The sequence below is a fragment of the Mesorhizobium sp. M1143 genome, from assembly GCF_040318435.1.
Taxonomy (GTDB): domain Bacteria; phylum Pseudomonadota; class Alphaproteobacteria; order Rhizobiales; family Rhizobiaceae; genus Mesorhizobium.
The window spans coordinates 1-57,118 of the sequence record NZ_JAMYMJ010000003.1 but is presented as its reverse complement, the minus strand read 5'-3'; the positions used below and the strand labels follow the sequence as shown (position 1 = coordinate 57,118).

General features: G+C 62.8%; 52 protein-coding genes (1 of these 52 cut by a window edge). 25 read left to right on the top strand and 27 right to left on the bottom strand.

Annotated elements, in window-relative coordinates; all coding sequences use genetic code 11:
• From NKH35_RS03515 to amrB, 4 genes are all read left to right on the top strand, one after another.
• Nucleotides 1-308, top strand: the 3' portion of a protein-coding gene (locus tag NKH35_RS03515) for a hypothetical protein (protein ID WP_027049727.1). It extends 85 nt beyond the left edge of the window; the window shows 308 of its 393 coding nt (coding positions 86-393); its start codon lies beyond the left edge, outside the window; the stop codon is at nt 306-308.
• Nucleotides 305-1,018 carry a DUF4760 domain-containing protein gene (locus tag NKH35_RS03510; RefSeq protein WP_023733604.1) on the top strand — a complete coding sequence of 238 codons (714 nt, stop codon included), beginning with the start codon at nt 305-307 and terminating at the stop codon, nt 1,016-1,018. Before NKH35_RS03515 ends, NKH35_RS03510 begins: the two co-directional genes overlap by 4 nt.
• 57 nt (nt 1,019-1,075) lie before the next feature.
• Complete coding sequence (locus NKH35_RS03505; RefSeq protein ID WP_352913368.1) at nt 1,076-4,048, top strand: hypothetical protein; 2,973 nt, start codon at nt 1,076-1,078, stop codon at nt 4,046-4,048.
• A gap of 149 nt (nt 4,049-4,197) precedes the next feature.
• Entirely contained in the window at nt 4,198-5,913 is a 1,716-nt protein-coding gene (amrB, locus tag NKH35_RS03500) for an AmmeMemoRadiSam system protein B (RefSeq protein WP_352913366.1), read from the top strand.
• A 29-nt stretch (nt 5,914-5,942) separates the two neighbouring features.
• On the opposite strand, the gene NKH35_RS03495 is transcribed toward amrB, so the two are convergent.
• The gene (locus NKH35_RS03495) at nt 5,943-7,745 is read right to left on the bottom strand and encodes an MORN repeat-containing protein (protein WP_352913365.1); all 1,803 of its coding nucleotides are present in this window, start codon (nt 7,743-7,745) and stop codon (nt 5,943-5,945) included.
• Between the two features lie 191 nt (nt 7,746-7,936).
• Entirely contained in the window at nt 7,937-9,016 is a 1,080-nt protein-coding gene (locus tag NKH35_RS03490; protein ID WP_023733608.1) for a trypsin-like serine peptidase, read from the bottom strand.
• A 402-nt stretch (nt 9,017-9,418) separates the two neighbouring features.
• On the opposite strand from NKH35_RS03490, the gene NKH35_RS03485 reads away from it, so the two are divergent.
• On the top strand, nt 9,419-10,510 hold the full coding sequence (locus NKH35_RS03485; protein WP_023713445.1) for a S1 family serine peptidase: 1,092 nt from the start codon (nt 9,419-9,421) through the stop codon (nt 10,508-10,510).
• Nucleotides 10,511-10,590: 80 nt separating this feature from the next.
• Here the strand turns inward: NKH35_RS03485 and mgrA are convergent, their stop codons facing one another.
• The 7 genes from mgrA to NKH35_RS03450 form a co-directional block, all read right to left on the bottom strand.
• Nucleotides 10,591-11,637, bottom strand: coding sequence for an L-glyceraldehyde 3-phosphate reductase (gene mgrA, locus NKH35_RS03480; protein ID WP_023691995.1), 1,047 nt, complete (start codon nt 11,635-11,637; stop codon nt 10,591-10,593).
• 57 nt (nt 11,638-11,694) lie between these two features.
• Nucleotides 11,695-12,837, bottom strand: coding sequence for a Gfo/Idh/MocA family protein (locus tag NKH35_RS03475; protein ID WP_352913363.1), 1,143 nt, complete (start codon nt 12,835-12,837; stop codon nt 11,695-11,697).
• Between the two features lie 11 nt (nt 12,838-12,848).
• On the bottom strand, nt 12,849-13,595 hold the full coding sequence (locus tag NKH35_RS03470) for a sugar phosphate isomerase/epimerase family protein (protein ID WP_023683031.1): 747 nt from the start codon (nt 13,593-13,595) through the stop codon (nt 12,849-12,851).
• 118 nt (nt 13,596-13,713) lie between these two features.
• Nucleotides 13,714-14,814, bottom strand: coding sequence for an ABC transporter ATP-binding protein (locus NKH35_RS03465; protein ID WP_023744074.1), 1,101 nt, complete (start codon nt 14,812-14,814; stop codon nt 13,714-13,716).
• A 5-nt stretch (nt 14,815-14,819) separates the two neighbouring features.
• Nucleotides 14,820-15,755 carry a carbohydrate ABC transporter permease gene (locus NKH35_RS03460; protein WP_023669802.1) on the bottom strand — a complete coding sequence of 312 codons (936 nt, stop codon included), beginning with the start codon at nt 15,753-15,755 and terminating at the stop codon, nt 14,820-14,822.
• Nucleotides 15,748-16,641 (bottom strand): carbohydrate ABC transporter permease, encoded by an 894-nt coding sequence (locus NKH35_RS03455; RefSeq protein WP_023683029.1) that lies wholly within the window; start codon nt 16,639-16,641, stop codon nt 15,748-15,750. The genes NKH35_RS03460 and NKH35_RS03455 overlap by 8 nt, the downstream gene beginning before the upstream one ends.
• An 81-nt stretch (nt 16,642-16,722) precedes the next feature.
• Nucleotides 16,723-17,961, bottom strand: a complete 1,239-nt coding sequence (locus tag NKH35_RS03450; RefSeq protein WP_023683028.1) for an ABC transporter substrate-binding protein — start codon at nt 17,959-17,961, stop codon at nt 16,723-16,725.
• A 392-nt stretch (nt 17,962-18,353) separates the two neighbouring features.
• Between NKH35_RS03450 and NKH35_RS03445 the strand changes: the two genes are divergently transcribed.
• On the top strand, nt 18,354-19,397 hold the full coding sequence (locus tag NKH35_RS03445; protein ID WP_023726440.1) for a LacI family transcriptional regulator: 1,044 nt from the start codon (nt 18,354-18,356) through the stop codon (nt 19,395-19,397).
• Between the two features lie 33 nt (nt 19,398-19,430).
• Here NKH35_RS03445 and gnd read toward each other — a convergent pair whose 3' ends face one another.
• On the bottom strand, nt 19,431-20,858 hold the full coding sequence (gnd, locus tag NKH35_RS03440) for an NADP-dependent phosphogluconate dehydrogenase (RefSeq protein WP_023726439.1): 1,428 nt from the start codon (nt 20,856-20,858) through the stop codon (nt 19,431-19,433).
• Between the two features lie 206 nt (nt 20,859-21,064).
• Here gnd and NKH35_RS03435 point away from each other — a divergent pair, with 206 nt between their 5' ends.
• The gene (locus NKH35_RS03435) at nt 21,065-21,502 is read left to right on the top strand and encodes a VOC family protein (protein WP_023700136.1); all 438 of its coding nucleotides are present in this window, start codon (nt 21,065-21,067) and stop codon (nt 21,500-21,502) included.
• A 25-nt stretch (nt 21,503-21,527) separates the two neighbouring features.
• Here the strand turns inward: NKH35_RS03435 and NKH35_RS03430 are convergent, their stop codons facing one another.
• From NKH35_RS03430 to NKH35_RS03410, 5 genes are all read right to left on the bottom strand, one after another.
• On the bottom strand, nt 21,528-23,153 hold the full coding sequence (locus tag NKH35_RS03430) for a copper resistance CopC/CopD family protein (RefSeq protein ID WP_352913360.1): 1,626 nt from the start codon (nt 23,151-23,153) through the stop codon (nt 21,528-21,530).
• A gap of 53 nt (nt 23,154-23,206) precedes the next feature.
• The gene (locus tag NKH35_RS03425; RefSeq protein WP_023700138.1) at nt 23,207-23,725 is read right to left on the bottom strand and encodes a YcnI family copper-binding membrane protein; all 519 of its coding nucleotides are present in this window, start codon (nt 23,723-23,725) and stop codon (nt 23,207-23,209) included.
• Nucleotides 23,726-23,764: 39 nt separating this feature from the next.
• Nucleotides 23,765-24,304: a copper chaperone PCu(A)C gene (locus NKH35_RS03420; RefSeq protein WP_023700139.1), complete on the bottom strand. Its 540-nt coding sequence runs from the start codon at nt 24,302-24,304 to the stop codon at nt 23,765-23,767.
• 104 nt (nt 24,305-24,408) lie between these two features.
• Nucleotides 24,409-24,765 (bottom strand): DUF2946 family protein, encoded by a 357-nt coding sequence (locus tag NKH35_RS03415; RefSeq protein WP_023735132.1) that lies wholly within the window; start codon nt 24,763-24,765, stop codon nt 24,409-24,411.
• A 118-nt stretch (nt 24,766-24,883) separates the two neighbouring features.
• Nucleotides 24,884-25,783, bottom strand: coding sequence for a GntR family transcriptional regulator (locus NKH35_RS03410; protein WP_023735133.1), 900 nt, complete (start codon nt 25,781-25,783; stop codon nt 24,884-24,886).
• 256 nt (nt 25,784-26,039) lie between these two features.
• Between NKH35_RS03410 and NKH35_RS03405 the strand changes: the two genes are divergently transcribed.
• The 7 genes from NKH35_RS03405 to NKH35_RS03375 all read left to right on the top strand — a co-directional run bounded on the left by NKH35_RS03405 (nt 26,040) and on the right by NKH35_RS03375 (nt 33,652).
• On the top strand, nt 26,040-27,545 hold the full coding sequence (locus NKH35_RS03405; RefSeq protein ID WP_023669813.1) for a UxaA family hydrolase: 1,506 nt from the start codon (nt 26,040-26,042) through the stop codon (nt 27,543-27,545).
• 52 nt (nt 27,546-27,597) lie between these two features.
• Complete coding sequence (locus NKH35_RS03400) at nt 27,598-28,596, top strand: aldo/keto reductase (protein WP_023686616.1); 999 nt, start codon at nt 27,598-27,600, stop codon at nt 28,594-28,596.
• Between the two features lie 73 nt (nt 28,597-28,669).
• Nucleotides 28,670-28,885, top strand: a complete 216-nt coding sequence (locus NKH35_RS03395) for a hypothetical protein (RefSeq protein ID WP_352913357.1) — start codon at nt 28,670-28,672, stop codon at nt 28,883-28,885.
• Nucleotides 28,886-28,897: 12 nt separating this feature from the next.
• Nucleotides 28,898-29,890: an ABC transporter substrate-binding protein gene (locus NKH35_RS03390; RefSeq protein WP_352913355.1), complete on the top strand. Its 993-nt coding sequence runs from the start codon at nt 28,898-28,900 to the stop codon at nt 29,888-29,890.
• Between the two features lie 147 nt (nt 29,891-30,037).
• Nucleotides 30,038-31,561, top strand: coding sequence for a sugar ABC transporter ATP-binding protein (locus NKH35_RS03385; protein WP_023828310.1), 1,524 nt, complete (start codon nt 30,038-30,040; stop codon nt 31,559-31,561).
• A gap of 35 nt (nt 31,562-31,596) precedes the next feature.
• Complete coding sequence (locus NKH35_RS03380) at nt 31,597-32,562, top strand: ABC transporter permease (RefSeq protein WP_023669818.1); 966 nt, start codon at nt 31,597-31,599, stop codon at nt 32,560-32,562.
• A gap of 73 nt (nt 32,563-32,635) precedes the next feature.
• A complete protein-coding gene (locus NKH35_RS03375) occupies nt 32,636-33,652 on the top strand; it encodes a zinc-binding alcohol dehydrogenase family protein (protein WP_023733621.1) in 1,017 nt (338 codons plus the stop codon).
• Between the two features lie 288 nt (nt 33,653-33,940).
• Here the strand turns inward: NKH35_RS03375 and NKH35_RS03370 are convergent, their stop codons facing one another.
• The 3 genes from NKH35_RS03370 to NKH35_RS03360 form a co-directional block, all read right to left on the bottom strand.
• A complete protein-coding gene (locus tag NKH35_RS03370; protein ID WP_023733622.1) occupies nt 33,941-34,792 on the bottom strand; it encodes a sugar phosphate isomerase/epimerase family protein in 852 nt (283 codons plus the stop codon).
• Nucleotides 34,793-34,915: 123 nt separating this feature from the next.
• On the bottom strand, nt 34,916-36,103 hold the full coding sequence (locus tag NKH35_RS03365) for a Gfo/Idh/MocA family protein (RefSeq protein ID WP_023733623.1): 1,188 nt from the start codon (nt 36,101-36,103) through the stop codon (nt 34,916-34,918).
• 18 nt (nt 36,104-36,121) lie between these two features.
• Nucleotides 36,122-37,177: a sugar phosphate isomerase/epimerase family protein gene (locus NKH35_RS03360; protein ID WP_023733624.1), complete on the bottom strand. Its 1,056-nt coding sequence runs from the start codon at nt 37,175-37,177 to the stop codon at nt 36,122-36,124.
• 399 nt (nt 37,178-37,576) lie between these two features.
• Between NKH35_RS03360 and NKH35_RS03355 the strand changes: the two genes are divergently transcribed.
• From NKH35_RS03355 to NKH35_RS03335, 5 genes are all read left to right on the top strand, one after another.
• Nucleotides 37,577-38,464, top strand: a complete 888-nt coding sequence (locus NKH35_RS03355; protein WP_023669836.1) for a sugar phosphate isomerase/epimerase family protein — start codon at nt 37,577-37,579, stop codon at nt 38,462-38,464.
• Between the two features lie 9 nt (nt 38,465-38,473).
• Nucleotides 38,474-39,643 (top strand): mandelate racemase/muconate lactonizing enzyme family protein, encoded by a 1,170-nt coding sequence (locus tag NKH35_RS03350; protein WP_023733625.1) that lies wholly within the window; start codon nt 38,474-38,476, stop codon nt 39,641-39,643.
• Nucleotides 39,644-39,645: 2 nt separating this feature from the next.
• Nucleotides 39,646-40,362: a FadR/GntR family transcriptional regulator gene (locus tag NKH35_RS03345; protein ID WP_023683008.1), complete on the top strand. Its 717-nt coding sequence runs from the start codon at nt 39,646-39,648 to the stop codon at nt 40,360-40,362.
• An 86-nt stretch (nt 40,363-40,448) separates the two neighbouring features.
• Nucleotides 40,449-41,429 (top strand): NAD(P)-dependent oxidoreductase, encoded by a 981-nt coding sequence (locus NKH35_RS03340; protein WP_023733626.1) that lies wholly within the window; start codon nt 40,449-40,451, stop codon nt 41,427-41,429.
• 3 nt (nt 41,430-41,432) lie between these two features.
• Nucleotides 41,433-41,810 (top strand): hypothetical protein, encoded by a 378-nt coding sequence (locus tag NKH35_RS03335; protein WP_023712296.1) that lies wholly within the window; start codon nt 41,433-41,435, stop codon nt 41,808-41,810.
• Between the two features lie 22 nt (nt 41,811-41,832).
• Here NKH35_RS03335 and NKH35_RS03330 read toward each other — a convergent pair whose 3' ends face one another.
• Complete coding sequence (locus tag NKH35_RS03330) at nt 41,833-43,128, bottom strand: amidase (RefSeq protein WP_352913526.1); 1,296 nt, start codon at nt 43,126-43,128, stop codon at nt 41,833-41,835.
• A gap of 116 nt (nt 43,129-43,244) precedes the next feature.
• Between NKH35_RS03330 and NKH35_RS03325 the strand changes: the two genes are divergently transcribed.
• Together NKH35_RS03325 and NKH35_RS03320 are read left to right on the top strand one after the other, a co-directional pair.
• Entirely contained in the window at nt 43,245-43,592 is a 348-nt protein-coding gene (locus NKH35_RS03325; protein ID WP_352913351.1) for a GFA family protein, read from the top strand.
• A gap of 217 nt (nt 43,593-43,809) precedes the next feature.
• A complete protein-coding gene (locus NKH35_RS03320) occupies nt 43,810-44,220 on the top strand; it encodes a DUF4437 domain-containing protein (protein ID WP_352913525.1) in 411 nt (136 codons plus the stop codon).
• Nucleotides 44,221-44,247: 27 nt separating this feature from the next.
• Here NKH35_RS03320 and NKH35_RS03315 read toward each other — a convergent pair whose 3' ends face one another.
• The 7 genes from NKH35_RS03315 to NKH35_RS03285 form a co-directional block, all read right to left on the bottom strand.
• Nucleotides 44,248-45,333 (bottom strand): ABC transporter ATP-binding protein, encoded by a 1,086-nt coding sequence (locus tag NKH35_RS03315; protein WP_023686632.1) that lies wholly within the window; start codon nt 45,331-45,333, stop codon nt 44,248-44,250.
• A complete protein-coding gene (locus tag NKH35_RS03310) occupies nt 45,333-46,436 on the bottom strand; it encodes an ABC transporter ATP-binding protein (RefSeq protein ID WP_023683000.1) in 1,104 nt (367 codons plus the stop codon). Before NKH35_RS03310 ends, NKH35_RS03315 begins: the two co-directional genes overlap by 1 nt.
• Entirely contained in the window at nt 46,433-46,654 is a 222-nt protein-coding gene (locus NKH35_RS03305; RefSeq protein ID WP_023669846.1) for a hypothetical protein, read from the bottom strand. Before NKH35_RS03305 ends, NKH35_RS03310 begins: the two co-directional genes overlap by 4 nt.
• Nucleotides 46,651-47,610, bottom strand: coding sequence for a carbohydrate ABC transporter permease (locus tag NKH35_RS03300; protein ID WP_023682998.1), 960 nt, complete (start codon nt 47,608-47,610; stop codon nt 46,651-46,653). The genes NKH35_RS03305 and NKH35_RS03300 overlap by 4 nt, the downstream gene beginning before the upstream one ends.
• Before the next feature lies 1 nt (nt 47,611).
• Nucleotides 47,612-48,517 (bottom strand): carbohydrate ABC transporter permease, encoded by a 906-nt coding sequence (locus tag NKH35_RS03295; protein ID WP_023682997.1) that lies wholly within the window; start codon nt 48,515-48,517, stop codon nt 47,612-47,614.
• Between the two features lie 67 nt (nt 48,518-48,584).
• Nucleotides 48,585-49,901, bottom strand: coding sequence for an ABC transporter substrate-binding protein (locus tag NKH35_RS03290; RefSeq protein ID WP_023669849.1), 1,317 nt, complete (start codon nt 49,899-49,901; stop codon nt 48,585-48,587).
• Between the two features lie 360 nt (nt 49,902-50,261).
• Nucleotides 50,262-50,945, bottom strand: coding sequence for a TetR/AcrR family transcriptional regulator (locus NKH35_RS03285; RefSeq protein ID WP_023744057.1), 684 nt, complete (start codon nt 50,943-50,945; stop codon nt 50,262-50,264).
• 111 nt (nt 50,946-51,056) lie between these two features.
• On the opposite strand from NKH35_RS03285, the gene NKH35_RS03280 reads away from it, so the two are divergent.
• From NKH35_RS03280 to NKH35_RS03270, 3 genes are read left to right on the top strand one after another with little or no spacing between them, the layout of a single operon-like run.
• The gene (locus NKH35_RS03280; RefSeq protein WP_023815722.1) at nt 51,057-52,250 is read left to right on the top strand and encodes a Tm-1-like ATP-binding domain-containing protein; all 1,194 of its coding nucleotides are present in this window, start codon (nt 51,057-51,059) and stop codon (nt 52,248-52,250) included.
• Between the two features lie 13 nt (nt 52,251-52,263).
• A complete protein-coding gene (locus NKH35_RS03275; RefSeq protein WP_023712290.1) occupies nt 52,264-53,118 on the top strand; it encodes a phosphoenolpyruvate hydrolase family protein in 855 nt (284 codons plus the stop codon).
• 4 nt (nt 53,119-53,122) lie between these two features.
• Nucleotides 53,123-53,539: a cupin domain-containing protein gene (locus NKH35_RS03270; protein WP_352913347.1), complete on the top strand. Its 417-nt coding sequence runs from the start codon at nt 53,123-53,125 to the stop codon at nt 53,537-53,539.
• 171 nt (nt 53,540-53,710) lie between these two features.
• On the opposite strand, the gene NKH35_RS03265 is transcribed toward NKH35_RS03270, so the two are convergent.
• Nucleotides 53,711-54,901, bottom strand: coding sequence for a M24 family metallopeptidase (locus NKH35_RS03265; protein WP_023712289.1), 1,191 nt, complete (start codon nt 54,899-54,901; stop codon nt 53,711-53,713).
• A gap of 363 nt (nt 54,902-55,264) precedes the next feature.
• Between NKH35_RS03265 and NKH35_RS03260 the strand changes: the two genes are divergently transcribed.
• Nucleotides 55,265-56,869: an ABC transporter substrate-binding protein gene (locus tag NKH35_RS03260; protein WP_352913345.1), complete on the top strand. Its 1,605-nt coding sequence runs from the start codon at nt 55,265-55,267 to the stop codon at nt 56,867-56,869.
• The last annotated feature ends 249 nt before the right edge of the window (nt 56,870-57,118 follow it).

Below are 57,118 nucleotides of genomic sequence, written 5' to 3'. Positions count from 1 at the left end.
CCTCGGCGGACGAGAATTGCGGCCTGTGCGCCAAGCAGATCGTCACCAATTCCGAGCTCGCCACCTGCTTTCTCGACCAGTACGACCAGATCGCCAAGACCGGCAACACGGCCGTTGTCGTCGATCTCTCCAGCTGCGCCTCGCGCGGCGTGGTCGAGCCCTTGCCGTCACCCAGCAAGGCGGCTGCCGAACCGGACGTGCAGTTCATGATTTCGCGCACGCAGCTCGATTGCCTGAAAAAGAAGCTAGAGACACCCGGCATCGTGCTCGATCCCACCGCCATCATCCAACTGGACAGCTGCGGATGAAAAAGCCGGGGGGCACTGCAACGCAGAAATCGCCGGTCACATCGGCGCCTCCGCCGGCCAAGAAGCCGGCGACCTTGCCCGAAACCACCGAAGGCTTTCCGTGGCCGAGCAGTCACGAGATCAAGAAGGAAGCCAACCCGTTCACCGACCGCGACTGGCGCATGCTGATCTATGCCTGGTCGGGTCTCGCCGTGCGCCTGGCGATCGTCTTCACCCTGGCCTTCTCGGTCTTCCAGTTTCTCGCAAACCAGGAACAGAAGCGCGTCGAGCAGACGATGTCGCTGGTCGAGCTTTGGGAAAGCAAGGATTTTCAGCAGGCGCAGCGCGCGCTCAAGGAGCGCCTGTCGTCGCTCAACGCCAAATACGACAATCTGCTCAGCGCCACGCCGTCGCCGACCGAGGAACAGGTCTTCCGGCAACGCATTGGCATCGAGGCGATGACTGCCGGCGGCGGCACCATGCCGATCGCCGATTTCAACGACAATTTTGATCGCATCGTCTATTTCCTCAATCGTCTCTCCATCTGCGTTGAGGGCAAGCTCTGTTCGCGCGATGTCGCCGATGCCTATTTCCGCGACTATGCGGTGTCGTTCTGGAGCTATTTTGCCGGCTACATCGAAAAAGAACGCAAGGCCGGTTCCGCCAATTATGCCCAGGCGATCGAGAATTATGTGCGTCACGGGTCGCCGCCGTCCGCCGACTCCAAATAGCGGCGCAACAAGGTGCCGGTCAGCTCCCATGCCCTGCGTGCTTTCCGGTGGCTGGTCATGCTCGGTCTTCTGGCGCTGGCGTCGGTCGCCCGTGCCGAGGACCTCGATTTCCATCTCGATCTCAACACCGGCGGCCACAGCGCCAGGGTCACCGACCTTGCCTTCACGCCGGACGGCGAGGAACTGGTCTCCGCATCTGACGACAAGACCATCCGCATCTGGGACTGGCAGAGCGGGGTGACGCTCCGCACCATCCGCGGCTATCTTGGCAATGGCAATGACGGCAAGGTCTTTGCGATTGCCGTGTCGCCGGATGGCGAGACGATCGCCGCCGGCGGTTATTTCGGCGCCGGCATCGGCGACGAGCCCCCTTATGGCGATGTCAGGCTGTTCGATTTCACCACCGGCAAGATCAAAACCGTGCTCAAGGCCGCTGACTATGCCATCTATGATGTCGCCTTTTCACCCGACGGAAACACGCTCGCCGCCGGCGGTGGCGATGGTTTCGTCTACCTCTGGCGGGCGGACGACAAATCCGCGTCGGGCTGGACGCTGGCGGAAAAACTCGATGCCGATTCCTGGCGTGTGGAAAAGCTCGCCTTCGCCGCTGCGGGAACCCGGCTGGCGGCAGCGACCACCGACAATGGCATAAGGCTCTGGGATGTGGCCAAGGCTGAGGAAATCGCCTTGCCGGCCGAGGCCGAACCGCTGCGGGATGTCGGCGTCGCCGCACTCGCCGTGTCATTGGATGGCAGCCTGTTTGCCACTGGCAGCAAGGACGGTGACGTCCAGCTCTGGCGGGCCAGCGACGGCAAATTCGTCCGCGCCATGCCGAAGCAGGATTTCCAGATCGGCGCTCTGAGCTTCGCGACGGGTTCGGGGCTTGTGGCGTCATGCAGCTATCGCTGCGCCGACAAGCATCGCTCGGTGGTCTGGAATACCGACAGCGGCGAGCAACTGCTCGACTATAACGGCCATGACGGCACGGTCTTTGCTGGCGCCGGCAATGCCGACGGCTCGCTGGTGGCGACAGCCGGCGGCACCCGCAACGCCATCCAGGTCTGGAACCCCATGACCGGCGAGCGCAATGCGCTGCTGCAAGGGGTCGGCGAACCGGTGACGGCGATCGGGATCGATGCGGCGAGCAGCTCCATCGCTTGGGGCAACACCAACCCCTGCCCTGAACGCGTGTCCTGTCCCGAGCTGCAGGGCACGCTGGACAAGGTGCTGGCGCTACCGACGGCCGAGCGGTTCTTCGAGGACCCGGTGGCGTTTGCGGAACAGGGCGCCTATGCCCGCGCGGCACTCGCAGAGGGTGAGTGGTCGCTCCGTGCTGCCCCCGGCGGCAAGGACGGCCTGGAGAATGCCGTGCTCGAAATCGCGAGCGGCGGAAAGGTGATGCACAGCATCGAGAATTCCGCCACCAATGGCTTCGTCCATTCGGCTTACACGCTGATCGGCAATGGGCTTGGCCTGATCACCAGCGGCAGCGACGGCACGCTGTTGGAATACAAAACCGCGACCGCCGAGGTATCGGGTGAATTCACCGGCCACACCGGCGAGATCAACGCCATGGTTGCCGCCGAGAAGGAAGGGCTGTTGGTCACCGGCAGCGCTGACCAGACCGTGCGGCTGTGGAATTTGAAGACACACAAACTGATCGTGTCGATGTTCTTCGCCGGCTCCGAATGGATCGCCTGGATGCCGCAGGGCTACTATTATTCCTCCGCCGATGGCGACAAGTTGATCGGCTGGCACGTCAATCAGGGCCGCGACCACGAAGGGCGTTTCATCAGCGCCGGCCAGCTGAAGAAATATCTCTGGAGCCCGGAAATGGTGCGCCGGGCCATCATCCTGCGCAGCGCCGAACAGGCGGTCCAGGAAATGCGCCCCGGCGTCGACCGCCAGCTGGAAAAGCTGCTCGAGCGCAAACCGCCGGAATTCGGCATCAAGCTTGCCGCCGACCAGAGCAACGTCCGCGAGGGCTATGTCGCCGTCGAGATTTCGGGCGCGCAGGAAGCCGGCGCCGATGTCGCCGGATTTTCGATCCTGTCGAACAGCCGCAATGTCGGCAATGTCACGGCGCGCTCGGCCGATGGCGGCAAGAGCACCATCGTCGAAGTGCCGGTCGAGAATGGCGAAAATACCATTCGCATCACCGGCACCAACGAGTTCGGCTATCTGACCGAGCGCAGTGTCACAGCACTTGGCAGGAAAACCGAAAAGCCCGCCAACAAGGGCAAGCTCTACGTCGCCGTGATCGGCGTCGACAAATATCCTTTCCTCACCGATGCATGCGCCGGCCACGCCTGCGATCTGCGCTATCCCGTCGATGACGCCACCGAATTCCTCAAGGTGATCTCGCAGAAATCCGCGCCCTTGTTTTCGGCGATGGAGACGCTGGTTCTGGTCAACCGCGAAGCGCTGGATGAGGCGCCCGATTCCGGCAAGGACGTGTTCAAGGTCGCCAGCACCATCCTGGAACCGGATTCCGACACGATCGACGACCAGCTCGCCGACTTTCTCGACAGACCCGGCGAGAACGACACCACCATCATTTTCGTCGCCGGTCACGGCATCAACATCGACGAAGATTATTATTTCATCCCCACGGACGGCCGCAAACAGGATGCCGACCGCTGGAAGCGCTCCTCGCTGGTCGACTGGGGCGACATCCAGAAATCGGTTGAGCGGGCCAAGGGCATGCGCTTCATGCTGCTCGACACCTGCCACGCCGCCAACGCCTTCAACCCGCGCCTGGAAAAAGACGCGCAGGACGCACGCATCGTCGTCTTCTCGGCCACCGCTGCCAACAACACCGCCGCCGAACTGCCCGAGCTCGGCCATGGCGTCTTCACCTATTCGATCCTCGAAGGCCTGCGCGGCCGGGCCAAGACCTCCGACGGCGGCGTGACGCTGTTCGGCCTCGCCGACTACATTTCGCGCGAAGTGCTGCGGCTGACCGCGTCCAAGCAGAAGCCGTTCTACTATGTCGGCGGCGTCGAGAACATTGTTTTGGCTGAGCCGTGAGAGGTTTGCGCCCAGGCACCCCCCTCTGTCCTGCCGGCCATCTCCCCCTCAAGGGGGGAGATCAGCTGTCATCAGCGACTTCGCCAATTGTCAGCGTTTTAAACGAAGAGCCGGCGACCAAGCTGCCAATCTCCCCCCTTGAGGGGGAGATGGCCGGCAGGACAGAGGGGGGCGCCTTGGCGCGGACCATCATTCTGCTGGTCTTTGCAGTTGCCTTCCTATTTCCGCTTCATGCATCCGCCGCCCCCATCACCTGCCCGCGGGGGGACACAAATTTCTCCTCCTTCTACGACGACCCCACGCTTTTCACCGATGCCATCGCCGCCGTCGCCAAACTTGCCCCCTCCAACCAACGCCTCACGGGCATCACAGTCCCCCACCACCTGCTCGTCGCCGATCTCGTCGCGCTCGGTTTCCACGCCGCGTCCGGCTTCCGCTACAAGCGCATCGTCATCCTGTCGCCGGACCATTTCCACAAGACGCAGAAACTCTTCGCCACCACGACGCGTGGCTTCGACACCGTGCTTGGCCCGGTCCTGGCCGACAAGGCAGCCCTGCGCCTTCTCCAGGCGAACAGCGACATGGTTGAGGACTCCTGCCTCTTCGCCAAGGAGCACGGCGTTCAAGCCATGCTGCCCTTCCTGCGCCATTATTTTCCCGAGGCAACCATCGTGCCGGTGGCGATGTCGGTCAAAGCCAAGCGAGCCGACTGGGACCGGCTGGCGCAGGCGCTGAAAGCGATCGTCGACAAGGACACGCTGATCGTCGAATCCACCGATTTCTCCCACTATCTGCCGCAGCACGAAGCCAGGCGTTTCGACCAGCAGACGCTGAACATGCTCGCCGCCGGTTCGCTCGACGGCATCGCGGCGCTGCGCCAGCCGGATCACGCCGATTCGGTCGGTGCGCTCTATATCCAGACCAGGCTGCAGCGCGAACTGTTCGGTGCTGCGCCGCTGGTCGTCGCCAACGAGAACTCGCAGGCGCATTCAAGCGACTATGTCGAGCGCACCACCAGCTATGTCGTGGCGCTGTTCGGCGCCTTCGGCCCCGGCTTCAACAATCCTGCCCGTCCCGACGACAAGCTCTACTATTTCGCCGGCGACGTGAATTTCGGCCGCGCCATGAAGAAGATCCTGGTCCGCGACGGTGTTGCCGAGAAGATCGTCGAAAGCGTGCTGGCCCTGACCCGCTCGCGGCCGCTGATCGTCAATCTCGAAGGCGTGATCCTGCCCAACGTCCCTGAAGCGATCGACGACATGACGCTGGCCATGGCCGCAGACCTCGCCATCGACATGCTGAAGAAATTGCATGTCGCCGCTGTCAGCCTCGCCAACAATCACGCCTACGACCTCGGCCCGTCAGGCTATGCCGAGACGCTGGCCGCACTCGATGCGGCCGGCATCGCCCATTTTGGGCAGGGCGAGACGCTGGCGCTTGCCGATCTCGACCTGGTCGGGCTGACCGACATCGATACCAACGGCTCCAGGAACACCGACCTTCTGACGCCTGCTTTGCTCGACCGGCTGCTGCACGACAATGCCGAGCGGCCGGTGATTGCCTTCGTCCATTGGGGCCGCGAGTACAAGACGGAGCCGTCGCCGCGCGAGGAGATGCTTGCCGACCAGATGCGGCTGCGCGGTGTCACGGCAATCGTCGGCGGTCATCCACATGTATCGAGCGAGGCGATCCTGCCGCTCGGCGGCGGCGATGTTGCGGAGATCTATTCGCTCGGCAATTTCCTGTTCGACCAGAAGGCCGAACGATCGTCCGGGTCGATGCTGGAACTCAGGGTGTTCAGCCAGGGCACGATCTTTGCCCGGCTGATCCCGCTGCCCAATTTTTTCGAGATGGGCTCGAAATGACGCGATTCCCGAAAGGACGTGACAGGACCTCAACAGCCTTGCAGATCTTCCGGCAGATAGCAGACCGCCGGCTTGGTGCTGGTTTCGAACAGCGACTGCTTCGGCCTGAAATAGAAGAACGTGGCCGGCTTGCTCTCGCGTGTGCTGCCATCGGCGAAATGGGCGGCGATGCTGAAGCGATGGATCGACGACATTGACGACCACATTTTCAGCCGTGCCGTGTAGGCGCTGAGATTCTTGTTGCCGCGCACCGGCATGGGGATGCTGTAATCGGTCTTGCCGATCGGAAATTCGATGTTCTGGTAACGCAGCGCTTCGGGCGAGGCGCCGCCGCCATCGCCGCATTCGGCGAGCGATTCTGGGACCTCGATGCTGACCAGCGAGACGATGACGCGAAACGGCTCGCTCTGCTGGTAGACAGCGCCCTGATCGTCCGCCCAGGAATAATCGAGCTTGCCAATCCCGGTCACGCTCATTTTCTCGACGCTGCCGCTGATGTAATCGGCAACGTCGCCGAACTTGACCTTGTTGGCCACCTGGGCGCGGCAGACATCCAGGCTGTCCATTGACGGGCAGGTGAAGCGCTCGGTCTCGAGCGTGGTTGTGTCGACGCCGGCTTCAGTCAGCACGTTCTTGATCGAGACGTCGACGCCATCGCCGAAAGTGCCGATGTCCCTCGTGAACGTGCGGCTCGGCTCGCCGGTCGCGTTGTCCTCCTCGTCGGTCCTGGTGAACTGGATCGACATCTTCATGTCTTTCACGTCGCCCCAGCCATTGTTGACGATCGAGAAGTCGGGGCGGAAGCCGACGCAGCCATAGTGCTCGCTGATCGACAGCATCGGCTTGCGGTAGGCCTCGCTCGCGGCCACCTTCATTTCCAGGCTGTCGATCTTGACCCTCGACCGGTCGGTGGTCTTGAGGTCGACTTCGGCGAAGGCCGGCGCCGTCTCCCAGTCCATGCCTTCATAGACATTGCCGGTACGAATCTCTCCGGTGCCGTTCCAGGCATCATTGTACTGGTCCGACACCGGATAGATCGCGATGTCTTCGTCGCGCACCAGATGCTGGTACTGCATGTCGGCCTGCTGCGTCATGCGCTGGTCGACGGCAATGCCGATCTCGACCTTGTCGGCGGAACCGCCGCCGGTCTGCGCCTTGAGCAACCCGCCCACTCTGGCATCGGCCAGCACGTCGGGGCGCGTACCGCCGACCTCCTTGCCCATCGCCCATTGCGACCAGTAGACGGTGCCGCCGGGCAACCGGGTGCGGCCCTTGCCGTCCTTCAGCCCATCGGCAAAAGAGCCGACGAATATCTCGCCTGTCTTCGTCTCCAGCCTGCCCTCGCCATTCGGCACACCGGCCCTGAATTGCCCTTCATAGCGATTGCCGTCGGCATCGACATGGATCGCATGGCCGTCGAGCTGGCCGGCGACCCAACGGCCGTCGAGAATCTCGCCCGAACGCAGCTCCAGCCGGCCTTGTCCTTCGGGGCGGCCATTCCTGATCTCGCCGAAATAGCTGGAATAGATCGTCTTGGGGTCATAGCTCGCCGAGCCGCGTACGCGCCAGACCAGCCTGCCCTTGCCGTTGACGGTGCCGTCGGCTGCGACGGTGCGGTCCGGCGACACGCCGGCTGCCGGCTCCCAGGTGAAATCAAGACCCAATTCCGGGTGGGAATCCCAGACCCGTACATTCTTGCGCAGCACCGAACGTGTTTCGCTTTTATAGAGGATTTGCACCCGCTCGGCCCAGGCGCCATCGGGTGTGGCACCGCCTTGATCGGCCATAGCGGAAAAGCATGTCAGTGCGGCCAGCATGGATGCAGCCGCCATCGCTTTGACCCCGAAGATCATTCTTGCCCGCGCCATCTTACCCAACCCCTTGGATCGCCTAGCGTAAGCACCGCTGTAACACAGTGCAAGAGAGGTGTTTCGATACAAAAAAACCGGCGGCGGGAACGTCCCGCCGCCGGTTTGGTAGTGCTGGTTATCGCCGCTGTTTGCCGGCGAAAGATCATTCAGCCTTATTTGTACAGGCTGTTGATCCACGCCACGTTGGCAGCGTTCAGGCGCACCGCTGTGTTGGCGTTGGGGCTTTCGGCCACGTTCACGCCGGTGACGACGCGCTGCTTGGCGCCATTGTCATAGGCGTAGACCGAGCTGCCGCTCGACCCCGGATAGGTGTCGCAGTCGTACTGGAAATACTCCGCGCCGATGTTTTCGGCTTTCACTTCGCAGGTCGCCTTCCACATCGTACCCATCGGCTTGTCGCCGGGGTAGCCAACGATGTTGGCGGTGAAATCGCCGAGGTTCTCATAGTTGGCATAACCCAGCCAGCCGAGATTGGTGCCGACATCCTGCTTCAGCGTGATGATGCCGAGGTCCCACGGAATGACCGAGCCGTAGTAACCCTGATAATTGTCGATGAAGCCCTGCAGGATGTAGACGCTCTCATAGCTGAAAGCGCCAAACGGTGCATCGTCGGCGGTGTTGCCGTTGAGCGACGGCACGAAGATGACGTCGTCGAGCCAAGCCTTGTCTTCATTGCTGTAGAGGCAATGCGCGGCGGTGAGCACCGTGCGCGGACCGATCAGGGTTCCCGAGCAGCTGCCATAACCGCTCTTGGCTTTGCCTTCGATATACCCGATCGCGGTGAACGGGTAGGTCTTGGTGTTCTTGATCTGCTCGCGATCGTCGGCCCCGAACACCTGGCGGCCGGCTTCGTCGCCGCCCGTCAATCCGGTCTTGTCGGCGTTCGGTGTGTTGGCGGGCGCGTTCAATTCCTTGATGACAAGGTCCTTCAGCGTCTCGCCTGCATCGATCTTGATGTCCTTGCCATCGGCGGAACGTCCGACGATGCCATAGGATTTCACCGCCGTGCCCTCGTCGGTCAGCGGCGCTGCCCGGCTGGCTTCATCTTCGGTCAGTTTCGGCGGCGCGATCGGCTTTGCACGGCCGGGCTGGTAGTCGCCCGTTCCGAGATCGCGCATGCTTTCGCCATTGCCGGCATTCGCTGAGCCGGGATCGGCGGCGAAGGCAGGCATCGTCCACAGTGCGGTGGATAGCAGTGCGGACGCAATGATAGTGCTTGTCAGTTTCGTCATGGTGAGACTCTCCCAAAAGTCAGCAAGGAGTGGAGCAAAATACAGAAATATTGTCGAGATCGTGGTGGAGTTAAAAAATTAGTTTGGTTACCCGCCCGTATCGGATCATCGGTCCGGGCGGCCTCGTTAAAGCCCTCCGCCAAACGCACCCGCGTCGATATACTGCCTAAAATAATCCAACATTGGCAATGACAAATCGCTTCCACGTAGCCCGTGGGGGGCTATAGGGTTTGGGTGGGCTCTGCCCGATGGGGCACGATTAGCAAAAGTCGTATTTCGGTTTTATGACCGCGCGGATGTCGTTCGTTCTGGCAGAAGGCGATCGAGGTACCGGTACCGCTTCTGTTGGTTATGCGTCATGGCGGCATGGCTCGGCATTTTTCATCTCAGGAGGGTTTCAAGGTGAACATTATCCATCGGTTCAGGCCGCTTGCCGCTGCATCGCTGCTGGGCATCGCGGCCGCTTTCCCCGCCGTCAACGCGCTCTATGCAGCCGACGACGCTGCCAGGCCGGAAGCGGCGGTCTCGCCGATGCAGCGCGTCGCCGAATCCCGGGACAAGGCCAAGGCCGAGAATCCCGACGGGGCCGACCGCGTCTATGGCGGCAAGGAAGCCGACAAAGGGGCCTATCCGTTCCAGGTGGCGCTGCTGACCAGCGCCCGGCTGGACCCCAGCCCGGCCTCGCAGCCGAACGCGCAATTCTGCGGCGGCAGCCTGATTGCTCCGCAATGGGTGCTGACGGCGGCGCACTGCCTCAACGACAAGGGCCGGCCGATTTCGCCCGACACGGTGACCGTGCTGACCGGCGCCACCGATCTTACCGAAGGCAAGCGCTACAAGGTGGTCGAGGTCATCGTCAACGAGGGCTACAGCGAACAGACGCTGGACAATGATCTCGGCCTGCTCCGGCTGGCGGAGCCCGCCGATGCGCCGGTCATCAAGATCACCAATGAGCCGACGCCAGACAGCGGCAAGACCACGGTCATCGGCTGGGGCAAGATGCAGGACGGCACCTTCCCGACCGCGCTGATGGTGGCCGATCTCGATCTCGAGCCGAGCGCTGCCTGCAACAGCGGCATCAAGTCGATCTATGCGCATGACCTGAAGGCGGCACTTGGCGATCTCTCGCATCGGATGCGTTATTCGGAAAAGGGCATCGATGCCGCCGCCAATGCGATCGCCGCCGATATGTCGGATCCGCTGACCAAGAACATGATCTGCGCCGGCACCGACAGCGGCGAACGCGACGCCTGCAACGGCGACAGCGGCGGTCCGCTGTTCATGACCGGCGCCAACGGTCCGGTCCAGGTCGGCGTCGTCTCCTGGGGCGAAGGTCCGTCCGACGGCACCGCCGCTTGCGGCCACAAGAATGCCTATGGCATCTACACGCGATTGGCCAACTATACGGGTTGGATCGAAGCCAAGATGAAGACCCCGGCTCCGGCAGCCGCGGCGGCGCCCAAGGCCGGTCTCGGCACGGCCAAGAAGCCCTGAACGAGCCCGAAGCTTGATAAGCGCAAAACGGCGGGATCTTTCCCGCCGTTTTGATTCATGTCCGGTGCCGGCTGTTCCGCTTACTTCCGTGGCGGTCCCTTGCGCTCCGCCGAAGCCGCCCACAGATTGATGTCGGACTCGCGTGCGTAAGTGTCGATTTCGGCGAGCTCGGCATCGCTGAAGTCGAGCACCTTGAGCGCGCCGACGCAGTCCTCGACCTGTTCAGGCCGGCTGGCGCCGATCAGCGCCGAGGTCACCCGGCCCTTGCGCAGCACCCAGGCCAGCGCCATCTGCGCCAGCGTCTGGCCACGCTTGCCGGCGATCGCGTTCAGCGCCTGGATGTTGGCGATTGTCTTGTCGTTGATGAAGGCGGGCCGCAACGACTTGCCTTGGCTGGCGCGGCTGCCCTCGGGGATGCCGCCGAGATATTTGTCGGTCAGCATGCCTTGCGCCAGCGGCGAGAACACGATCGATCCGACACCGAGCCCTTCCAGCGTATCGAGCAGTCCGTCCTCTTCGACCCAGCGGTTGAGCATCGAATAGCTCGGCTGATGGATGATGCAAGGCGTGCCGAGCTGCTTCAATATGTCGGCCGCCTCGCGCGTGCGCTGCGAATTGTAGGACGAAATGCCGGCATAGAGCGCCTTGCCGGAACGCACCGCATGGTCGAGAGCGCCCATCGTTTCCTCAAGCGGCGTATCCGGATCGAAGCGGTGCGAATAGAAGATGTCGACATAGTCGAGCCCCATCCGCTTCAGGCTCTGGTCGAGGCTCGCCAGCACATATTTGCGGCTGCCCCATTCGCCATAAGGCCCTGCCCACATCTCATAGCCCGCCTTGGTCGAGATGATCAGCTCGTCCCGATAGCCGGCGAAGTCGGTGCGCAATATCTCGCCGAAGGCGATCTCGGCCGAGCCCGGCGGCGGACCGTAATTGTTGGCGAGATCGAAATGGGTGATGCCGAGATCGAAGGCCTTGCGCGCGATCGCCTGCTTGGTCTTGTGCGGCGTGTCGTTGCCGAAATTGTGCCACAGGCCGAGCGAGATCGCCGGCAGTTTCAGGCCGGATCGCCCACATCTGTTGTAGAGCATTTTCTCATAGCGGTGTTCAGCCGGCTGCCAGCGCATGGGTACAGATCCTGGATTGTATGGGCGTCGGCGCGCGCGCGCCGACACCCTTCTACCTCATTTCTGCTTCGCCAACAGTCCTTTTGCGTCCTTGACGCCGAGTGCAGCCGGCCGCTCGCAGCTGGTCTGCATGGCGACGAACTTGCCGGTCTCGCCCGACCGCAACAGGCCGGTCATGACGTCGACGGCATGCAGCGCGAGCTCCATCGAGCAACGATGCGGCCGGCCCTCGGCGATCGCCAGCGCCATGTCGGCAAGGCCTGCTGTGCGGTAGTTGGCCATCATGCCCTGGCCGTGCATTTCGTTGGGCACGCCGAACGGATGCTGCCATTTCGGCAGTTTCTTCACCGGTTTTGCCGCCTCGGTTATGCGCACGTCGCCACCGAAGAAATTCGGATCCGGCACGAACACCGTGCCCGTTTCGCCATAGAGTTCCATCGGCGCATGACCATGCGCCCAGACGTCCCAGCTGGTGTTAAGCGTGATCACGGCGCCGTTCTCGAACTCCAGCAGGCCGTGGATCGTCGTCGGCGTGTTGACCGGGATTTTCTCGCCCGCGCGCGGTTTCGACGAGATCGTGCGTTCCTTGGCAGGCGTCGTCGCGAAGGCCGCCACCTGCTTCACCGGCCCGATCAGCTGGATCAGGTTGGTGATGTAGTAAGGCCCGATGTCGAGCACCGGCCCGGCGCCCGGCTGGAAGAAGAAATCGGGATTGGGGTGCCAGTGCTCCATGCCGTGGCCCATCACATGACAGGTGCCGCTGGTGATCTTGCCGAGCGCGCCGGTGTCGATGAGGTTGCGCACCAGCTGGTGCGCGCCGCCGAGGAAAGTGTCCGGAGCCGAACCGATGCGCAGCCCTTTCTTCTCGGCCCGGCTCTTGAGGTCGAGGCCTTCCTTGACCGACAGCACGAACGGCTTTTCCGAATAGACGTGCTTGCTGGCATCGAGGATCTGCTTCGACACCCCGTAGTGCACCGCCGGGATGGTGAGGTTGACGATGATGTCGATCTCGTCATCCTTGAGCAGTTCTTCGACGGTCTCGGCGCGCAGCTTGAACTCCTTCGCCCGTGCCTTGGCCGCGTCCATGTTGATGTCGGCGCAGGCGCGCATCTCGATGCCGCGAAACAGAGGCGCCAGCGAGAAATACGCTTTCGAGATGTTGCCGCAGCCGATGACGCCGATACCCAGTTTCTTTGCCATGATGATTGCTCCTAGTAAGCCTTGACGGATGCGAGCGAGCGGCTGGCGAAGCGCTCGATGTCGTTGGGGTTGTCCTGTTCCATGACGTAATATTTGGCCGCGCTCTTCGCCTGAAGTGTCTTGATCAGGCCGGCCCAGTCGATGGTGCCGTGGCCGACATCCGCCCAGCCGTCCTCGTCAAGGCCTTCGCCTGACTTGGCCATGTCCTTGACATGGACGGCGCTGATGCGCTTGCCGTGCTTTTCGATCCACGGCAGCGGATCAACGCCGCCGCGGATTACCCAGGCGACGTCCATCTCCCAGCCGATGTCGGGCGCAGCCGACAGGATGTGATCCTGCGGCACCGAGCCGTCGGCGAGTGTCTTGAACTCGAAATCATGGTTGTGCCAGGCAAAGCCGTAGCCGGCTTTTTTTGCGGTCTCGCCGACCTTGGCCAGACGCTCGCCAAAGCCGCGCCAGCCGGCAGCGTCGGCCGGCCGCTGCTCGGCCAGCAGATAGGGACAGATGACGAGCGTGATGCCGAGTGCGTCGGCTGTTTTGCGTACGCCGTCGAAATCATTCTCCAGCGCATCGATCGAGAAATGTCCGGTCGGCATCGAAAGCCCGTTCTTGTCGAGTTCGGCGCGGAACGCCTTGGGGTCGTCATAGACGCCGCCGAAACCTTCGACTTCCTTGTAGCCGAGCTTACCAAGCATTTTCAGGATGCCGTCCCACGGCTGGAAATTGCGGGCGCTGTAGAGTTGGAATGACCAGTTCATCGTCTCTGTCCGTTTCTTGGGTGGTTAAGGCTTGGGGATGTTTTCGGGGGATCGTTTTCGCGAGATCGTTTTAGGGGGATCGTTCTTGGGAGGATGGTTTGCGGATGATTCTAGAGGGTCACAGGCGATTGCCGGTCGCAGCGTCGAACAGCGAGGCGCGCGCCGGATCGAAACCGAACTGGATCGGATCGCCGCTGCGCAGCGTCCGTTCCGCCTCGACGCGGAAGGAGAGGTTGCGGCCGGCAAGCTTCGTCCACACCAGCGTGTCGGAACCCATCGGCTCCACGATCTCGACCGAACCGCCGGCGGAAAACGGCATCGACTTAGCCGCGTCACCGAAAGCGATATGTTCAGGCCGGATGCCCAGCACGCAAGCGCCGGCCGGGCGCTCCGTGCCGTCAAAGGTATAGCGATCGAGCGGCACCGAAACACGGTCGGTCCTGAACACTGGAGCAGCACTGGCCTCCAGCTCCCCTTCGAGGAAATTCATCGCCGGCGAGCCGAGGAAGCCGGCGACAAACCGGTTGACCGGCCGGTTATAGATCGTCTGCGGCGCGTCAAGCTGCTGGATGACGCCGCCGCGCATGACCGCGATACGGTCGGCCAGCGTCATCGCCTCGATCTGGTCGTGGGTGACGTAGATCATGGTGTTCTGCAGCTTGCGATGCAGAAGCTTGATTTCGACGCGCAGTTCCGAGCGCAGCTTGGCGTCGAGATTGGATAGTGGCTCGTCGAACAGGAAGACGTCGACGTCGCGCACCAGCGCCCGCCCGATCGCCACGCGCTGGCGTTGGCCGCCGGACAAGGCCGCGGGCTTGCGCTGCAAAAGCGGCTCGATCTGCAGGATCTCGGCGGCGCGGGCGATGCGCTTGGCGATCTCGTCCCTGGGCACGCCGGCAACGCGCAGGCCGAACGACAGGTTCTTCTCCACCGTCATTTGCGGATAAAGTGCATAGGACTGGAATACCATGCCGATGCCGCGATCCTTGGGCTCTTCCCAGGTGACGTTCTTGCCCTTGATGAAGATGCGGCCTTCGGAAATATCGAGCAGCCCGGCGATGCAGTTGAGCAAGGTCGACTTGCCGCAGCCCGAGGGACCGAGCAGCACGATGAACTCGCCCTCTGCGACCTCGAGATTGAGGGTCTGCAGCACCGATACCGAGCCGAAATTCAGGGACAGGTCCTGGATCGAAACGCTGGTGCCGTTGGCTGCCGTCATCGCCATCACCCTTTCACCGCACCGGCGGCGATGCCGCGCACGAAAAGCTTGCCGGAAATGAAGTAGACGATGAGCGGCACGAGCCCGGTCAGGATGGTGGCGGCCATGTTGACGTTGTACTCCTTCACGCCTTGCACCGAATTGACGATGTTGTTGAGCTGCACCGTCATCGGATAGGTGTCGGGGCGGGTGTAGACGACGCCGAACAGGAAGTCGTTCCATATGCCGGTCACCTGCAGGATGATGGCGACGACGAAGATCGGCAGCGACATCGGCGCCATGATCCGCAGGAAGATGCCCCAGAAGCCGGCGCCGTCGACCCGTGCCGCCCTGAACAGCTCTTCCGGCATCGAGGCAAAATAGTTGCGGAACAAAAGCGTGAGGATCGGCATGCCGAAGATGGAATGGACGATCACCAGGCCGCTGAGGCTGCCGTAGAGGCCGATCTCGCGCAGGATGATGACGATCGGATAGATCATCACCTGATAGGGGATGAAGGCGCCGACGATCAGGATGACGAAGAATGTGTCGGCGCCCTTGAAGCGCCAGTTGGCCAGCGCATAGCCGTTCACCGAGGCGATCGCGATCGACAGCAGCACTGACGGCACAGTGATGCGCACCGAATTCCAGAAGCCGCGCGAAAGCCCGTCGCAATTGAGGCCGGTGCAGGCGGTCGCCCACGCCTTCACCCACGGTTCGAACGTGATTTCGAGCGGCGGCGAGAAGATATTGCCCATCCGTATCTCGGGCATGCCCTTGAGCGAGGTTACGACCATCACGTAGAGCGGCAGCAGATAGTAGACCGCCACAACGATCAGCGTGCCATAGAGGAAGATATTGCGGCGCGAGAAGACATGCCGCGGCTTCGGCCCGCGCGGCCCGGAGGCTTCGCGCTCGGCGGCACCCGCGCTGGCGGGCAAAGGGACGGCCGGGTCAGCCACGCTTCCTGCCTCCAAATTCAAGGTAGGCCCACGGCACGACGACGATCACCACCGAGAGCAGCATCATGGTCGAGGCGGCAAAGCCCTGGCCAAGATTCTGTGCGAAGAACATGTAGTCATAGACATATTTGGCCGGCACTTCGGAGGCGATTCCGGGGCCGCCGCTGGTCTGGGCGACAACGAGGTCGTAGACCTTGACGATGCCCGACGCGATGATGACCAGCGTGGTGATGAAAACCGGCCGCATCATCGGGATGACGATGAACAGATAGGTCTTCCACATCGGGATCCCGTCTACCCGCGCCGCCTTCCAGATGTCCTCGTCGATGCCGCGCAGGCCGGCCAGCATCAAGCACATGATGAGCCCGGTGCCTTGCCACAGCGCCGCAATCGAAATGCCGTAGATGACGATGCTGGAATTGTAGAGCGGGTCGAAGTTGAAGCTCGTCCAGCCGAGGTCCCGCACCACATGCTGGATGCCGAAATCCGGATTGAGCAGCCACTGCCAGACCAGGCCGGTGACGATGAAGGAAAGCGCGAACGGATAGAGGAAGATGGTGCGGAACGTGTCCTCGAAACGGATCTTCTGGTCGAGAAGCGCTGCAAGCAGGAAGCCGATGACCAGTGAGAACACCAGCGAGATCGCGCCGTAGATCAAAAGGTTCTCGATCGAGATCAGCCAGCGCGGCGTCGCCCAAAGCCGGTAATACTGGTCGAGCCCGGCGAAATTCAGCCGTGGCAGCAGCTTCGAATTGGTAAAGGAATAGAACACCGTCCAGACGGTGCCGCCGACGAAAACCACCGACGCGGTGAGGATCATCGGGATCGAGGCGACCTTCGCATTGATGTTGCGGAACAGCGGGTTGGGGCGTTCGCTCTTGCTCATCTCGTCAGCCGGCTGGGTAAGGGCGGTGCGATCCCGGCCCTGCTTTCGCAAGGCCGGGAGCGAGGTGTATTGCCTCCAACGTCAGTCTGCCGAAGCGATGAGGTCGGCGAAGCGCTTCTGCGCGTCTTCGATGGTCAGGTCCGGCTTGGCGAAGAATTCGGCGAAGAGATCTTCCTTCTGCTTCTGGGTATCCTGCGAAAGCAGTTGGTCCGTCCACGGGATGACGGCGCCCTTGGCGAGGATGGCCAGACCCTTCTTCATGCAGTCGTTCGCCGCATTGAGATCGACGTCACCGCGCACCGGCAGCGAGCCCTTCTTGAGATTGAAGGCGACCTGAGTCTTAGGGTCGAGCAGCGTCTCTGCCAACACCTCCTGCGCCTTGGACTTGTCGGCATCCTTGAGCAGCGGGAAATAGAAGGCGTCGCCGCCGGTGGCGATAACTTCGTTCAGACCGAGGCCCGGCAGGCAGGCATAGTCCTTGCCGGCGACCTTGCCGGCAACCTGGAACTCGCCTTGCGCCCAGTCACCCATGATCTGGCCGCCGGCCTTGCCGGTGATGACCAGATTGGTCGCCTGGTTCCAGTCCTGCACATTGGTGTTCTTCGCCATCTTGCGGGCATCGTCGGCGGCCTTGAAGACCTTGGCGATCTCGGGCCCAGCGGCGAACTTGGCGTCCTTGTCCTTGTAGACCTTGAGGAATGCATCGGTGCCGCCGACCGCCGCCAGCAGCACATCGAAGGCGCCGGAAGATTGCCAGGCTTGTCCGCCGACAGCGAGCGGGATGATGCCCGCCTTTTCCAGGGCGGGCGCTGCCGCCACGAATTCATTCCAGTCCTTCGGCAGCGGCACGCCGGCCTTCTCGAAGGCTTCGTTCGACAGCCACAACCACTGCCAGGAGTGGATATTGACCGGCACGCAGTAGATCTTGCCGTCTATGGTGCAACTGTCGAGCAGGCTCTTCGGCCGCACGATTTCCGTCCACTTGCCCTTGGTGGCGACATCGGTGAGGTCGCGCATCAGGCCGGCCTGCACCAGTTCTTCGGCCTGCCGGCCGTGATTGAACTGGGTGGCGCCCATCGGATCGCCGCCGGTGATGCGGCTGATCATGATCGGCCGTGCCGTGCCGCCGGATCCGGCAATGGCGCCGTCGACCCAGTGATTGCCGGTCGCGTCAAAGGCCTTGGCGAATTCCGCAACCGCCGCCGCCTCGCCGCCCGACGTCCACCAATGGGTGACTTCCAGGTCGGTGGCGGCCGCCGGGCCGGCAAGCTGAAGCGCGGCCGTCGCGGCAAGGGCAGCGGTCAAAAGTCTATAGCGCATTTCGGTTCCTCCCAGAATCTGAAACGTTACAGATTTTCGATACGGCAATTATGCGGTGCGTGCAACCCCTGAGATAAACGCGCTCGAATGTTTTTTCGAGGCGCGAACAAATTCGTTGCGTGCAAACCGGCAAACTCCGCGCAAAACCGGGTGCTGCGCTGCAAAATCATGCTGCAGCGCAAGAAAACCGTCTCGAACCTGATTGTCGCGCAACGTTTCTGGCCGCCAAAACCCTGCCAAAACCATGGCTTGAGAGACCCACGCGCTGCGATATTGGAAATCTGTAACGTTTCAGTATATTGAGGCCTGACGGCGAAGAACCGTGCCACATCGTCATCGAAGCGATTGTCGGCTGGTCCGGCGGCTGCTATGCGCCTGACGGGGCGGGACGAATGGACAGGGACCATACGGAGAAGGACGACGAGGCGTCGGCGCATGAGCGGCCGACGCTGAAAACGCTTGCCTTCATGACCGGGCTCGGCGTCACCACCGTCTCGCGCGCGCTCAAGGATGCACCCGAGATCGGCGCCGAGACCAGGCGGCGGGTTCAACTCGTCGCCAGGCAGATCGGCTACCGGCCGAACCGCGCCGGCGTGCGCCTGCGGACTGGCAAGACCAATGTTATCAGCCTCGTGCTCAATACCGAGCGCGAGATCATGAGCTTTGTCTCGGACATCATCTACGGCGTCTCGGAGGTCATTGCCGACACACCCTATCACCTGATCGTCACGCCCTACTCGCGCTCGCAGGATCCGCTGGACCCGGTAAAGTATCTGGTCGAGTCCGGCTCGGCCGATGGCGTCATCATCTCACGCACGCAGCCCAACGATCCGCGCGCCCGCTACATGCTGGAGCGTGGCATACCCTTTGCCACACATGGCCGCACCGATATGGGGCTTGTCCACCCCTATCACGACTTCGACAATTACGCCTTCGCCGCCGAAGCGGTGCGCCATCTGGCCAGCGTCGGCCGGCGCCGGCTGGCGCTGGTAGCGCCGCCGGTCGGGCTCACCTATTACGACCACACGGTCAATGGCTTTGCCGACGCACTGAGCGAGGTCGACGCCAGCGAAGTGCCGTTCAACGCTGTTTCGATCGACCAGTCGATCGATCAGATCAGGACGCGGACCGCGCAGTTGATGCGCCGCGACGTCAGGCCGGACGGTTTCGTCAGCAGCGCCGCCGCAGCAACGCTGGCCATCGTCGCCGGCATCGAGGATGCCGGCCTGAAACTCGGCCGCGACGTCGATGTCGTGTCCAAGCAATCGTCGGAACTGCTGCATCTGTTCCGCCGGGAGTTGCTGATCGTCAACGAAGACTTCCGCCTCGCCGGCACCGAGCTTGCCCGCGCCGTGCTGGGCTGGATAGGCGGCGCGGCACCTGGCTCTTTGCAGACTGTGGTCAAGCCAGGCGACGTCGTCGCGTATCAGGGCTGACTGGCACGACCTGAGAGGCCGCCTCACCTGACCCTAGCCGGCAGCGCCGCTGCCCCATGGGCCATGGAAAGCCCCCTGCTCGCCGATGCGCTCGAAACCATGCGCGCCGAAGAAATCGCGCTGCGCCTGGATCAGGTTCGAGGTGCCGCGGCCCTGGCGGTAGCTGTCGAAATAGGCAAGCGCCGACGCCAGCGCCGGCACGGGCGAACCGGCCTCCGACGCTCTTGCGACGATGCGCCGGAGCGACGGATGCGCCTCCTGCATCATGGTGGTGAAAGCCGGCGCCATCAAAAGGTTGGTGGACGCGCCGCCCGAGCCGAAGGCTTCCGCCATGGTGTCGAGCATCTGCGAGCGGATAATACAGCCGGCACGCCAGATCTTGGCGATGGTCGGCATCGGCAAGTTCCAGTTGAACTCCTTCGAGGCGGCGCTCATCACCGCGAAACCTTGTGCATAGGCGGCGATCTTGCCGGCGAGCAGCGCCAGCTCCATGTCTTTCAGAAGTGCCGCCTTGTCGCCGGAGATCTTGGTGACGCCGATATTGCCATAGGCTTTTTCGGCCGCCTGCCGCTCATCCTTGATCGAGGACAGCACGCGGGCCGCCACCGCCGCCTCGATGGCCGTCGCCGGAATGCCGAGCTGCTGCGCCTCGATGACAGACCATTTGCCGGTGCCCTTCTGGCCGGCACGGTCGAGGATGATGTCGACCACCGGCTTGCCGGTCTTTGCATCGTCGGCGGCCAGCACCTTGGCGGTGATCTCGATCAGATACGAATCGAGCCGGCCCTTGTTCCAGTCCTCGAAGACCTTGCCGATCTCCTTCGGCCCCATGCCGAGACCGTCACGCAGGATGCCGTAGATCTCGGCGATCATCTGCATGTCGGCATATTCGATGCCGTTGTGGATGGTTTTCACGAAATGCCCGGCGCCGTCTGTGCCAAGCCAGGCAGCGCACGGTTCATCCTTGAACTTGGCCGAGATCGCGGTCAGCACGCGTTCGACGCGCTTCCAGGAGTCTTCGGTGCCGCCGACCATGATCGACGGTCCATGGCGCGCGCCTTCCTCGCCGCCGGATACGCCCATGCCGATGAAGGTGAGACCTGAGCCCGACAGTTCCGAAAAGCGCCGCATCGTATCGCGGAAATTGGCGTTGCCGGCATCGATGACGATATCGTTGTCAGACAACACGCCGCGCAGCGCTTCGATCTGTTCGTCGACCGGCTTGCCGGCCAGCACCATGATGATGACCGGGCGTGGCGGCTTGATCGCAGCTGCCAGTTCCTCCAGGCTGTAGCAGGGCACCACCATGTCCCTGAGCGAACCGGCGCCTTCGAGGAAGGCATCGGTGCGCGCCTTGGTGCGGTTGAAGACGGCGATGCGGTGCCCGTGCTCGGCAATGTTGAGCGCGAGGTTGGAGCCCATTGTGCCAAGGCCGATCAGGCCTATTTCGGCTTTTTCCATCGTTTCTTCCCTGCTTTCGGATTTTGTTGAGGCCGCGTTTTTCGGGATGCCCACTTTTCGGCGAGATGATTGACGGGCCTTTCGCGCCACGTCAACCGCCTCGCCGAATTGTGTTGCGTCTGCGTTGTGTCAGACCGAGTCAGGAAGGGTCAGTTGGTGACCAGGCGACGCCTTGCCGATCGAACATATGGCGATAGGTTGGACATATGGCAGTCAAACGGATGGACAATGTCGGAATCGTCGTCGAGGACCTCGACGAGACAGTTGCTTTCTTTCGCGAGCTCGGCCTCGAACTGGAAGGGCGGGCGACGATCGAAGGCGAGTGGGCCGGACGTGTCACCGGGCTCGGCGATCAGCACGTCGAGATTGCCATGATGCGCACACCGGACGGTCATGGCCGGCTCGAGCTCTCCCGCTTCCTCACGCCGCCTGTCGTTGCCGATCACCGCAACGCCCCGGTCAATGCCTTGGGCTACCTGCGCGTCATGTTTACCGTGGACGACATCGACGACACGCTTGAAAGGCTCCGCAAGCGTGGCGCGCAGCTGGTCGGTGAAGTCGTCCGTTACGAGGACGTGTATCGGCTCTGCTACATCCGCGGGCCGGAAGGGCATCTCATCGGGTTAGCCCAGGAACTCGGCTGAGCGTCCTTCGCGGGCGGGCTGAATATCACTCGGCGCGGATATCGATCGGCGCTTCGATCTTTATCACTTCGAAATCCGAAACCAGAACATCGAGCCGCGCCGTCCAGCGGCCTGGAATCGGAATGACGAGATTATCGACCCGCCAGGTGCCGTCGCCTGGCTTGGTCGCCGGACGCTTGATCGGCTCGATCCCCGAATCGGGCGTGGACAGCACCAGCGTCACTTCCTTGGCGTCGAGCGGGCCGAAATCGCCATCCATGATGACGATGGAGGCGGTGACCTCCCCGGTATGGCCGGGCGTGATGTCGATGTCGGCCATCGCCTTCATAGTGTGGATATGGGTCGACGTCGGTTGTGCCGCGGCGATTGCCAGGGCCCGTGGCGGCGGCGTGAAGCGCCAGCCGGCGGCAACGCCGAAGATCAGGAGCACGATCAGCATTTCGACTGAGATCGAGCGGCTAAGCCGTCGCCGCACTTCCGTCGCTCCGGCCTCGGCCAAGGCGGTGAGCCGCCATCGATTGACCGCCGCCAGCGTGAACAGAAACACCAGCAGCGCCAGCTTGATCAGCAGCAGCCGGCCATAGGCGGTGTTGACCAGTGCCGCCGGTGTCTGCACCTGGATGATGGCGAGCACCACACCGGCGGCGGCAAGCACTACCACCACGGGCATGATCGCGCGCGAAAACCGCCGCAGGAACGCCCCGGTTTCCACCGATTGGCTGCTCAACGCCAGGCCGAGCGGCAGCAATGCTCCAGCCCAGAAAGCGATGCCGGCGCCATGCAGGAACACCATAGGCCGCGTCAGCCATTGCGGTTCGGCTGCACTGGCATGGCCGCTGGCGGCAAGGGCTGCACCCACACCGGCCAGCCCGGCGAGCGCCAACGGCCTGGCGCCAGCACGCGATCCGACCAACGACAGCAGGCCAAGCCCGAGCGCCGCCAGCGAAATCAGCACCGTCCAGCCGAAGCTGGTGCCAAGCGCCGTCCGCCAGACCACCGGTTGCGCCAGCCGGGCGAGTGGCGCGCCCAGCGCGTCCAGCCCCTGGAACCCGAGCGACAGGGGTGCTGCGACCAGCCCGCACAGGATGGCGGCAATGACGAAGCGCTGGCCTGAGCGCTGGCCTTGCGCCAGCCATGTCAGCGCGAAGGCGCCGCCAATGCCGAGGAAAAGCCCGATGTAGAGAAGAACCTTGCCGGTCCAGATCGCTGACCGCAAATCTATATCGACAGCTTCCCCCACCGCCGGCGCCGCACTTGGCGCGCCAACGGAAAACAGCACCGAGCCGCCGACCGGATGGCCATCAGCGGAAATCACCCGCCAGCTCAAGACATGGGTGCCCGGCCCGAGCTTTTGTGGATTGTCGATCTCAACCGTTTGGTCGCTCAACCGAAACGAGGTCAAAGCGACAGGCGTACCGTCGGGCCGCACCAAGGTCAGCACCAGCGGCGACACAGGCTCGCTGAAGGTCAGCGAAAATTGCGTCGGCGCTCGCTCCAGAACCGCGCCGTCGGCAGGCTCGGCCTTGATCAGCGCCGCATGGGCAAAGGCCTGGTTTGGCGTGGCAAGGACGGCAAGCAGCAGGATCGCGGCCAGCAGGCCGAAGCACCTGCCGGCTGTCCGTTCTATCCGCTGAAAACAGGCCACGTTCATGCCATCCACCAAAACAGTGGCGCGCCGCTTCGAAGCAGCGCGCCGCCAATGCATCATTTCTTCGGCAGCAGGTTGAGGCCGGGCGCCGGATCTTCCAGCGCATCCTCATCCTGACCAGCCGCCGGAATCTCTATCCAACGCGTGGTGGCGCCATCGCATTCCTGCACCACCGGAAAATAGAGTTTTTGCCCGGCCGGCAGATCGGCGGCCAACGTGCCGCGGAAGACGAACTCGTCATAAAATTCATCCGGCAGGCTGCCGCCGCTCCAGTCGACTTCCTTGACGCCCGAGGTCACCGCTTCGCCATAGAGCTGGTAGGATTTCTCGTACTTGCCTTTCTTGACCTGCAGCGTCCAGCCGGGCTTGGGCATCGGCTTCACCCCGATCACCCCTTCCGGGATCTGCACGCGCACGGCAATCGTCGCCTTGCCTTCGCAGCCATGCGGCACGCGCAGCACGGCCTTGTAGGTCGAACCGACCGCAACCTCCTGTGTTTCGAGCGTGATATGGGCGAAGGCGGCACTTGTCCCCAGGACGAGGAATGCAGCGGCCGGCAAATGATGCTTGTTCATGATGGGTCCCTCTCGAAAAAATTGATTGGTAATAATTGGTCAGTCGTTGTCTTCCAGGGGTGGCGCGCTGCCTATGGCTTGCACGGCAAACTCGACGGTCACGGTTCCGGCCCTCTCGAAAGTCAGCGTAGCGGCAAACATCTGGCCTTCTTTAGGGGGCTGCTTCAGATCCATGAACATCACGTGATAGGCGCCGGGACCCAGCGTGACCTTGCCGCCCGCCGGGATATCCAGGCCACCACTGACCGGGCGCATGGTCATGACGCCATCCTTCACCCCCATTTCATGCAGTTCGGCCTTGCCCGAAATGTCGGAGGAAATCGATAGCAGCCGGTCTGGCGCGCTGCCCTTGTTGACGATGGTGAAATAGCCGCCGGCAACCTTGGCGCCGGCCGGCGTGGCGCGCGACCAGGGATGCTCGATCTCGATGTCACCGGCCTTGAATTCATGCGCAAGGACGGAATGGGAGCCGACGAACAACAGTGCAAAGGCGAACAGGGCGCTGCCGAGACGCTGCTCGATAGTGCTGAATAAACGGGTGCTGCGGTGCAACGCGCCGGCATGACGAAAACGGGACATGGGTAGGCTCCATGAATATGAGGTCGCGCCGTTGTCGGGCTGCGAACGTGTTTGTCATTGGATGATTATCGCCTGCGCAGGTTACGCAAAGCGAGCGGCGGTTTTCAGCCCGCAAGCGGCGGCGCGCGCGGATTGGCCGGAGAGCGCTCGCGCGTGACGACGGGATACCTGACTGCCGGCGGGGCAAAAGCGACTGTTTCCAAGGACTGGCTGACCGGCGCCAGGCCGACGCCTGCCGGCGGCGCATAGGCGACGGAGGCCATGCTGCAGCCGAGCATGCAGCACGCCGGCATATGCTGCTGGTGCGGATCGCCGCCGGGAAGCTTGACCGCTCCCTCATGGCTGCAGATGACATTGCCGAAAGCGTCGAGTTGCGAGGCATCCGGCGCAATGCCGAAGGCAAACACGCCGAGCGTCGACTGGAGCAGCAGCACACAGGTCGCGACAAACGCGGCCATCATGCTCCATCTCTTACGCCCGAAGTTCAAGGATCTGCCTCTTCACGCAGCAACGGCGGATACCTAGCATGCGTCACGCGGCCGGAAAATCGCCAAATCATCGCTGCGGCAACGCGGCGCGTTAAGAAGCAATCCGACCGATTTCCGGGATCGACGTCAACAGCGTGTGGCGTGCCGACTTCAGATGCTTGCGGCAGGCGGCGTCGACCTTGCCGAGATCGCGCGATTTCAGCGCCGCGATGTAGGCGAGATGCTCGCTCACCGCGACTTCGTTGCGCTCGCGCTCCTGCGCCTTGTTCCACTGGTAGTGGTAGTGAAAGATCATGGCGATGACGTCGTAGAAATCGACGATGAAGCGGTTGTGCGACGCCCGGTGGATCAGCCGGTGGAAGCGCTCGTCTAGCTCCGAGAATTCGTTGAAGCGGATGGCGATTTCGCTGGCCAGAAGCCGGTGCTCGTCTTCCAGCCGGTCGAGATCCGCCCAGACCGGACTATCCCCGGGCAAGGCGGCAAAGGCCGCCGCCGAGCGTATCTCGAACATCTCGCGGATTTCAGTGAGTTCGAGCGCAAAGGCACGGGTAAATCCTTTCAGCACCCAGTGGCTGTTGCGCCGCTTCTCGATCAGGCCGAAGCGGGAGAAGCGGATCAGGAACTCGCGCACGCTGGTGGTCCCGACGCCGATCTCGCGCGCCAGTTCGAGCTCGTTGATCTGCATGCCGGCCTCTGCACCGCCGGCCAGCAACCTGCGCATAAACGACCGCTCGATGATCTGGGCCAGTGTGTCTGTCTCCTCCTCGGGGAAGAAATCATCCGGCTTCGGCGTCCTGAGCACTGTCTTGCTGCGTTTGTTCCACGCGATCAGCCCGGTCTCTTCCATGCGCGCCAGAATGGTGCGCACGGTGGTACGGCTGACGCCAAGCAAAGTGCCCAGCTCCGGCTCCGACGGCAGGCTCTGCGTCTCATCGAGCAGCCGCAGACCCCTGTTGTAAGCGTCCTTGTAGACGTTGTTGCTCTTCGACATCCCTGCCCCGTTGCGCGCCGGCGCTTGCTGTGGCTGGCTTGAAGCGCGATATCACATATGTCCTGGCGCTCACCCGGCAAAGCAAAACGCTCTGCGTGTAAGACGCCGTCCCCACAAGCCAAGCGTCCATCGGACGCATGGTCTCCTCCTGAAAAAACAATTGACGCACAAATGTTTTTTCACGATAAAAGACATTATATGTAAACAGACGCGTGTCAATCCGCGCATCCCCAGGAACAGACCCAGGAAACTGCCCGTGAACGCCTCGAACAGCATTCTTCTGTCCCCCGCCGACAATGTCGCGGTCGCCAATGGCCGCATCGAGATCGGCACCCCTCTGCCCGGCGGCGCCCTCGCCACGGCCTTGATCGAGCCCGGCCACAAGGTGGCGATCAAGCCTATCGCCGCCGGCGAGGCGGTGGTCAAGTATGCCCAGGCCATCGGCCGCGCCACCCAGGACATCGCGCCCGGCGACCACGTCCATTCGCACAATCTGGTCTTCGAGTCCGGCCGTCTGCCGGTGGTGCCGCCGAGCGAAGCGGAGCATGCCACCGAAGCTGACCGCGCCCGGACATTCATGGGCTATCGTCGCGCCGATGGCCGTGCCGGCACCCGCAACTTCATCGGCATCATCGCCAGCGTCAATTGCTCGGCCACCGTCTGCCACGCCATCGCCGACGAGGCCAACCGCGTGCTGCTGCCGAAATATCCGGGGATCGACGGCTTCGTCCCGATCGTCCATGGCCAGGGCTGCGGCATGAGCGGCACCGGCGACGGCATGATGGTACTGCACCGCACGCTCGCCGGTTACACCCGCCATCCGAATTTCGGCGGCGCGTTGATGGTCGGCCTCGGCTGCGAGGTCAACCAGCTCACCCTTTACGGCCAGAAGGGTGCGGCGGCGGGAAAACGCCATTTCAACATCCAGGACGCCGGCGGTTCGCGCAAATCGGTCGCAAAGGCGATGGGCGTGCTCGCCGAAATCGCCGAGGAAGTCGGCCAGTATCAGCGCGAGCCGATCCCGGTCTCGGAGATCGTCGTCGGCCTGCAATGCGGCGGTTCCGACGGCATGTCGGGCATCACCGCCAATCCCGCGCTGGGAGCGGCGGTCGACATCCTGGCCGGCGTCGGCGGCATCGGCATCCTGTCGGAGACGACGGAGATCTATGGCGCCGAACATCTGCTCGCCTATCGCGCGGCAACGCCGGAGATCGCCAAGAAGCTCGACGGTTTCGTCAAATGGTGGGAGGACCATGTCGCCAAGCACGGCGCCTCGATCGACAACAACCCCTCGCCCGGCAACAAGCGCGGCGGTCTGACCACCATCCTGGAAAAGTCGCTGGGCGCCGTGGCCAAAGGCGGCCAGACTCCGCTCAACGGCGTCTTCGGTTATGCCGAAAAGGTCACCGGCAGTGGCCTGGTGTTCATGGACACGCCCGGTTACGACCCGGTCTCGGCGACCGGTCAGGTGGCGGGCGGCGCCAACATCATCGTCTTCACCACCGGCCGCGGCTCCTGCTTCGGCTGCCGGCCCACGCCGTCGATCAAGGTCGCCACCAACTCGACCATGTACCACCAGATGGAAGAGGACATGGACGTCAATTGCGGCGTCATCGCTTCGGGTGAGAAGACCATCGCCGGCATGGGCCGGGAACTCTTCGAACTCATCGTCGAGACGGCATCGGGCCGCAAGACCAAGAGCGAGGCGTTCGGCTACGGCGACAACGAGTTCGTGCCGTGGCACCTCGGCGCGACGCTCTAACCACCGACGAAAAAAGCGGGCTGCAAAGACGGCTCACAAGGGGAGGCTGTGGATGGACAAACGCCGCATCGGCACGACTGCGCTCGAGGTAACCGAGATAAGCTTCGGCGGGGCGGCGATCGGCGGGCTCTACCGGGCGTGTCCGCGCGAAGCGGCGATGGAGACGCTGCAGACAGCCTGGGATGCCGGCCTGCGCTATTTCGACACCGCGCCCTTCTATGGCTTCGGCCTGTCGGAACGGCGGACCGGCGATTTCCTGCGCTACAAGCCGCGGGATTCCTATGTGCTGTCGACCAAGGTCGGACGGTTGTTCCGCCCGGTGCCGGAAGACCAGGTTCCCGATCATTCCTATGTCGACCCGCTGCCCTTCGCGCTCGACTACGACTACTCCTATGACGGCATCATGCGCTCGGTCGAGTTCTCCTATGCCCGGCTCGGGCTGAACCGGATAGACATCCTGTTTGTGCACGACATCGGCACCTACACACATGGCGTCGAGAAGACGAAGCTGCACTTTCGCCAGCTGATCGACGGCGGCTTGAAGGCGCTGGAAGAGCTTAAAACGTCCGGCGTGATTTCCGCCTATGGGCTCGGCGTCAACGAGGTGCAGATCTGCCTCGACGTGCTGTGCGAAGCGCCGCTCGACTGCATCCTGCTGGCCAGCCGCTATTCGCTGCTCGACCGCTCGGCTGAAGCCGAGTTGCTGCCGCTGTGTCGTGAGCGACAGACTTCGCTCATCATCGGCGGCGTTTTCAACTCCGGCATCCTGGCGACCGGGCCGGTGCACGGCGCGCATTTCGATTATCTGCCGGCGACGCAGGACATACTCGAGCGTGTTGGGGCGATGGAGAAAATCGCTGATGAGGGCGGATATCCGCTGGCGGCGGCTGCATTGCAGTTTCCGCTGCAGGAGCCTGTCGTGGCCAGCGTGCTGACCGGAACGGCCAAGCCCGCCAACCTGACGCGCAACCTCGACCTGTTCAACGTCCAGGTGCCGCAAGCGGAATTCGCCCGCTACACTCCCTACACCATCGTTCAGGAGCTCGGCTGACGAAACGCCACGATCACGGCTCTCAAGAAGGAATGAATATTCCATATTGACTCGACGGTGGAATTAATATTCCATGATGATTAAGGAGGATCGGGAGCGTCTGGACGTGGCACTGAGGATCGGCAGGGAGATTTCCCCGCCGAGCCATGCGCAGGCCGATATGAAACACCGCTTGCGTCGGCCGGACCGATGCACTATCAAAAAGCGGCAACTGTTTTTTATTGATAAAGTTCCTTTTGGGCCGCGCCTATCCAAATGGAGCTTCCGCAACCTTCACCGGGCGATCTAGGGAGGATTCCTAATGAAATTCGTGACCAGCATTCTCAACCGCCGCTCACTGATGGCACTTGCTGCCGCCTCGATGCTTGCCGGCACGCTGCAGACGGCGCCGGCTTCGGCGGCGGACGTGACCATTCCGATCATCGTCAAGGACACCACGTCCTTCTACTGGCAGATCGTCCTGGCCGGCGCCCGCAAGGCCGGCAAGGATCTCGGCGTCAACGTACCCGAACTCGGCGCCCAGGCTGAAACCGACGTCAACGGCCAGGTTTCGATCCTCGAGAATGCCGTCGCCGGCAACCCGGCCGCGATCGTCATCGCGCCGACCGAATTCAAGGCGCTCGGCAAGCCCATCGATGAAGCGGCCAGCAAGGTCAAGGTCATCGGCATCGACTCCGGCGCCGACTCCAAGGCGTTCACCTCGTTCCTGACCACCGACAATGTGCAGGGCGGTCGCGTCGCCGCTGACGGTCTTGCAGCAGCCATCGGCGGAGCCAATGGCGGCAAGATCGAGGGCGACGTCGCGCTGATCACCAACGCGCCGGGCGCCGGTTCGCTGGAGCAGCGCAAGCAGGGCTTCACCGAGCAGCTGGCCGCGAAATATCCGGGGCTGAAGCTCGTCGCCGACAAATATGCCGACGGCCAGGCAACGACCGGTCTCAACATCGCCACCGACCTGATCACCGCCAACCCGAACCTCAAGGGCATCTTCGCGTCCAACCTGATCATGGCGCAGGGCGTCGGTCAGGCAGTCGCCGAGAACAACCTTGGCGGCAAGCTGGCGCTGGTCGGCTTCGACAGCGACGAGAAGCTGATCAAGTTCCTCAATGACGGCGTCATTTCCGCGCTCGTCGTCCAGGATCCGTACCGGATGGGCTATGACGGCATCAAGACCGCGCTCGCCGCCTCGAAGGGCGAGAAGGTCGAGGCCAATGTCGACACAGGCGCCAACCTGGTGACCAAGGCAAACATGAAAGACCCCAAGATCGACGCCCTGCTCAACCCGAAGCTCTGAGCCCGTCGACCAAAAATCCTTTCCGGGGCCTCGCGCCCCGGAAACACCGGATACAAGCTTGAATATCCACCGGCTTGAATCACCTCGACGATGCGGCTTGACTGCATCGCGACGTGCCAATCGTAAGGCCAATCTGGGAGGATTGTCATGACGCCCATGGCGCAGGAACTGCACCCGGCCCCAACGCTAGCGCCCGGCAGGACGATCCTCGAACTGCACGGGCTGGAAAAGCGCTATCCCGGCACGCATGCGCTGAAGCCCGTTCACCTTGCCTTCAAGGCAGGTGAGATCCACGCCATCGTCGGCGAGAACGGCGCCGGCAAATCCACCTTGATCAAGCTTCTGACCGGCGTCATGCCGCGCACCTCCGGCGATGTCATCTGGGAGGGCAAGCCGGCAGCGCTGGCAACCCCGCACGAGGCAATGGCGCTGGGCATCAACGCCGTGCATCAGGAGGTCGTGCTCTGTCGCCATCTCACCGTCGCCGCCAACATGTTCCTCGGCGAGGAGAATTCGCGCTTCGGCATCCTGCAGCAGCGCGCCATGGTCAAGGAAGCGCAGAAGATCATCGACGGTCTCGGCTTCGACCTGCCGGCGCATGTCATGCTGGGTGACCTCACCATCGGCCAGCAGCAGCTGATCGCCGCCGCCCGCGCCACCGTGCGCGGCACCAAATTCCTGATCTTCGACGAGCCGACCGCCTATCTCACCCGCAAGGAAGCCGACCAGCTGTTCACGCTGATCCGCAGGCTCAAGGGCGAAGGCGTCACCATCATCTACATCAGCCATCGCATGGAAGAGGTGTTCGAACTCGCCGATCGCGTCTCGGTGCTGCGCGACGGCACGCTGGTCGGCACCCGCAACATTGCCGAGACCAATGACGCCGAGCTGGTCAAGATGATGATCAACCGCTCGATCGAGCAAGTCTACCATAAGGAGCATTTCACCCCCGGTGCCGTGATCGTTGAAGCGAAAAACCTGTCGGGCAAGGGTTTCGAAGACGTCTCGATGACGGTGCGCGCCGGCGAGATCGTCGGGCTCTATGGCCTGATCGGCGCCGGGCGGAGCGAGTTCGTCACCACGCTCTATGGCCGCCACAAGAAGTCGGCCGGACAGGTCCTTTGGCAAGGCAAGCCGGTCCACATCAATTCCGAGCACGACGCGATCAAGCTCGGCATGGCGCTGGCGCCGGAAAGCCGCCGCGACCAGGGCCTGTGCCTGAACCTGCCGGTCGGCCTCAACCTCAACCTGCCGATCTACAAGCGCATCTCCAGCAACATGCTGATCTCCGGTGCGAAGGAAAAGGCCGAGGCCGATCGCCAGATCGCCGGCCTCCGCATCAAAACGCCGACGCGCGGCGCCCTGGCCTCCAGCCTGTCCGGCGGCAACCAGCAGAAGATCGTCATCGGCAAATGGCTGGCGCATGGCGCCAAGCTGTTCATCTTCGACGAGCCGACCGTCGGCGTCGATGTCGGCACCAAGGCCGAGATCTACCGCCTGTTCGGGGAACTGTTGTCCAAGGGCGCCGGCATCATCCTGATCTCGTCCTATCTGCCCGAGGTTTACGAGCTCGCCGATACGCTGCACGTGTTCCGGCGCGGCAAACTGGTCGCCAGCCACGGTTTTCGCGCCGCCAGCCATGAAGACGTGCTGACGCAGGCGATCGGCTGAAAACGCCGTCCAGACAAGAAGAAACGGGAGGAACCATGAGCATCGAAACCGCCGCGATCGAAAAACCGAAACGGAACTACAACGTCCTGTTCGGGCTGACGCTTCTGGCGTTGCTGGTTCTGCTCTGGATCGTGCTGTCGGTGGCGACGCCGAGCTTCGCGTCCTCCAACAACATCGCCAATCTTTTGCGGCAGGGCTCGATGATCGCCATCATGGCGGTCGGCCAGACCTTCGTCATCATCACCGGCGGCATCGACCTCTCGGTCGGCGCCGTGGTCGGCTTCGCCACCGTCATTGTCGCCATGATGATCAATGCCGGCTTCCCGATCTGGGTCGCCATTCTGGTGACGCTGCTGGTCGGCGTTGCCATCGGCCTGTTCCATGGCTTCGGCATCGTCAAGATGGGCCTGCCGCCCTTCATCATCACGCTGGCGACGCTGACCTCGTTGCGCGGCATCGGCCTGTTGATGACCAACGGCAATTCGATCAACATCAACAGCGACAGCTTCACCGCGTTCTCGCGCAGTTCCTTTGTCGGCATCCCCAATCTGTTCTGGATGGTGATCCTGGTCGGTATCCCGGCCTACATCTTCCTGCACCACAGCCGCTGGGGCCGCTATCTCTTCTCTGTGGGATCCAATGCCGAGGCCTCGCGCCTCTCGGGCGTCAATGTCCAGCGCACCATCTACATGGCCTACACGCTGTCGGGCCTATGCGCGGCCTTCGTCGGCGTGCTGCTGGCGGCGCGCATCGGCATCGGCAACCCGACCCAGGCGGAAGGTTGGGAGTTGCAGGCGATCGCCTCATCGGTGATCGGCGGCACCTCGCTGTTCGGCGCCGTCGGCTCGGTGCATGGCCCACTGCTCGGCGCCTTCATCCTGGCCACCATCAACAACGGCGCCAATCTGCTCAACGTCAACTCGTTCTGGCAGCGCATCATCACCGGCGCGCTGATCATAATCATCGTCTATTTCGACGGGCTGCGCCGTCGCGGCAAGTAATTCTCCCTGACCTTCTGCGCCGGCCTGCTTAACAACGGACCGGCGCCTTTTTGAGAAACACTGGAATTGCCGAATGAAAGCTGTTGTCTGCCGCTCGCCCGGCGAGCTTGTCCTGGAAGACCGGCCGGCGCCAGGAGCGCCGCCTGCCGGCTGGGCGCTGGTCGCCGTCAGCCATGTCGGCATCTGCGGCACCGACTACCACATCTTCGAAGGCAAGCACCCGTTCCTTGCCTATCCCCGCATCATGGGCCATGAAGTGTCGGGCACCGTCGTCGAGACCGGCGAAGATGTCGACCTTGCCGTGGGCGAGCCCGTCATCATCAATCCCTATCTCGCTTGCGGAAAATGCATCGCCTGCCGGCACGGCAAGCCGAATTGCTGCGTCAGGATCGAAGTGCTTGGCGTCCATCGCGACGGCGCCATGGCCGAGCAGATCCTGGTGCCGGCACGGAATCTTTATCCGGCAAACGGCTTATCGCTGGCCGATGCGGCGGCCGTGGAATTCCTCGCCATCGGCGCGCATGCCGTGCGGCGTGCCCGCGCCGAACCAGGCGCCCGCACGTTGGTCATCGGCGCCGGGCCGATCGGCCTTGGCGCAGCGCTGTTTGCCCGCATCGCCGGGCTCGATGTCAGCCTGCTCGACATGAGCACGGAGCGGCTGGATTTTGCAAAAGGCGAACTCGGCTTCGCCACGCTCGACGGTTCACAAAAAGCGGCAGCCGAACTGGTGCGCGAGGCAACCGGCGGCGAAGGGTTCGACGTCGTCTTCGACGCCACCGGCAACACCGCCTCGGTGCAGTCGGCCTTCGCCCATGTCGCGCATGGCGGCACGCTCGTGCTGGTCAGCGTCGTCAAGGATGACATCGTCTTTTCCGATCCGGAATTCCACAAGCGCGAAATGACATTGATCGGCAGCCGCAACGCGCTGAAAGTCGATTTCGACCACGTCGCCGCCTCGATACGCAACGGCGCCGTGCCTCTGGCAAAACTCGTCACCCACCGCACCACGCTGGCCGGCACGCCGGACGATCTCGCCCGCTGGGCGCATGAGAAATCGGGGTTGATCAAGGCTGTGATCGAGGTGGGGTAAGACATCCGAAAAAATCTGGTAGAGCGAAAGTGCCGAGTTAAGGCAGATCGCATACTGCGGCGATTTGCGAAAAGGCCCGTCGCTTCCTCATCCATGGGCGGAGCAAGGAGCGAAGCGACGCGGCGCAGACCCGAGGATTCATTCGGTGACGTCTGCGCTAGAATCCAGCGGTGCAAAAAGAGGCGTCCATTCGCATCTCCTACCTGCACCGCTGCGGCGCGCGACAGTCGCGGCATGGGTCCTCGAGTCTCCGCGTCCGCTGCGCCCGTGGATGAGGGAAGTGAGCGGCTAAGCCGCCCGCTTCCACCCATCCCTGATATGCCTGTATCCCTCGCGATAAACTGCCTCCGGCGTCTCGGAAAAATCCCGCCACACCTTGGTCGCCGCCGCCAGATCCTTCAGCGACCTGCCAAACGCCTCGATCGTCAGCCAGTCGTCATAGCCGCTCTTGCGGATGGCCGCGAAAGTCTCTTTCCACGGAATGTTCCCGCGTCCCGGCACGCCGCGATCGTTCTCCGAAATGTGGATGTGCACGACATTCCTGCGGTGCTTCGTATAGGCGCCGATCGGGTCGGCTTCCTCGATATTGGCGTGGAAGGTGTCGTACATCGCCTTGATGTGCGGCCGGTCGATGGCATCGACGTGCTCGGACAGATCGGCCATCGTGTTCAGCAGATAGCACTCGAAACGGTTGAGCGCCTCCAACCCGATGGTAACGTTCCGCTTGCCGGCATGATCGCCAATGGCGCGCTGCGACGCGATCGAGCGCTTCTTTTCCGCAGCGGTCGGCCCGCTGCCGGAGAAGGCGCCGAGCGTCGAATGCAGCGGCCCGCTCAGCGTACTCGCGCCGAGCGCCTGGGCGCAATCGATCGCCCATTTCATGTAGTCGATGCCGGCCTTGCGGGTCGCGGCATCCGGCGAGATCAGACTCATCGCCGGGTCGCCCATCGCCGTGACAGCCGTGCGCTCCAACCCGATGCGGTCGAGCAGATCGCCAAGCTTCTTGTAGTCCTCTGGCGCGCCTGAGAAGATCGGTATCTCGACGCCGTCGAAGCCGGTCGCCTTGATGTCGCGCAGCAACGCCTCATGTTTCTTAGACACGGAAGTCGTCCACAAAAACATGCACATGCCGATTTTCATCGACAGCCCCTCCCCATTTGACGGCGCGCTGGTTTCTTTCGCACCTCGCACCATGCGCCCTCATTCGGCCGCTTCGCGGCCACCTTCTCCCCGAAGGGAGAAGAGACTTGGCGCCGGCGCTCCCTAAAGTTTCGTCCACGTCCCGTTCTTCTTCGATGACTTCACGCAGGCCTCGATGAACGCCATACCTTCGACGCCGTCCTGGATGGTCGGGAACACCACGTCCTTGCCCGGCTTGCCGCCCTTCTTGCGTGCCGCGCGGATCGCCCGCGCCGCCTCCTGGTAGATGTTGGCGAAGCCTTCGAGATAGCCTTCCGGATGGCCAGACGGAACGCGGCTGACGCGTCCCGCAACCGGCAGCGCGCCGGCGCCGTTGCGGGTGAGCAACTGCTTGGGCTGGCCGAACGGCGTGTACCAGAGATAGTTCGGATCGGCCTGCACCCATTCCAGCCCGCCCTTCGAGCCGTAGATGCGCAGCTTCAGCCCGTTCTCGTGGCCCGGCGCCACCTGGCTCGCCCAAATCATGCCCTTGGCCGGATGCACCTTGCCGACCGGCTTGAAGCGCAGCATGACATTGACATTGTCATCGAGCAGCCTACCCGGGACGAAAGCGTCGAGATCGGCCGACAGGGAATCGAGCTCCAGCCCGGAGACGAAGCGCGCCAGATTGTAGGCGTGCGTGCCGATGTCGCCGAGCGCGCCGCCCGCGCCCGCCTGCTTGGGGTCAGAGCGCCACGCCGCCTGCTTCTGGCCGGTGGCGGCAAGATCTTCGGTCAGCCAGTCCTGCGGGTACTCGGACTGCACGATGCGGATGTCGCCAAGCTGGCCCTTGGCCACCATCTCGCGCGCCTGCCGGATCATCGGATAGGCAGTGTAATTGTGCGTCAGCACGAACACCTTGCCGGTCTTTTCAACCACGGCCGCGAGCTTCTTGGCCTCGGCCAAAGTCGTCGCCAGCGGCTTGTCGCAGATGACGTGGATGCCGGCCTCGAGAAACGCTTTGGCCGCCGGCACGTGCACATTGTTGGGGGTGACGATCGCCACCGCCTCGATGCCGTCCGGGCGCGTGGCCTCGGCCTTGGCCATCTCGGCATAGGAGGCGTAGCTGCGCGCCGGGTCGAGACCGAGTTCGGCGGCGGAAGCCTTGGCGCGCTCGGGATTGGCCGACAGGGCGCCGGCCACCAGCACGAAGTCATTGTCCATGCGCGCCGCGATCCGGTGCACCGCGCCGATGAAGGCGCCTTGGCCGCCGCCGACCATGCCATAGCGGATCGGGCCGCCTCCCGCTTCCGACTTCGATGCGCCGACCATGTCTTTCTCCTGCTTGTCTCAAATACCCATCATGGCGCGCAGCATCTTCTTGTCGGTGGTGCCGCCGGCGAAATCATCAAAGGCCTTTTCCGTCACCCGGATAATGTGGTGCTGGATGAAGGGCGCGCCTTCGGCCGCGCCGTCCTCCGGATGCTTGAGGCAACACTCCCACTCGAGCACCGCCCAGGAATCGTAGCCATACTGGGTAAGCTTGGAGAAGATGCCGCCGAAATCGACCTGCCCGTCGCCAAGCGAGCGGAAGCGGCCGGCGCGATTAGTCCAGCTCTGGTAGCCGGAATAGACGCCTTGCCGCCCCGTCGGATTGAACTCGGCATCCTTGGCATGGAAGGCCTTGATCCGCTCGTGATAGATGTCGATGAATTCGAGATAGTCGAGCTGCTGCAAAAGGAAATGCGACGGGTCGTAGTTGATGTTGCAGCGCTTGTGGCCGCCAACCGCATCGAGGAACATTTCGAAGGTGGCGCCGTCGAAGATGTCCTCGCCGGGATGGATCTCATAGCCGACGTCGACGCCGTTCTCGTCATAGACATCGAGGATCGGCTTCCAGCGCTTGCCGAGTTCGGCAAAGGCCTCCTCGATCAGCCCGGCCGGCCGCTGTGGCCAGGGATAGAGATACGGGAAGGCCAGAGCGCCGGAAAACGTCACCGAGGTTTTCAGGCCAAGATTCTTCGAGGCCTTGGCGCCGAACTCCATCTGTTCGACCGCCCATTTCTGCCTGGCCTTGGGGTTGTTGTGCACCGCAGGCGGTGCAAAGCCGTCGAACTGGGCATCATAGGCCGGGTGCACCGCCACCAGCTGCCCTTGAAGATGCGTCGACAGTTCGGTGATCTCGACGCCGGCATCCGCGCAGATGCCTTTCACCTCGTCGCAATAGGTCTTGGAAGATGCCGCCTTCTTGAGGTCGAACAGGCGTGCATCCCAGGTCGGGATCTGCACGCCCTTGTAACCGAGACCGGCCGCCCATTTGGTGATCGAGGCCAGCGAATTGAACGGCGCGGTATCCCCCGCGAACTGCGCCAGAAACAGCCCCGGACCCTTCATTGTCGACGGCATCGGCATCCTCCCAATTCATTTTTCCAAGGACCAAGCATAGCGTCTGATGAAAGCAGGGCCAGCCTCTTTGGTCTCTCGTGATGTGCATTCTCGTATCGGCATTCTGGTATTACCAAATACTGAAAATGGGTCAAGCCATTTGACTCACGCGCAAAGCTGCCAGGGCATTCCATTTTTGGCGATATATACCAGCATAATCAATACGGTACACAGATGTCGATATCGCATGGCGGCGGTTCTTGCCGCGCGACAAAAATTGCTGTAGACCTCCATTAGGGCCCAATTGGTCGAACCAGTTGCGCAAAAACGCTGGAGCGCCTTGGGGAGGAAACACGCGACGCGCCTTGTGGGGCGCGTCGCAGGCGAACTGGCACAGACGAATTCTGGGAAGGATAGACCATGCATCTTTCGACGCACAACTGGATGCGCGCGGAACCGTTGGAGGTGACGCTGAAGCGCATCAAGAAATTCGGCTACGAGTCGATCGAGATTTCCGGCGAGCCCGAGCAATACAAGACCAAGGAGACCCGCGCGCTGCTGAAAGAATACGGCATCCGCTGCTGGGGGTCGGTGACGCTGATGCTGGGCGAACGCAACCTTGCCGCCAGGGACCAGGGCCAGCGCGAACGCTCGGTGCAGTACGTCAAGGACGTGCTGACCATGGTCAGCGAACTTGATGGCGAGATCATAACGCTGGTGCCCGCGACCGTCGGCAAAGTGGTACCGGACGGCACCGAGGAAGAGGAATGGAAGTGGGTGGTCGACGCCACCCGCGAATGCTTCACCCATGCCAAGAAGGTCGGCGTCAAGATCGCGGTCGAGCCGCTCAACCGCTTCGAGACCTATTTGTTCAACCGCGGCGCGCAGGCGTTGGCCCTGGCCGATGCGGTGAGCCCCGAATGCGGCGTCTGCCTCGACGCCTATCACATCCATATGGAAGAATTTAACGTCCATGACGCGATCCGTCAGGTCGGCAAACGGTTGTTCGACTTCCACGTCGCCGACAACAACCGCTTTGCCGCCGGCCTTGGCCAGATCGATTGGCCACGGATCGTGCAGACGCTGAAGGAAGTCGGCTATGACGGCGCGCTGACCAACGAATTCGTCGCGCCCGTCGACCGCACACCCGCCGCGCCCTATCCCGACATGGTCGACCGGAATCCGGTCGACATTTCTCCCGAACAGCTGAAGTTCATCCAGGATCACGGCTCCAGCGTGCTGACGGAGAAATTCTACACCGACCAGATGCGCATCACGGCCGAAACGCTGCTGCCGCTGATCAAGTAGCCGATCGGGATGCGCATCAAAACGGTCCAGGCGTGGTGGGTCCGCGTGCCGATTGAGGCCGCGAAGCAGCATCGCAGCGACTTTGGCCAGGTGACGACGTTCGACGCCGCCATCCTGCGCATTGAGACTGACGACGGGCTGATCGGTTGGGGCGAGGGCAAGAACGCCGCCGGCAGCGCCGGCAGCTATGGTGCGCTGGTCTACATGCTGAATCACGAGGTCGGGCAGCAGCTGATCGGCCGCGACCCCGCCGACATCGGCATGATCTGGGAGATGCTCTACAACGGCGTGCGCCATGACAGTGCCGCGCGCGCCGGCCATGCCATGCCGCAACTGGCGCGGCGCGGCATGAGCATTGCGGCAATCAGCGCCGTCGATATCGCGCTCTGGGATATTCTGGGCAAGTCGTTGGGACAGCCGGTGTGGCGGCTCATCGGCGGCCGCAAGCTCGACCGCATGCCGGCCTACGCCTCCGGCGGCTGGGCTGCCGCCGACGCTATCGGCGAGCAGCTCAAATCCTACATCGCCAAAGGCGGCTTCAAGGCGCTGAAGATGCGCGTCGGCGCCATGGACGGCGCCCCGCACATTTCCGCCGCCCGCGTCCGCGCCGCACGGCAGGCGCTCGGTCCTGACGTCGAGTTGATGGTCGACGCGCACGGCACCTATACGGTGGCCGAGGCCAAGCGCTTCATCAGCCTGGCCAGCGATCTCGACCTCGCCTGGTTCGAGGAGCCTGTTATCGCCGACGACAAGGCTGGTATGGCCGAGGTGCGCGCCTCGGGCTCGATCCCGATCGCCACCGGCGAAAGCGAAGCGACGCGCTACGCCTTCCGCGATCTCGCGGTGCTGAAATCCGCCGACATCTTCCAGCCGGATCCGGCCTTTTGCGGCGGTATCAGCGAGGCGATGAAGATCGGCACCATCGCCAGTGCCTTCAATCTGCGCTTTGCCCCGCATCTGTGGGCCGGCGCGCCATGCTTTTTCGCCGGCCTGCATGTTTGTGCGGCCTCGCCTGCCAGTTTTACCGTTGAATATTCGCTCGGCGCCAACCCCATGATCCACGATCTTATCGAAGAGACTGTCGAAGCAAGGGACGGTATGATAGCGATCCCTGAAAAGCCGGGTCTGGGATTCACCATTTCGGAGCGGTTCCTGGAGGCGCACGCGCAACGCGGTTGACGATGAAAGAAAAGAACCTTCTCGCCGAACTCGCCGCCTATCTGTTCGCCCATTCGGACAAGGAGAGCGGCCGCACGCCCTCGGAGCGCGAGCTGGCGGAGCATTTCGGTGTCAGCCGCGGCCAGATCCGCGAGGCGCTGGCCATTCTGGAGGCCATGCGCATCGTCGAGCGCCGCGCCAAATCCGGCATCTATGTCGACACCAGGCAGGCCAGTGTAGAAGCCTTGGCTCTTTTCGCCCGCGCGGGCCTGCCGCTCGATCCGGTGCAGATCTACGAGACCGTCGAACTGCGCAAGATCCACGAGATCAAGGCCGCCGAACTTGCCTGTTCGCGTGCCACCGAAGAGAATTTCGAACGCCTGCGGGAGATCCTGAAAGCCTCGGAGGAGTGCATCGCCGCCGGCGAAGGCCTCGCCAAGGAAGACCGCGAATTCCACCTCGAAATCGTGCGGGCGACCAAGAACGGCGTCTTCCACAATATCTGCAGCGTCTATTACCTGATGGGCGAGCAGCGGCTGCCGATCTACTTCAACGATCCCGAGCGCTCAGTGCGCTCGCATGCCGAGCATATCCAGATCTACGAGGCGCTGCTGCGTCGCGACGGCAATCTCGCCCAGGCGCTGATGAGCGCCCACCTGCAAGGCGCGGAAAGCTACTGGAAGGGGATCATCGAGGGCCGCGAGGCGCAAGCGCAAAGCCTGGCATTTGAGAAAGCCTAGAGCAATTCCAGGAAAAGTGTGAAACGGTTTTCCCGGGAAAGCGCGCAGCGCTTTCCCTTGGGAATTGCGACAAACACGAGAGCCCCATGCCCAGAATCCTGTCGACGCACACGCTGCATCCGCGTGCCTCCGCAATGCTGGCGGGCGCCGGTGAACTCGTCGTGGCCTCAGCGCTCGATGCGGCAACGCTGACCGCCGAGGCGAAGCATGCCGACGTCATCATCGTTCGCGCACCGCTGCCGCCGTCGCTGTTCGAAAACGCCACGAAACTCAGAGCCGCGGTCCGCCACGGCGCCGGGCTCGACATGGTGCCGATGGAGGCCGCGGCCGCGGCCGGCGTGCTGGTCGCCAACGTGCCGGCGGTCAATGCGCGTTCGGTCGCTGAATATGTGATGTTCGCGGCCCTTGCCCTGCTTCGGCGCTTCCGTTCGGTCGACCGCGACTTGCGCGCCAAGGGCTGGAATGCCGGCCGCGACCACGCCAGCCATGCCAGCGAGCTTGCCGGCAAGACCATCGGCATCATCGGCTTCGGCGCCATCGGTCAGGCAGTCGCCCATATCGCCGCGCACGGCTTTGGCCTCGACGTCGTGGCGACGACCCGCAGCATGCAGCCGGCACCCGACAGGATCGGCTTCCTGTCGATCGATGCGCTGGTCGAACAGAGCGACATCATCGTGCTCTGCTGCCCGCTGACGGAAGAGACGCGCGGCTTGATCAGCCGCGAACGCATTGCCCGCATGAAGCCCGATACGCTTTTGATCAACATTTCGCGCGGACCGGTGATCGATGACGAGGCGCTGATCGAGGCCTTGCGCCAAGACCGGATCGGCGGCGCCGCACTCGACGTCTTTGCCACGCAGCCGCTGCCGGCAAACCATCCCTATTTCGGTTTCGACAATGTTATCGTCACCCCGCATATGGCGGGGATTACCGAGCAATCGATGATGCGCATGGGCGTGGGCGCGGCCGGCGAGACCTTGCTGGTGCTGGCCAACCGGCTGCCTGTCAATCTGCGCAATCCCGACGTGGTCGAGCATTACCGCAGACGGTTCCCGGCGGACGCGTGAACCATGTCCGGTTTTCGCTTCGCATCTCTGGTTCTGGCAGTGTCGTCGATCGTGGCCTTACCTTCGCTCGCGGCGGCACAAAGCAGCGATTATGTCTATTGCAGCAATGGGATCGTCTGCATGATGGCGCCCTGCCCGTCAGGCAATGCGCTGGATCTGACCACCGGCAATGTCGTTAAAGGCGTGGAGCTCAACACTACGGAATTGCCGCCGCTGGACAGATCGGCACCTGACCTCTCCGACAAGCTTTATGCTGGAAAACTCGTCGTCGGAGGATCGATCCAGCATCGCGGCCAGCCGAACGATCCGCCGATGCTGGTCGTTACCAAAATCGAACGCTCCTCCAAGAAAAGCGAGCGCAAGCGCTGCGCGGCACGTTGACTGCCGACCTACGGCTCGCTGCCTATCGGAGCAGCCGCTCGATTTCAGCCGCGATGCGCAGCAGATGGTGGTCATGGCCATTGCGCGCCACCAGCATCAGCCCGGCCGGCAGCGTCATGCCGGGCATCGGTAGCGAGATCGCGCAGAGGTCGAACTGGTTGGCGACCTGGGTGTTGCGCAGCAGCAGACCTTCAGTGCGTTCACGCAGAGCCGTATCCTCGGCCATCGAAACGATAGTCGGCGCTGTCACCGGCGTGGTCGGCAGAGCCAGCACATCGACCGAACCCAACCGCTCGTCCATGGCTATGCACAGTGCCGCGCGACGACGCATTGCCCTGATATAAACCGGCGTCGGTATGGCCGCCGCCCGCGACAGCGGCCCGCTGACATGGGGATCGACCGGCACCGATGCGCCCGTCGCCAGCCAGTCGGCATGGATTTCAGAACCTTCCATGGCCGCGATCGAGCCGCGTTTGGTGGCCAGGCGCAGATCGGCAATGAGGTCGTCGATCGAAATGTCCGTGAGCCACGCGCCTGCCTGCTCGATCCCGGCAAGGCTGCGATCGAACGCGGCGGCAATCTCCGTTTCCGTGTCTTCGAAAAGCAGGCCGCGCGGAATGCCGACACGAAGCCCGGCAAGCGCTAACGGCAGGTGCAGTTGCGGCATCTGCTCGCCCGTCATCGCGGCGTCAGCCAGGGCACACGCAGCAACACTCAGCGCCAGCGGCCCGATCGAATCCAGCGTCGCGGAAAGGGGATAGGCACCAGTCAGCGGCACGCGCCGCGCCGTCGGCTTGAAACCGACGACGCCGTTCAGCGATGCCGGGATGCGCACCGAACCGCCGGTGTCGGAGCCGATGGAAATGTCGCTCGTCCCCTCGCCAACGGACACGGCGGCGCCCGACGACGAACCGCCTGGAATGCGGCTGGTGTCGGCGGCATTGCCCGGTGTGCCGTAGTGCATGTTGTCGCCGATAGCGGTGAAGGCGAATTCGGTCATGTTGGTCTTGCCGATGATGACGGCGCCGGCCTGGCGCAGACGGCTGACGACCGCAGCGTCGTGCCGACGGGGCGCGGTGTCCCTCAGCATCAGCGACCCGGCCGTGGTCGGCTCGCCGGCGACATCGAACAGATCCTTGATCGACACGATGGTGCCGTCGAGCGGCCCGAGCGATACGCCGGCCTTCTTGCGCGCATCGGTGGCCTCGGCCGCTGCGCGCGCCGCCTCGGCATAGAGTTTGGTGAACACCTTCTCGCCTGCCGCGCAACTGGCAAGACGTGACAGGATGATCTCGAGACGATCGCGGATTGATTGCATGTCGATGTCGGATTCCGTCAAGGTGGAGCGTCTTTAAGGCATATGGGCTGCTAGGTCAGCGGAAGGAATAGCCCGGACAGCGTGCCTTTGCACCTGCCAGCGATAGGAAGGGACTGATGCTGTACAAAGGCAGCTGCCACTGCGGCAAGGTTGCGTTCGAATTCAAGGCGAAGCTGACCGGCGCCGTGCGGTGCAATTGTTCGATCTGCTCGCGCAAGGGCGCGCTGTTGGCCGCCATCCCGCATGACAGCCTGACGGTGCTGGCGTGGGGCGACGATCTCGGCACCTACACATTCGGCAATCATGCAATGGCGCATCGCTTCTGCCGCACCTGCGGCATCCATCCCTTTGCCGAGGATGTCAGTCAGGGCAGCGAACGCAGCGCCTACATCAACCTCAACTGCGTCGCCGATTTCGATCCCACCGGCCTGCCGGTCTTCGACTTCGACGGCCGCGCGGTCTGACCCTACGGTGGCCTCTCACCACAAAAGCAACGCCCCGAAAACCTTGATAGTTCTCGGGCCCGCTGCTTCAGCCAAGGATGGCTATCGGCTATTCGACGCGCTTAGGGCCGCGCGCGAACACAACGATCGCCGCCAGCAAGGTCGCAGCGCCACAATAGGCGAAGGCGCTGGCCACACCGGCATTGTCGACCACCAGGCCGCCGAAGACGGCGCGTTTCTGGCGCTCGCCGTTTCTTGCGTCTTTCCCGCTCGCGCCTTTGCCCTCGAGGACAGCTATCTCCCGGCCGACAAGATCCCCTATGTCGCCGAAGTGCCAGACCAGCCGCATCGCCTTGGCCCGTTGTGGGGTGACCGGGCCAAAGGCCCGGCGGGCACCTTGCTGAAAGTTTCCGGCAACTGGCGCGCGCCGGTTCATGCGCACACCGCCGACTATCGCGCGGTGGTCATCAAGGGACTGTGGGCGCATTGGCAAATGGACGGCGGCGAAGCGACGAAGGTCGAATTGCCGCCGGGATCCTACTGGACCCAGAAGGCCAACGAGATGCACGACGACGCCTGCCTCTCGGAGACGGAGTGCGTGATCCTGCTGATCAACGATACGCCTTACGAGACCTACTTCCAGAAATAGTCAGGCGGCGCCGTCGTTCGACCGCAACTAGCTGGCGTGCCGCAAGCTCACGCCGCTGCCCTTGTCGAACAGCACCACCTTGTCCTGATTCCAGGCAAAGCGCACCGGCTGCTCGATCTGGACATCGGTTCTGGCCGGCACCGTGGCGCGCAGCGTCGTGTCGCCGACCCGCAGAGTCAGGATCTTCTCCACGCCATGGTTCTCGACATCGTGGACGCGTGCCTCGACCGGCGCACCGCTTTCAAGATACACATCCTCAGGTCGAATACCGAAGACGAGCGGGCGACCGTCGGTCGCACCGCCCGCCTTGGCACCCCCAGAGAAAGGCAGTTCGAAATTCAGCGGCGCCATCACCGCGCGGCCGTTGACCAGCTTGCCATCGATCAGGTTCATCGGCGGCGAGCCGACGAAGCTGGCCACATAGGTATCGCGCGGATTGTTATAGATCTCGTGCGGCGTGCCGGTCTGGATGATGCGGCCATGGTTGAGCACGCCCACCTTGTCGCCCATCGACATCGCCTCGATCTGGTCGTGGGTGACGAACAGGAAGGTGGCGCCAAGCTGGATCTGCAGGTTCTTCAGTTCCGTGCGCAGCGCCTCGCGCAGTTTGGCGTCGAGCGCCGACAGCGGTTCGTCCATCAGGAACACGCGCGGCTTGCGCACGATGGCGCGCCCGATAGAGACGCGCTGCATTTCGCCGCCTGATAGGCGGTCGGTCTTGCGGTCGAGCAGATGCTCGATCCGCAGTGTCTTGGCCGCTCGTGCAACACGGTCCTTGATCTCGGCATCCGGCAGCCGACGGATCTTCGGCTTCAGCGGGAATTCGAGATTTTCGCGGACCGTATAGCGCGGATAGAGCGAATATTGCTGAAGCACCAGCGCCACGTCGCGTTCGGCCGCACCCCAGTCGGCGACGTCGACGCCGTTGATGAACACCTGACCCTCGGTCGGCTTTTCCAGACCCGCGATCATGCGCAGCGTCGTCGTCTTGCCGGCGCCGGTCTCGCCGAGCAGCACGAAGAACTCGCCATCGGCGATCTCGAGATCGAGCCCGGTCAGTGCGGTGTGGTTGCCGAAGCTCTTGGAAATATTCTTGAGCTGGATATGAGCCATCAGAGCCTCACCTCAAGCGACTTGCCGCTTGCCGTGTCGAAGAAATGTGCTTGCGTCGGATCGATCCTGGCGAAGACCTTTTCGCCCGGGCCGCCGACGAAGCCGCTCTTGGTGCGCGCGCGCAGCATCTTGGAGCCGACCTTGAGATCGACAATGTCGAACGAGCCGAGCGGCTCGACGATCTGTGTCTCGACCGGCAAGAAACCCTCCGCTGCTTCATGGCGCACCAGCACGCCTTCGGGCCGGATGCCGAGCGCCAGCTGGCCGCCGGCATGGCCGTTGAGCTTGGACAAAAGCGTGCGCGGAAATTCGAAGCCGGCGGCAGCGCCACCGACGGTGACCGAGGCCGCCGATGCGGTCTCGGCGATCGCCGCATCGGCGACGTTCATCACCGGGCTGCCGACGAACTGCGCCACGAACAGATTGGCCGGATGCGAATAGACCTCGTCAGGCGAACCGACCTGCTGCAGCACGCCCTCATGCATGATCACGATGCGGTCGGCGAGGCTCATCGCCTCGATCTGGTCGTGCGTGACATAGATGGTGGTCGAGCCCTGTTTGATGTGCAGCCGCTTGATCTCGGCCCGCATCTCTTCGCGCAGCTTGGCGTCGAGGGCGCCGATCGGCTCGTCCATCAGCATCGCCTTCGGCCGCCGCACCAGAGCCCGGCCGATGGCCACACGCTGCATGTCGCCGCCCGACAGCGCCGACGGCTTCTTGGCCAGCAGTTCCGTGATCTGCAGCGTCTTGGCGACCGAGCGCACCTCGCTATCGATCTCGGCCTTGCTCTTACGCGTCGCGCGCAAGGGAAAAGCAATGTTCTCATAGACGCTCATATGCGGGTAGAGCGAGAACGACTGGAACACCATGGCGATGTCGCGGTCGGCGGCCTTGAGGTGTTGCACCGGCTTGCCGTCGATGAGGATGTCACCGCCGTCGATCGTCTCCAGCCCGGCAACCGCCCTCAATGTCGTCGTCTTGCCGCAACCCGACTGACCGAGCAGCACGATGAACTCGTTGTCGTCGATCTTGAGGTTGAGGTCCTTGATGACCTGGACCGCACCGAAGAATTTCTGGACGCCGCGAAGCTCAATCTGGGTCAATGCTCTGCTCCCGGATTGCGCACCTGGCCGGTACCGGCCTTCTCCGCCGGCGCGATCTTCGAGGTGATGTTGAAGCCGATCAGGCCGATCAGGATGATGGTCACGCCATAGCTGTGCAGCAGCAGGTTCCACGGCTGGCAAAGCGCGATGATGCCGAGGACCATCAGCACCTGAGACCCCGGTTCGAGATATTTCTGGTTGATGGCTCGAAAGCTCATTTGCGGATCGCTCCGAAGGACATGCCGCGCAGCAAATGGTTGCGGAGCAGGAAGGTGAAGATTGCGACCGGCAGCAGGAACAGGAAGGTTCCGGCGGCGATCACCGTCCAGTCGGGCAGGCCGGCGCCGACCTGGCTGGGGATGAAGGGCGGCGCCGTCTGGGCGCGGCGGTTGGTCATGATCAGCGCGAAAGCATACTCGTTCCACGCCGTGATGAAGCAGAAAACCGCGGTCGCGGCGATGCCGGTGGCGGCCTCCGGCAGCACGATCTTGAAGAAGGCTTCCATGCGGGTGTAGCCGTCGACCAGCGCTGCCTCTTCATACTCCTTCGGGATCTCGTCCATGAACCCCTTCATCAGCCACACCGAAAAGGACAGGTTGAAGGCGGTATAAAGGATGATCAGCCCGATATGGGAATCGTTGAGGCCGACGGCCCGGTACATCAGGAACATCGGGATCGCGACCACCACCGGCGGCAGCATGCGCGTCGACAGGATGAAGAAGAGCAGATCCGCCTCCCCCTTCACCTTGAAGCGCGAGAAGCCGTAGGCGGTGAAGGTACCCATGCCGACAGCCAGCACCGTCGAGGTGATGGCAATGATCAGCGAGTTCATGAAGCGGCTCGGATAGCCCGACCATTGCACCTGGCCCTTGCCGTCGCGCACGATCTTTTCACCGCCATCGAAGACGACACGTTCCCACCAGGGTGCCGCCGCATACTCTTCCGGCGACGGCGGGTTGCGCATTTGCGAGCGCTTGGTGAACAGCTTGACGAAGGGCGAAATCTCCGGCTGGAACACCACCGTGGGCGGGATGGTCGTGGCAAGGTTGCGCGGCTTGAACGCCGTCGAGGCGATCCAGTAGATCGGCGCCAGGAAGATGATCGTCACCAAAAGGACGGCGACGATGGCGACGCGATTGAAGCCGATTTCGGAAGAAGTGCGGACGGCGGCCATCTCAGCGCTCCTTCACCTTGTTGAGGTACTTGACGTAGATGTTGGTGATGGCCAGCACCATGATCAGCACGATGTAGGCGAGCGCGCAGGAGCGCCCGGTCTGCCATTCCTGGAACGCCATCTTGTACAGCCGGATAGAGATCAGCTCGGCCGTCGGCTGGCTGGTCAGGATATAGGCGAGGTCGAAGGTCTTGAACGCTTCCATGGTGCGGAAGATGACCGCGATCATCAGGATCGGCGCGACCAGCGGCAGCGTGATGCGGAAGAAGGTGTAGAACGGTCCGGCGCGGTCGATCGCCGCTGCTTCGTAGAGATGCTTCGGCACCGCTGAAAGGCCGGCCAGCGACAACAGCATGACAAAGGGCGACCACATCCAGATGTCGGTCAGCGCAACCGCATAGAGCGCCATCTTTGGGTCGGCCAGCCACTCGAAATTGCCGAGGCCAAGCGCATAGTTGATGACCCCCCATGACGGATCATAGAGCAGTTTCCAGAACAGACCGACGACGGCCATCGACAGCATCATCGGCAGCAGCAGCAGCGTTGTGATGAGACCCTTGAGGGGAATATCCCTGTTGAGCAGCATGGCCACGCCGAAGCCGACGAGCAGCTGACCCGCGACCGAGATGATGACGTACTTCGCGGTGATGGCGAAGTTGGACCAGACATAGGGGTCGTTGAGCAGGTCGCGATAATTCTGCAGCCCGACGAAATTCGCCGGCGCGTTGGTCGACGCGCGGAAATCGGTGAAGGAATAGCCCAGCGAATAGATCAGCGGGAAAATGTTGAAGACGATCAGGAACAGGATCGTCGGGATTATGAAGAGGTTGCGGATCGACATGTCGCTCAAGCCGCGTGCAGCGGCCCGCGAGGAAGTGTCCAGCGTGGTGATCATCGTGGTCGCCAAGACCCTGCTCCCGTTTCGGAAAAAAGAACGGAGGAGGCACGGATGCCTCCTCCGCGAGAAAAGCTGCTTATTGGCCGCGGCCGTATTTCTTGAACGTCGCGTTCCAGTCGCCTGCGAGCGCGTCCAGCGTTTCCTTGGCGGTGCCTTCACCGCCGATCATGTAGGGATAGACGCGCTGGTTGAGCTGCTGCAGCAGCTCGGCATATTCCGGCACCGCCCAGAAGTCCTTCACCTTGAACATGGTCTCGTAGAAGGCCTTGTTGTACGGCGTGGCGTTCTGGAACTCCTCCGACTTGAGCACGGCGGCACTGCAGGTGTAGCCGCCGAGCGCCGCCCACTTCTTCTGGGTCTCGTCCTTGATGAACCATTCAAGGAACTTCGTCGCCTCTTCCTGCTTCTTGGAGTAGGAAACGATGGAGATGCCCTGACCGCCGAGTGCGGCGAACTGATCGCCGTTCGGGCCTGGAGGATTGGCGAAGAAGCCGGTGTTCTTGGCGTTCGGGTTCGACGCCTCGTTGATCAGCGAGGGGAAGAACGCGAAGTAGTTCATGCTCATCGCGGCCAGGTTTTCGGTGATCGCCTGATTGTCCTCGACGAAGAACGACTTGGCCCAGCCCGGAGGCGTGAACGTGTAGAGTTCCTTGTAGGCGTCGAGTGCGGCGATTGCCTTGTCGGAGTTGATGAAACCGTCGACCTTGTAGGTCTTGTAGTCACCCAGTTCGCCGCCGAAGGAGAACAGCGCGTTTTCGAAGCCCATCGCCATCGCGTCATAGGAATTGTCGGTGTAGATGGCGATGCCGTATCGCTTCTGATCCGGCCGATAGAAGAACTCCGCGATGTCGCGCAGCGCCTTGAAATCCTTCGGCACGTCGAGATCGTAGCCGTATTTGGCCTTGAAGGCTTCCTTTTCCTTCGGGTCCTCGAACCAGTCCTTGCGATAGGACCAGCCGACAGCGTCGCCTTCGAGCGGGATCGCCCAGTACTTGCTGCTGCCGCCCGGATACTCGGCGTAATATTTCACCGTTGCCGGCGCCATCACTTCGCCAAGCTTGTGCTTGTTGAAGAAGTCGGTCAGGTCGACATAGTGGCCGCCGGTCGAGCCGGCGCCGAGCCATTGCGAGTCGCCGACGACCATATCATAGGCGTCGCCATGGGCGTTGAACTCGGTGAAAGCCTTGGTCTGGAAGTCGGACCAGGGCGTGGTTTCCACCGTGATCTTGACGCCGGTTTCCTTCTCGTACTCGTTGCCGAGTTCCTGCAGATAATTGGCCGGATCCCATTCCGCCCAAAAGATGGTGAGCTCCTTGTCCTGCGCGTAGACGGACGTTCCGCAGGCAAGTACTAAGCCGATACCAGCAAGCAGGCTGGTCATTGTCTTGCGCATAATGATTTCCTCCCTTGTGCGCATTCTACCTTGTCATGCGAGCCGGCGGTGAAGCCGGCCCTGGTAGTTCCTCCCGAGATCGCACCTTTCCGGTTCCAAGCCTCCTCGCTTTGCCGGAAAATGGATCGCAGCTCTCACTTTTGATCCGCTTTTTCTGTCCTGATCTGGTATTACCAATTTTGGATAGCCGTCAAGCTCTTTCTTGGATCACCACCGGACCTTGTATAACCGGATTTTTCATGTATCCGACTGTTTTCCCTGAATTTTCCTACTCGTTGATATAGGAGAGCCTTGTTTCGGCACTGCCATCCCGGTTAACATCAATAGTGGGCATCCAAATCTGGTCGAACCAGATTGGCGCTATTTCGCCGATGCCGCTGGCAGGGCCGCATCGGTTTCAGCCGTTGATTCCGCCATCGCCGTGCGCACCAGCGCGCCCGCCGCCCATTGCGCGACCGACCGCATGCCGCGGCTATCGAGCTCCCATATATCCTTCAGCACGATCAGCACTTCGACGCCGAACATCATCGACAGCGCCTGTGCCAGTCGCTTGAACTCGCGCGGCGGCAGCCGGCCCTTGAGCGGTGCGATGGCGTCCTTCAGCAGCTGGACGCGATGTCCGCGCGTGAATTGCGGTTCGCCGTCCAACGTGCCCGCCTGCCGCTGCGCCCATTGGTCGAGCGACAGTTTCAGCGCCGCCTTGAAAGTTGCCTCGAAAGCCTCGATGCGCGGCATGGCGGTGTCGAACAGTTCGGCGACGCGGCGCCCGGCATCGGTGGACGTCGATTGCCAGGTCAGGATCGGCCCAAGCCCCTCGTCGACCACCGCCTGCACCAGGGCTGCCTGGCTTGGGAAATAGCGATAGGCGGTGGCGCGCGACACTTGCGCCGCCTCCGCGACTTCGCTGACAGACGGGGTGACGCCCGCCTGCATCAGCCGCGTCGCCGTCTCCAGCATCAGCCGTTTTGTGCGGGCCCGCGGGCCGCGTTCGGCAGCCTCGTTGGCGTCGTCGTTCCCAGCGGCTTGTTGACGTGAGACTTCCATGTCAATACGATACGCGCGTCTCAAGAAATTGCAATGACCTTTGCCCACCGAAAGGCCGGCAAAGGGCGACAGGCGGCCCGGCGCCGGTCGGCCGGTGACGGGAGAAACGCGATGAAGCGCATCTACGTGGTGGGCACAGCCGACACCAAGGGCGAGGAACTTGCCTTCCTGGCCGATGCTATTGCCGCCACCGGCAGTTCGGTTGCCCGTGTCGACATCGGAACGCGCGGCGCCACCGTGCCGGTCGATATCCCGGCCAGCGAGGTCGCGGCGCATCATCCGGATGGAGCCAGTGGCGTGCTCGGCATCGATGATCGCGGCACGGCAGTGGCCGGCATGGGCGCCGCCTTCACCAGTTTCATTCAGTCGCGCGACGACATATCAGGCGTGATCGGCATTGGCGGCGGCGGCGGCACGTCGATCATCACTGCCGGCATGCGCGCGCTGCCGCTTGGGCTGCCCAAGATCATGGTCTCGACGCTCGCCTCCGGCGACACCGCGCCCTATGTCGACGTCTCCGACATCATCATGATGCCATCGGTCACCGATATGGCGGGACTGAACCGGCTGTCACGCGTCGTGCTGCACAATGCGGCGCAGGCAATCGCCGGCATGGCCGCCAGGCCGGCGCCAGTCGCCACTGGCAAGCCGGCACTCGGGCTCACCATGTTCGGCGTCACCACGCCTTGCGTGACCGCCATCGCCGACCAGCTGCGCGCCAACTACGACTGCATGGTCTTCCACGCCACCGGAACCGGCGGCCGCTCGATGGAGAAGCTCGCGGACTCGGGCCTGCTCGCCGGCGTCATCGACATCACCACGACGGAAGTCTGCGACCTGTTGTTCGGCGGCGTGCTGCCGGCGACGGAAGACCGCTTCGGCGCTATCGCCCGCACCAAGCTGCCCTATGTCGGCTCGGTCGGCGCGCTGGACATGGTCAATTTCTGGGCGCCGCCGACCATTCCCGAGAAGTTTAGGGGCCGGCTGTTCTACGAGCACAATCCCAACGTCACGCTTATGCGCACCACGGCGAATGAATGCCGCGGCATAGGCGAGTGGATCGGCACCAGGCTCGCTCGCTGCGAGGGCCCTGTGCATTTCCTGATCCCCGAAAAAGGCGTCTCGGCACTCGACATCGAGGGCGGCGCCTTCTTCGACCTCGAAGCCGACGCCGTGCTGTTCGATGCCATCGAGCGCACCATCAGGCCGAGCGCCACGCGCCGCGTCACACGCCTGCCGTTGCACATCAACGATCCGGAATTTGCCAAAGCCGCAACCGCGGCCTTCCTCGACATCGCCAGATAGTGAGAGCCAACAAATGCCCGCAATACCGCGCAAAGACATATTGAAGAAGTTCAAGGCGATGATCGCCGACGGCGTGCCCATCGTCGGGGGCGGCGCCGGCACCGGCCTGTCGGCCAAGGCCGAGGAAGCCGGCGGCATCGACCTCATCATCATCTACAATTCCGGCCGCTACCGCATGGCCGGGCGCGGCTCGGCTGCCGGCCTGCTCGCCTATGGCAACGCCAACGAGATCGTCAAGGAAATGGCCTACGAGGTGCTGCCGGTGGTCAAAAAGACGCCGGTGCTGGCCGGTGTCAACGGCACCGATCCCTTCGTCATCATGCCGCTGCTGCTTGCCGAGCTGAAGACGATGGGCTTTTCCGGCGTGCAGAATTTCCCGACCATCGGCCTGTTCGATGGCAGCATGCGCCAGAGTTTTGAGGAAACCGGCATGGGCTTCGGGCTGGAGGTCGACATGATCGCCGAGGCGCACAAGCTCGATCTTCTGACCACGCCCTATGTCTTCAACCCCGACGAGGCGCGCGCCATGACAAAAGCCGGCGCCGACATCGTCGTTGCCCATATGGGGGTGACGACCGGCGGCTCGATCGGAGCCACGTCGGCCAAGTCGCTCGACGACTGCGTGGTCGAGATCGACGCCATCGCCAACGCGGCGCGCTCGGTGCGCAAGGATGTCATCCTGCTTTGCCATGGCGGGCCGATCTCGATGCCGGATGATGCCCGCTACATCCTCGACCGCTGCAAGGGCCTGCATGGCTTTTATGGCGCGAGTTCGATGGAACGGCTGCCGGCTGAAGCCGCGATCGCCAGGCAGACGGCGGATTTCAAGGCCGTCACGCTGCACGACCAGAAGAAAAAGAAGGGATGAGATCATGACCGACAAGAGCAAGGTGTTCGTATACCCGAAGGACGTGAGCGCCTTCGGCTTTGACTGGGGCAAGCTGTCGCTGACAGTCGCGCCGGAAGTAAATGGCGCGACGCGCTTTTCCGGCGGCGTCGTCGACCTGCCGTCAGGCAAGGGCCACACGCGCCACAACCATCCCGGCGCGGAAGAGATCATCTTCGTCATCTCAGGCAATGGCGAGCAGATGGTGGAGGACGAGGAGGGCAATCCGGTCGTCGCCAAGGTCGGCCCCGGCTGCACCATCTATGTGCCGGAAAGCCGTTTCCATTCGACACTGAACACGGGCGATGGGCCGATGCAGCTCTTCGTCGTCTATTCGCCGGCCGGACCCGAACTGGTGCTGCGGGGGTTGCCGGATTTCAGGTTGATCCCGGCGGGGAAGTAATCGCGAAAGGCCCCCTTCATCCGGCCGCTTCGCGGCCACTTTCTCCCCGAGGGGGAGAAGAGGCAGAAGCCAGCGCCGGCGCAAACTCCTCTCCCCGCGGGGAGAGGTCGGATAGCCCCGAATTGCCCTTCGCAATTCGGATGGCAATCCGGGTGAGGGGGTAGCGCCGAGCTAGGCTATCCCACCTCTATTCCACCCCCGTGCCCGATCCCCAAACATCACATACCCCGCATCCGTCACCGCCAGCGTATCCTCCAGCTTGATGAACCCCCGCGTCGGGTGAAGCATGGTCGTCTCCACCGACAGCACCATGTTCGTCTCCAGCGGCTTGGCCGAATAAGTGCCTTCATAGGTGACCGGGTGGTTGGTCATCAGGAACGGCGCTTCATGGGTGATCAGGCCCATGCCATGGGCGAAGAAATCCGTATAGGGCGCGACCTTCGACGCCTTCAGCACGCCCTCCGCGTGCGAAATCATATCGCCGCCGATGGTGCCTGCCCTCACCTTCGAGAACGCCGCCTGCTGCACCGTCTCGACCTCAGCCAACAGATCTTCCAGCTCGGCATCCGGTTCGCCCAGAATGCCCATGCGGCAGAGATCGCCGATATAGCCGTGATAATTGCCGCCGGAATCGATCGACAGCACCTCGCCCTTTTTCCAAGCCTGCGGTGACGCCGCACGGTTGTGGCTGGAGCCCAGCGTCAGCAGGCAATATTCGAAATGCGCGCCGCGATTGGTCTCCTCGCGCCTGAGCTGCTCGATCATCTCGGCCTTGGTCGTGCCTTCGCGCGCCCACTGGATAGTCGCCAACATGGAATCGGTGATCAGCTCGGAGGCGATGCGCAGCTTCTCCAGCTCGGCGTCTGTCTTGATGGCGCGCATGCGCTCCAGCATGTCGGTCGCGTCGATCAGCTTCGCGTCCGGCAACGCCTTGCGGATCAGCGCATAGGCATCGGACGGCAGGAAGGCCGGCTCGATGCCGATGCGGGCGCCTGCCTTGCCGATCTTGCTGACATGCTCGACCGCAAGATTGGCGGCGTCGAGCGTACCCCAGCAGGCGGCATGCAGCGTCGGCGTCCAGAACGGGTTGTTCTGGTGCTCGGCGCCTTCCATGCGGTTGCCGATATAGGCGGCATGATCCGGCCCGCCCTTCTCATAGACGACGACAGGCAGATAGCGGCTGTGGCCAATCGCATCCATGGCGGCGAAGAAGATGAATTTGTAGCCACCGAGCAGATATTGCGTGTTGTGCTTGGACGTCGCCAGCAGCACATCGATGCCGGCTTCCTCCATCAGCCGGTCGACCCTTGCCTGGTCGAACGGGATATTGCTGACGGCATTCTTGCCCGGGGCAATGTTCATTGTTCTCTCCCTGATTTCCGTGGGATCGCCGGCCGCGCTGCGCCCGATTCCCTTGGCTGTCGTCAAATCTGCATCATTGTCCACTCTGGTCCAGCCAGAAATAGGGTCAAATTGCTTCAGCGGGCGGTCGCCAAGTCGTCTTTGCTGAATATCAAGGCAATCTGGTCCTACCAGAATATCAGAATAAAAGGGCCACCTCTAAACTGGTCCAGCGGACGAAAATTTCAAAGCCAAGCAAGGATGCGCCAATTCCGTCTCTGGCGAAACCCTTGGCAAGGGCCATAATCGCCGCGAGGATGCTGGCGGGTGCCGCCAGCTTCGAGGGGTGCGCCCATCTGGTCGCGGAGAGGACGGAGTTCGGTCATGTCAGATATTTCTAGACGCACGCTGCTTGGCGGCTCAGCTTTGCTGCTGGCCTCCACCGCCCTGCCCACATTCAGCTGGGCGCAGACGCCGAAGAAAGGTGGCCGGCTGGTGCTCGCCGCCGATTCCGAGCCGCGCAATCTCAACCCGGCAATCGTCGCCTCCAACGGCGTTTTCTTCATCTCCAGCAAGATTGTCGAGACGCTGGCCGAAGCCTCGTTCGACGGCAAGGACGGGCTCGAGCCCCGCTTGGCGCTCTCCTGGGAAGGTGCTGCCGACGGGCTCTCGGTAACCTTCAAACTGCGCGATGGCGTCAAATGGCATGACGGCAAGCCGTTCACCTCGGCCGACGTCGCCTTCTCGGCGCTGCAGATATGGAAGCCGCTGCAGAATCTCGGCCGCACCGTGTTCAAGGATCTGGCCAGCGTCGACACCCCCGACGATCTCACCGCCGTGTTCAAATTCGCCAAACCGACCCCGTTCCAGCTGATACGCAATGCCTTGCCGGCGCTGAGCAGCGTGGTGCCGAAACATATCTACGAAGTCGGCAAGATCGAGGACAACCCGGCCAACAATGCCCCCATCGGCACCGGCCCGTTCAAGTTCGGCGAGTACAAGGCCGGCCAATATTACAAGCTGACAAGGAATGCGAACTATTGGGGCAAGGACGAGCCCTATCTCGACGAGATCATCTATCAGGTGCTGCCGGACCGCACGTCCGCCGCGGCCGCACTCGAGGCCGAAGAGATCCAGCTCGCCGCCTTCTCCGCCGTGCCACTGGCCGACCTCGACCGCATCTCGAAAGTGCCGGGCCTGAAGGTCATCTCCAAGGGCTATGAGGGGCTGACCTATCAACTCGTCGTCGAGATCAACCATCGCCGCAAGGAACTGGCCGACGTGAAGGTGCGCCAGGCGATCGCGCATGCCATCGACAAGGATTTCGTCGTCAAGACGGTGTTCCTCGGCTATGCCGCTGCCGCCACCGGCCCGGTGCCGAAGAACGATCCGCAATTCTACACTGCCGACGTGCCGATCTATCCATTCGACGTCGCCAAGGCCAACGCCTTGCTCGACGACGCGGGGTACAAGCGCGCCGATGACGGCAAGCGTTTTGCGCTGAAACTCCTGCCGGCACCCTATTTCAACGAGACCAAGCAGTTCGGCGACTATCTGCGCCAGGCGCTGGCGGCAATCGGCATCGACGCCGTGATCGTCAACAACGACTCGGCCGCGCACATCAAGGCCGTCTACACCGACCACGCCTTCGACCTCGCCGTCGGCCCGCCGGTGTTCCGCGGCGACCCGGCGATCTCGACCACCATCCTGGTGCAGAGCGGCATTCCCGACGGCGTGCCGTTCTCCAACCAGGGCGGCTACAAGAACGCCGCGCTCGACGCGCTGATCGCCAAGGCTTCGGAGACGCTGGATACGTCAGCGCGCACCGACCTCTACAAGGAATTCCAGAAACAGGTCGCGGCGGACCTGCCGCTGATCAACGTCGCCGAATGGAGCTTCATCAGCGTCGCGCGCGATACCGTGGGCAACATCGCCAACAACCCGCGATGGGCGGTGTCGAACTGGGCGGACACCTATCTGGCTGGCTAGCGATCAGCCCGGCATGCTTGCGCATCGGTTGGACGAATGCTCATCATCAGGGATGAGAGTTCCTTCACGCCTCTGTTCTGTCCTGCCGGATAGCGCCAACCTTCACCCTCCCCCTTGTGGGGAGGGTCGGCGAGCGGTTGCTGCGCAGCGGCAGCCGCTCGCCGGGGTGGGGGGAGCGCCCTACGAGAACCCCCCCCCCCCCCCCCCGGGCCGGGCGTCCCCACCCCCCCCGGGGGGGGGCACGGCACC

Excerpts from the sequence above, each read along its gene's own strand:
- NKH35_RS03400 (WP_023686616.1), top strand. The coding sequence starts at position 27,598 with ATGGACAAACGCCGCATCGGCACGACTGCGCTCGAGGTAACCGAGATA.
- NKH35_RS03455 (WP_023683029.1), bottom strand. The coding sequence starts at position 16,641 with ATGAGCAAGAGCGAACGCCCCAACCCGCTGTTCCGCAACATCAATGCG.
- NKH35_RS03280 (WP_023815722.1), top strand. The coding sequence starts at position 51,057 with ATGAAGCGCATCTACGTGGTGGGCACAGCCGACACCAAGGGCGAGGAA.
- NKH35_RS03335 (WP_023712296.1), top strand. The coding sequence starts at position 41,433 with ATGTCCGGTTTTCGCTTCGCATCTCTGGTTCTGGCAGTGTCGTCGATC.
- NKH35_RS03445 (WP_023726440.1), top strand. The coding sequence starts at position 18,354 with ATGGACAGGGACCATACGGAGAAGGACGACGAGGCGTCGGCGCATGAG.
- NKH35_RS03270 (WP_352913347.1), top strand. The coding sequence starts at position 53,123 with ATGACCGACAAGAGCAAGGTGTTCGTATACCCGAAGGACGTGAGCGCC.
- NKH35_RS03385 (WP_023828310.1), top strand. The coding sequence starts at position 30,038 with ATGACGCCCATGGCGCAGGAACTGCACCCGGCCCCAACGCTAGCGCCC.
- NKH35_RS03305 (WP_023669846.1), bottom strand. The coding sequence starts at position 46,654 with ATGAGCTTTCGAGCCATCAACCAGAAATATCTCGAACCGGGGTCTCAG.
- NKH35_RS03495 (WP_352913365.1), bottom strand. The coding sequence starts at position 7,745 with ATGGCGGCTGCATCCATGCTGGCCGCACTGACATGCTTTTCCGCTATG.
- NKH35_RS03315 (WP_023686632.1), bottom strand. The coding sequence starts at position 45,333 with ATGGCTCATATCCAGCTCAAGAATATTTCCAAGAGCTTCGGCAACCAC.
- NKH35_RS03355 (WP_023669836.1), top strand. The coding sequence starts at position 37,577 with ATGCATCTTTCGACGCACAACTGGATGCGCGCGGAACCGTTGGAGGTG.
- NKH35_RS03430 (WP_352913360.1), bottom strand. The coding sequence starts at position 23,153 with ATGAACGTGGCCTGTTTTCAGCGGATAGAACGGACAGCCGGCAGGTGC.
- NKH35_RS03470 (WP_023683031.1), bottom strand. The coding sequence starts at position 13,595 with ATGAACTGGTCATTCCAACTCTACAGCGCCCGCAATTTCCAGCCGTGG.
- NKH35_RS03375 (WP_023733621.1), top strand. The coding sequence starts at position 32,636 with ATGAAAGCTGTTGTCTGCCGCTCGCCCGGCGAGCTTGTCCTGGAAGAC.
- gnd (WP_023726439.1), bottom strand. The coding sequence starts at position 20,858 with ATGGAAAAAGCCGAAATAGGCCTGATCGGCCTTGGCACAATGGGCTCC.
- NKH35_RS03275 (WP_023712290.1), top strand. The coding sequence starts at position 52,264 with ATGCCCGCAATACCGCGCAAAGACATATTGAAGAAGTTCAAGGCGATG.
- NKH35_RS03435 (WP_023700136.1), top strand. The coding sequence starts at position 21,065 with ATGGCAGTCAAACGGATGGACAATGTCGGAATCGTCGTCGAGGACCTC.
- NKH35_RS03410 (WP_023735133.1), bottom strand. The coding sequence starts at position 25,783 with ATGTCGAAGAGCAACAACGTCTACAAGGACGCTTACAACAGGGGTCTG.
- NKH35_RS03510 (WP_023733604.1), top strand. The coding sequence starts at position 305 with ATGAAAAAGCCGGGGGGCACTGCAACGCAGAAATCGCCGGTCACATCG.
- NKH35_RS03425 (WP_023700138.1), bottom strand. The coding sequence starts at position 23,725 with ATGAACAAGCATCATTTGCCGGCCGCTGCATTCCTCGTCCTGGGGACA.
- amrB (WP_352913366.1), top strand. The coding sequence starts at position 4,198 with ATGGCCGGCAGGACAGAGGGGGGCGCCTTGGCGCGGACCATCATTCTG.
- NKH35_RS03330 (WP_352913526.1), bottom strand. The coding sequence starts at position 43,128 with ATGCAATCAATCCGCGATCGTCTCGAGATCATCCTGTCACGTCTTGCC.
- NKH35_RS03420 (WP_023700139.1), bottom strand. The coding sequence starts at position 24,304 with ATGTCCCGTTTTCGTCATGCCGGCGCGTTGCACCGCAGCACCCGTTTA.
- NKH35_RS03265 (WP_023712289.1), bottom strand. The coding sequence starts at position 54,901 with ATGAACATTGCCCCGGGCAAGAATGCCGTCAGCAATATCCCGTTCGAC.
- NKH35_RS03325 (WP_352913351.1), top strand. The coding sequence starts at position 43,245 with ATGCTGTACAAAGGCAGCTGCCACTGCGGCAAGGTTGCGTTCGAATTC.
- NKH35_RS03490 (WP_023733608.1), bottom strand. The coding sequence starts at position 9,016 with ATGACGAAACTGACAAGCACTATCATTGCGTCCGCACTGCTATCCACC.
- NKH35_RS03285 (WP_023744057.1), bottom strand. The coding sequence starts at position 50,945 with ATGGAAGTCTCACGTCAACAAGCCGCTGGGAACGACGACGCCAACGAG.
- NKH35_RS03465 (WP_023744074.1), bottom strand. The coding sequence starts at position 14,814 with ATGACGGCAGCCAACGGCACCAGCGTTTCGATCCAGGACCTGTCCCTG.
- NKH35_RS03450 (WP_023683028.1), bottom strand. The coding sequence starts at position 17,961 with ATGCGCTATAGACTTTTGACCGCTGCCCTTGCCGCGACGGCCGCGCTT.
- mgrA (WP_023691995.1), bottom strand. The coding sequence starts at position 11,637 with ATGCGCTGGCAGCCGGCTGAACACCGCTATGAGAAAATGCTCTACAAC.
- NKH35_RS03380 (WP_023669818.1), top strand. The coding sequence starts at position 31,597 with ATGAGCATCGAAACCGCCGCGATCGAAAAACCGAAACGGAACTACAAC.
- NKH35_RS03360 (WP_023733624.1), bottom strand. The coding sequence starts at position 37,177 with ATGCCGTCGACAATGAAGGGTCCGGGGCTGTTTCTGGCGCAGTTCGCG.
- NKH35_RS03390 (WP_352913355.1), top strand. The coding sequence starts at position 28,898 with ATGAAATTCGTGACCAGCATTCTCAACCGCCGCTCACTGATGGCACTT.
- NKH35_RS03290 (WP_023669849.1), bottom strand. The coding sequence starts at position 49,901 with ATGCGCAAGACAATGACCAGCCTGCTTGCTGGTATCGGCTTAGTACTT.
- NKH35_RS03395 (WP_352913357.1), top strand. The coding sequence starts at position 28,670 with ATGATGATTAAGGAGGATCGGGAGCGTCTGGACGTGGCACTGAGGATC.
- NKH35_RS03300 (WP_023682998.1), bottom strand. The coding sequence starts at position 47,610 with ATGGCCGCCGTCCGCACTTCTTCCGAAATCGGCTTCAATCGCGTCGCC.
- NKH35_RS03505 (WP_352913368.1), top strand. The coding sequence starts at position 1,076 with ATGCTCGGTCTTCTGGCGCTGGCGTCGGTCGCCCGTGCCGAGGACCTC.
- NKH35_RS03475 (WP_352913363.1), bottom strand. The coding sequence starts at position 12,837 with ATGGCAAAGAAACTGGGTATCGGCGTCATCGGCTGCGGCAACATCTCG.
- NKH35_RS03345 (WP_023683008.1), top strand. The coding sequence starts at position 39,646 with ATGAAAGAAAAGAACCTTCTCGCCGAACTCGCCGCCTATCTGTTCGCC.
- NKH35_RS03260 (WP_352913345.1), top strand. The coding sequence starts at position 55,265 with ATGTCAGATATTTCTAGACGCACGCTGCTTGGCGGCTCAGCTTTGCTG.
- NKH35_RS03365 (WP_023733623.1), bottom strand. The coding sequence starts at position 36,103 with ATGGTCGGCGCATCGAAGTCGGAAGCGGGAGGCGGCCCGATCCGCTAT.
- NKH35_RS03415 (WP_023735132.1), bottom strand. The coding sequence starts at position 24,765 with ATGATGGCCGCGTTTGTCGCGACCTGTGTGCTGCTGCTCCAGTCGACG.
- NKH35_RS03370 (WP_023733622.1), bottom strand. The coding sequence starts at position 34,792 with ATGAAAATCGGCATGTGCATGTTTTTGTGGACGACTTCCGTGTCTAAG.
- NKH35_RS03350 (WP_023733625.1), top strand. The coding sequence starts at position 38,474 with ATGCGCATCAAAACGGTCCAGGCGTGGTGGGTCCGCGTGCCGATTGAG.
- NKH35_RS03340 (WP_023733626.1), top strand. The coding sequence starts at position 40,449 with ATGCCCAGAATCCTGTCGACGCACACGCTGCATCCGCGTGCCTCCGCA.